The sequence below is a fragment of the Phenylobacterium sp. genome (assembly GCF_019636135.1).
Classification (GTDB): Bacteria; Pseudomonadota; Alphaproteobacteria; order Caulobacterales; family Caulobacteraceae; genus Phenylobacterium.
Genome location: NZ_JAHBYD010000028.1, coordinates 1 through 55916 on the forward strand (window position 1 = coordinate 1; position 55916 = coordinate 55916).

Genomic DNA, 55916 nt, shown 5'->3' on the forward strand with positions numbered 1-55916 from the left:
GATGGAGATCCGCGAGCGCAACGGCCGGGCCGGGCGGCTCGAGACCCTGACGCGCGAGCACGACGACTGGACCCGCCGCTCGGCCGCCGCCGCGAAACGGGTGGCGTCGCTGGACGAGGCGCGGGTCAAGGCGCACGCGGCGCTGGCGGCGGCGAAGGATGCGCCGTCGACGCTGGTGGGCCGCAAGACCGCGCTGCTGGACGAGCTGGCCGTGGCCGAGGCGCGCCGGGCCAAGACGTCGGACGCCCTGGCCGCCGCCGAGCATGAGCGGGCCGAAGCCGAGCGCGGCCTGCGCGCCAGCGACGCGGCGGCGTCCGAAGCCCGCGAGGTGCGCGCGAGCCTGTCGGCCCACTCGGAGGCCGCGACCCAGCGCCTGGCCGAGGTGGCGGCCAACATCCGCGAGGGGGCGCGGATGGAGCCGGAGGAGCTGGCGCGGAAGCTCGCCGACGAGGCCGTGGCGATCCCCTCCGACGCCGAGGGCATGGAGGCCCACCTCTTCAACCTGGAGCGCCAGCGCGAATCGATCGGCCCGGTCAACCTGCGGGCCGAGGAGGAGGCCGGCGAACTGGGCGCGCGCCTGGAGACGATGAACGTCGAGCGCGCCGACCTGACCGGCGCGATCGCACGGCTGCGCCAGGGCATCGACGAACTGAACCACGAGGGCCGCGAGCGGCTGACCGCGGCGTTCGGCGTGATCAACGCGCACTTCAAGGCGCTGTTCGAGACCCTGTTCCAGGGCGGCCAGGCCGAGCTGCGGCTGGTGGAATCGGACGACCCGCTGGAGGCCGGCCTGGAGATCTACGCCTGTCCGCCGGGCAAGCGGCTCTCGACCATGAGCCTGATGAGCGGCGGCGAGCAGGCGCTGACCGCCTCGGCGCTGATCTTCGCGGTGTTCCTGGCCCAGCCCGCGCCCATCTGCGTGCTGGACGAGGTGGACGCGCCGCTGGACGACGCCAACGTCGACCGCTTCTGCAACATGGTCGACGAGATGTGCCGGCGCACCGAGACGCGCTTCATCGTGATCACCCACAACCCGGTGACCATGGCCCGCACCGACCGCCTGTTCGGCGTCACCATGGCCGAGCGGGGCGTGTCGCAACTGGTCAGCGTCGACCTGCGCCAGGCCGAGGCGATGGCCGCGCAATAGGCCCGGCCTTCCCCAGAGGCAACGCCGGGCGTTGCGTCGCGGGAACATTTAACATAGAAAAATCAATATGTTACGGGTATTCCGACGAGCCTTGACGCACTGCACACGGCTCTATAGGTTCCGCGCGACCTGAAGCCCCCGCCGTGGCGGCGACGTGGCGGTCGTAAGGCCATCCCACGAATGCGCCGTAAGGACGAGCCGAACGCCGAGGCCGACAGCCTCGACCGCCGGATCGCCGCGGCTGAGGCGGCGCAGGCCCGGCAGACGAGCGGCGACTCGCAACGGGCCATGGCGCAGGGTTACCGCTTCGTCGGCGAAGTGGTCGGTGGGGTGTTCATGGGGGTCGGTCTCGGCTGGCTCGTGGACAACTTCATCACGCATGCACCGCCGTGGGGCCTGATCATCGGGCTCTTCGGAGGCGCTGGACTTTCCATCTTCGCTGCGGTGCGCAACGCCCAGCGGATGCAGAACGAGGCGTTGGCGAAAGCGGGGCAGTCGCCCCCCGTTCCCGGCGACCAGGACGAGGACTAGGACGACGCGATGGCGGAAGCGCCGAAGATCGACCCGATGCACCAGTTCCTGATCCACAAGATCTGGGAAGGGCCGCAGTTCGACGTGGGACCGATCCACTTCGACATGTCGATCACCAATTCGGTGGGCGCGATGCTGATCGGCGCCGGGCTGCTGGTGGCGTTCTTCATGCTGACCGCCAGGCAGAAGGTGGTGCCGGACCGCGGCCAGGCCGTGGCCGAGGCGTTCTACGGCATGGTCGACAAGTCGCTGGTGACGCCGATCATCGGCCCGCACGGCCGCCCGTACATTCCGTACCTCTTCACGCTGTTCTGCACGATCTTCATCCTGAACCTGATGGGCGTCGTGCTCTCGGTCGGGAGCCTGGCGGGCCAGACCTGGACCTTCACCGTGACGTCGCAGCTCGCCATCACCGCGACGCTCGCGGTGCTCACCTTCTTCAGCGTCTTCATCCTGGGCTTCATCAAGCACGGGCCGAAGTTCCTGACGCTGTTCTGGATCCCCGGCATGGGCGTCATCGGCGGCGCGCTGATGGTGGTCATCGAGATGATCTCGTACTTCGTGCGCCCGGTGACCCTGGCGATGCGTCTGTTCGGGAACATGATGGGCGGCCACGTGGTGCTGAGCCTGTTCGGCTCGTTCGTGGTGGGCCTGGGCCTGTTCGCCTTCTCGGAGCTGGGCCTCAACACGCTGGCCATCATCCCGGCGACCCTGTCGTTCTCCATGATCGTGGCTCTCACGGGCCTGGAGCTCGTCGTGGCCTTCCTGCAGGCCTTCGTCTTCACGGTGCTCGCCACCGTCTACCTGAACGAGGTCGTGAACTTCGGTCACGGCCACTAACCCAACAGCCAAATACTCCTTCAAGGATTTCGGAAAAGGACAATGGAAATGGATCCTGCTGCCGCGAAGCTCATCGGCGCTGGCCTTGCGACGTCGGGCATGATCGGGGCCGGTGTCGGCCTGGGCGTGCTGTTCGGCAACTACCTGCAAGCGGCCATCCGCAATCCGTCGGCCGCCGCCAGCCAGCAGACGATGCTGTTCCTGGGCATGGCGCTGACCGAGACGATGGGCCTGTTCGCCTTCGTCGTGTCGCTGCTCATCCTGTTCGTGTTTTAAGACGGCGCATTCGCGCTCGATGGCGATGCAGAACACTGAAGATCACGCCGCCCCCGCGGCTCCGGGTCACGAGCCCGGCGCGGCTGGCGCGCATGAAGGCACGGAAGCGGCCGGCGGCCACTCGGCGGGCCTGCCGCAGTTCGACATGGCCTGGTGGCCAGGCCAGATCCTCTGGTTCCTGATCATCTTCTTCGGCCTGATGATCTTCATGAAGGCCTTCGTGGTGCCTCGTCTCGGGGGCACCATCGAGGCGCGCGAGAACACCATCTCGGGCGGCATCGCCGAGGCGCGCCGCCTGAAGGAAGAGGCCGACCAGGCCGCCGCCGCGGCGCAGGCCGAGATGGCGACGGCCCGGGCCAACGCCCAGCGCGTCGCCAACGAGGCCCGCGCCAAGGCGCAGGCCGAGGTCGCCGCCCGCCTGGCGGACGAGGAAGCCAAGCTTTCGGCCAAGGGCGCCGAAGCCGAGGCCCGCATCGCCGCCGCGCGCGAGTCCGCCATGGGCCACGTGCAGACGGTGGCCCAGGACACCGCCCAGGCCATCGTCCAGAAACTGACCGGCAAGGCCGCCACGGCCGCCGAGCTCGCCGGGGCGAGGGGTTAAGGTCCAATGGCGCTTCTGCTCGACTCCCACTTCTGGATCGCCATCGCCTTCGTGGTGCTGATGCTGATCCTGGCGTCCGCCGGCGTGCATAAGCTCGCCGCCCGGATGCTGGACGACGCCGGCGCCAAGGTGCAGGCCCAGCTCGACGAGGCCGAAGGCCTGCGCAACGAAGCCAAGGCCCTGCTCGATCAGGTGAAGGCGCAGAAGGAGGCCTCCGAGAAGCTGGCCGCCGAAATGCTCGCCAACGCCCAGGAGGAGGCCAAGCGCCTGCAGGCCGACGCGCAGGTCAAGCTGGCCGAACAACTCGAGCGCCGCGGCCAGATGGCCGAGCGCAAGATCGCCCAGGCCGAGGCCCAGGCCGCCGCCGAGGTGCGCGCGGCCGCCGCGGAACTCGCCGCGGTGATGGCGGAAGAGGTGCTGGTGAAGCGCCTGTCCGCCGCGAAGACCGACCCGCTGATCGACCAGGCGATCGGCCAGTTGGCGGGGAAGCTGCAATAGCTTGAAGAAACCGGGCCGCGCGCGAATTCAGCACCCCTGAAGGCGCGGCCCGTGGCCGGACCCGGCGTTGGGGAACGTCCGGGCCCGTGACCAGTCCACGAACCCCACAACCGCATGAACAGTCTTCGGCCGCTTCCGCATCTGGGGAGAAGCCGGCCGGCGTATCCGGACTGTCCGTCGCGCGTTGTGGGGTTCGTGGGCGCCACCTGCGCTTTTCGCATCAAAAGCTGTCATCCTCCTCTCCCCCGAGCGCCGTGGGCGCGAAGAGAGGGAGAGGGTAGGGAGAGGGCGGCGCCGGCATGGAAAGCGGCAGGCCGGCGTCTCGACCGACAACGCCCGCGACACAGCGCCTTCCCGCTGAACCGCTCAGCCCGCGTCGAGGCCGAGCCGCCCTCTCCCTGCCCTCTCCCTCTCCGCTTCGCGGGGGGAGAGGAGGTTGCTACCGCCGCCGGAAGCGGCGGCGGAGCGGCTTGATGAAGCGCAGGCGGGCGGGGAGCAGCAGGCGCTCGACGCGGAGCGTCTGGTGGTAGAAGAGCGCCACGACTTCCGGGTCGCGCCTGAGCAGGCGGCGGATCGGGTAGAGCGTCTTCGGATAGGCCCGGTGCAGCCGCACGAACTGGCGGCGCGCCTTGAAGCTGTTGCGCAGCACGATCATCACGCCGACCACGATCACCGGGATCCCGCCCGGACCCGGCAGCGGCGCGATGATGATCCCCAGGACGATGATCGCGAAGCCAAGCAGGACCAGGCCGCCCCGCTTGATGCGGCCGGCAACTTCGCGCGCGAAGTCGTCCGTGGCGCGGTACACGCGCAGAGAGGGCATGGCGAAAGTCACTTGGTAGTCCTGGGGAGCGTGCGGCGAAGCGGGGAGGTTCCGCCGTCACCCGTCCCATATGCGTGCGTGCCGGAGACTCGTAAAGACAGGTCGCCGTTAAAATTTCTCCACGGGCGCCTATTCCGCCTGGCATGGCGCCGGCGCCACACCCTCTATGCAGGGTTGACACAGTCTTGCCGCAGAAGCTGCGCAGTTGCGCCGCGATCTACTCCGCGGCGAGCGTCTCCGGCTTCCAGGCCAGCCTGGGCTTGCGCGCGGCCAGCGTCTCGTCCAGCCGCCGCAGCGGGGCAAGGTGCGGGGCGGCCTTGAACCGGTCCTTATCGTTGCCGCGGGCCGCGTTCGCCAGCGCCCGCAGCGCCTCGCAGAAGCGGTCGAGCTCGCGCCTGGACTCGGTCTCGGTCGGTTCGATCAGCATCGCGCCGTGGACGACCAGCGGGAAGTACATGGTCATCGGATGGAAGCCCTCGTCGATCATCGCCTTGGCGAAGTCGAGGGTGGTGACGCCCGTACCGTCCAGCCAGCGGTCGTCGAACAGGGCCTCGTGCATGCACGGGCCGTCCGGGAAGGCCGGGGTCATGACGTCGGCGAGGCGGGCCTTGACGTAGTTGGCGTTGAGGACGGCGTCCTCGGCGACCTGGCGCAGGCCGTCCGAGCCGTGGCTCAGCATGTAGGCGTAGGCGCGGACGAACATGCCCATCTGGCCGTGGAAGGCGCACATGCGGCCGAAGGCCTGTGCGGCCTCGGCGGTGGGCTCCTCGACCAGCTCGAAGCCTTCAGCGCTGCTGACGACCCAGGGGGCCGGCGCGAAGGGCGCCAGCGCCTCGGAGAGCACCACCGGGCCTGCGCCCGGCCCGCCGCCGCCGTGCGGCGTGGAGAAGGTCTTGTGCAGGTTGATGTGCATGGCGTCGACGCCGAGGTCGCCGGGGCGGACGCGGCCGACGATGGCGTTGAAGTTGGCCCCGTCGCAGTAGAAGTAGGCGCCGGCGGCGTGGGTCAGGCGGCTGATCTCCAGGATGTCGCGCTCGAAGAGGCCGCAAGTGTTTGGATTCGTGACCATGATCGCTGCGACGTCGGGGCCGAGCTTGAGTTCGAGGTCGGCGAGGTCGACGCGGCCGTCGGGGGTCTGGGCGATCTCGGCGACGGTGTAGCCGACGAAGGCGGCGGTGGCGGGGTTGGTGCCGTGGGCGCTGGTGGGGACCAGGACGGTGCGGCGGTGGCCCTGGCCGGCGGCCTCGTGGGCGGCCTTGATGCAGAGCAGGCCGCAGAGCTCGCCGTGGGCGCCGGCCTTGGGCGACAGCGCGACGGCGGGCATGCCGGTGAGCGTCTTCAGCCAGTGGGCCAGGCGGTCCATGAGGGCGAGCGCGCCTTGCGCGGTGGCGACCGGCGCCAGGGGGTGCAGGTCGGCGAAGCCGGGCAGGCGGGCGGCCTTCTCGTTGAGGCGCGGGTTGTGCTTCATCGTGCATGAGCCCAGCGGGTAGAGCGCCAGGTCGATGGCGTGGTTCTTCTGGCTGAGGCGCACGTAGTGGCGCATGGCCTCGGGCTCGGAGAGACCGGGGAGGGGCAGGTCGGCGCGGGTCAGGCCCGCGAGGTCGCTGGCGTCCTGATCCGGCTCGGGCAGGTCGACGCCGGTCTTGGACCAGCCGCCCAGTTCGAAGATCAGCGGCTCGTCCTGCAGCAGGCCGCGGCCGCCGGTCAGCGATTGGAAGCCGGCGGTCTCCGACGCGCCTTCGGGACGGGTGGGACGGCCAACGTTCTGCATGGTCATGATCAGGCGGCCTTCAGCGCAGCGGCGAGGGCCGCGATGTCTTCAGGGGTGGTGGTCTCGGTGGCGCAGAGCAGCAGGACGTCGTCCAGGCCGGCGTGCGGGTCGAGGCGGGAATAGGGGACGCCGGCGACGACGCCGTGGGCCAGGGCTGCGTCGACGGCGGCGGCGGCCGGGCCCCTGGTGCGCACGGCGATCTCGTTGAAGAAGCGCGGCGTCAGCACCTCCAGCCCCGCGCCCTCGACGGCGGTCTTCAACTCGCGGGCCTTGGCGTGGTTGAGCCGGGCGAGCTGGCCCAGGCCCGTCCCGCCCAGCAGGGTCATGTGGATGGTGAAGGCGAGCGCGCAGAGGCCCGAGTTGGTGCAGATGTTCGACGTCGCCTTCTCGCGGCGGATGTGCTGCTCGCGGGTGGACAGCGTCAGCACGTAGCCGCGACGGCCCTCGGCGTCGACCGTCTCGCCGCAGAGGCGGCCGGGCATCTGGCGGACCAGCTTCTCGCGGCAGGCGAAGAGGCCGACGTAGGGGCCGCCGTAGTTCAGGGCGTTGCCGATCGACTGGCCCTCGGCGACGGCGATGTCGGCGGCCATCTCGCCGGGCGATTTCAGCAGGCCGAAGGAGACGGCCTCGGTGGTGACGACGATCAGCAGCGCTCCCCGGGCGTGGGCGGCCTCGGCGATCCTGGTCACGTCGGTGACGACGCCGAACACGTTCGGGGTCTGGACGACGACGCAGGCGGTCGCCTCGTCGATGGCGTCGATGACCGCGGCCTCGGCGTCGATGGCGGCGGCCAGGCGCTCGATCTCCATGCCCTCGGCGTGGGCGATGGTCTGGGTGACGGCGGCGTAGTGCGGGTGCAGGCCGCCGGAGAGGATCGCCTTCTCGCGGCGGGTCACGCGCTGGGCCATCATCACGGCCTCGGCGCAGGCGGTGGAGCCGTCGTACATGGACGCGTTGGCCACATCCATGCCGGTGAGGGCGGCGACCTGGGTCTGGAACTCGAACAGCACTTGCAGCGTGCCCTGGGCGATCTCGGGCTGGTAGGGCGTGTAGCTGGTGAGGAATTCGGACCGCTGGATGACGTGGTCCACCGTCGCCGGCACGTGGTGCCTGTAGGCGCCCGCCCCGCAGAAGAACGGCCCGTCCCCGGCGGCGCGGTTCATGGCGGAGAGCCGGGCGAGCTCGCGCTCCACCTCCAGCTCGCCGGCGTGGGCGGGGAGGTCGACCGGCCCGGAGAGGCGCGCGGCCTCGGGCACGTCGACGAACAGGGCGTCCACGTCGGGCGCGCCGATGACGCCGAGCATCTCGGCGCGGTCGTCGGCGGTGAGGGGCAGGTAGCGCATGGGGTCAGGTCACCGGCAGGTAAGGTTCAACCACCAAGGACACCAAGGGCACGAAGAATGCTGAGCTTGAGCGGGTGTCTTGGTGAGCTTGGTGGTCTTTGTGGTTCATCTTGATAGCGCTGCGCGCGGCTAGAGCGTCTGGAGGAAGGCTTCGTAGGCGGCGCGGTCCATGAGGGCGTCGTACTCGGACTTGTCGGCGAGCTTGACCTTGGCGAACCAGCCGCCTTGCTCGGGCGAGGCGTTGACGGTCTCCGGGGCGTCGCCGAGCTCGGGGTTGGCCTCGACCACTTCGCCCGAGATGGGGGCGTAGACGTCGGAGGCGGCCTTGACGCTCTCGACGACCGCGAAGGCGTCGCCGGCCTTCACGGCCTTGCCGACGTCGGGGGTCTCGACGAACACCACGTCGCCCAGTTGCTCGGCGGCGTAGGCGGTGATGCCGACGGTCGCGACGTCGCCGTCGAGCTCGACCCACTCGTGATCCTTGGTGAAGCGCATGTAGGCTCTCTCCTAGAAGCGGTGCGCGCCGAAGGCGCTGCCGTTTGGAACCACGGATTTCACGGATTTCACGGATGCGAGGGCCAGTGGCGAAATCCGTGAAATCGGTGAAATCCGTGGTTTGAATGATTGCGCCTGCGGCGCGTGGGGCGTCGCCATCGTCACGCCTTCCTCACGTAGCGGTGGGGGACGAAGGGGGAGGCGACGACTTCGGCGGGCTGGGGCTTGCCGCGGACGATGACCTTGAGCTTCGTGCCGACGGCCTTCAGCGCCGGGGGCACGAAGGCGAGCGCGATGCCGCCCTTCAGGACCGGCGAGTAGCCGCCGGAGGTGACGACGCCGACGACGTTTCCGGCCTCGTCGGCGACTTCGGCGCCTTCGCGGGCGGGGGCGCCTTCGAGCACGCGCAGGCAGACCTTGGCGCGGGCGGGGCCTTCGGCGAGCTCCTTCACGATGCGCGCGGCGCCCGGGAAGTCGCGCTGTTCGCGGCGGTTCCTGTTGACGGCGAAGGTGAGGCCGGCTTCGACCGGGCTCACGGTCTCGTCGAGGTCGTGGCCGTAGAGGGGCAGGCCCGCCTCCAGGCGCAGGCTGTCGCGGGCGCCGAGGCCGATGGGGCGGACGCGCGCGTCCTCCAGGAGGAGGTTCCACACGCGGACGGCTTCGGCGGCGGGGACCGAGATCTCGTAGCCGTCCTCGCCGGTGTAGCCCGAGCGGGAGACGATGAGGTCGGTCCCGAAGCCGGGCATGGCGCGGATGTCCATGAACGCCATCTCGGCGGCGGCGGGCAGGTGGGCCTGGACGACGGCGGCGGCCTCTGGGCCCTGGATGGCCATGAGCGCGCGGTTCTCCAGCCGCTCGATCTCCACCTGGCCGGCGAGTTCGTCGTCGATGACCTTGAAGTCATTGTCCTTGCAGGCGCCGTTGACGATGACGAAGAGCCCATCGTCGTCGGGTCGGCCGGCCATCAGGTCGTCGACGATCCCGCCCGTCCTGTTGAGCAGCATCGAATACTTCTGCTTGCCGGGCTTCAGGCCGATGTAGTCGCCGGGGACGACCTCCTCGAAGGCCGAGAGGGGGGAGACGCCGCGCAGGCGGGCCTGGCCCATGTGGGAGACGTCGAACAGGCCGGCGTGCTCGCGGGTCCAGAGGTGCTCGGCCAGCACGCCCATCGGGTACTGGACGGGCATCGTGTAGCCTGCGAACGGGACCATGCGCGCGCCGCGGGCGATGTGGTCGTCCGTGAGCGGGGTGGTCTTCAGGGTCTCGTCGTGGGCCAAGGGCGACTCCGGCTGATGCGCACGCGCCAGGGATCGCCCCCGACACCGCTTCGCCCCCGCTGTCCTCTGAGCCTGAGAGATTTCGGGGCGCCCTGGTCCGGCGGCCCTCTGCTCCTTCGGCGCCCTACTCCGCCCGAGGGCTTCGAAGGGTCTTTCCAGCGTTCATCAGCCCGTCGCGGTCCTTTTGCCTGAGCGTTTCCGGGGCGGTTGCGCCTTCGGCGCCCTGCGAAGCTGCGAGCAGCGAAGCAGGGCCTCTCCCGCGAGAGTCCGGGGGGTTGTGTAGGCAGGGCGGAGGCGAGTCAACGCGCATTTCGGCTCGCTCGCTGCGAAGCGGTCGACTGCCGTTTTGAGAACCACAGAAAACACGGAAGGCACAGAACGGGGGCCTGCAGCGAGCTTCTGTGTTTTCTGTGTCTTCCGTGGTTTCGAATGACCGAGCCTGCGGCTCTCAAGGCCAAGCTTTCGCCGCATCGGGGGGCGAGCGTGCGGCGGTGGGGGTGACGCGATGAAGTGGATTCCGGGGGCGGCGCTGGCCGTCGCGCTGGCGGGGCCGGCGGGGCCGGCGGGGGCGCAGGCGCCGCGGCTGGAGGACCCCGAGGCCAATATCGTGGCCGAGCTGGTGGTGCAGGCGGTGGAGCCGGGGCCGGCGTGGTGGCGCGTGCAGGACGCCGACACCACCGTCTGGATCCTGGGGATCGCCGACAGCGACCTGCCGGCCGGGACGACGTGGGACCGGCGCTACCTCGACAAGCGGCTGAAGGGCGCCAACAGCCTGATCGTGGGCACGCGCGTGGGGCTGAAGGGGCGGCTGCGCGACATCCCGCTGATCCTGCGCACCATCAACCAGATGAAGACCAAGACGCCGCTGGAGGAGACGCTGTCGCCGCCGGTGCGCGCGCGGTTCGTGGCGGCGCGCGAGCGGATCGGCCAGCCGGCCAGGCGCTATGCCGAGTGGAAGGGGCTGGTGGCGGGGATGCGCCTGCTGGAAGACGCGCAGCCGAAGGGGCGGGTGGCGGTGGTCCCGTCGATCCTGGCGCAGACGCGGCGCGAGAAGGTGAAGCTGGTCGAGCCGGCGCAGTACCAGGTCGCGCCGTTCCTGAAGACGGCGGTGGCGACCCTGACGCCGGCGCTGCACGAGCAGTGCCTGAGCGACGCGGTGAAGGACGTGGAGGCCCCGCGGAACGTGGCGGCCGCGCGGGCCTGGGCGCGGGGCGACGTGAAGACGGCGCTGACGGGGCCGCGGAACTTCGAGAAGTGCCTGTTGCTGATGGGCGGCGGCGCGGACCTGTGGCGCCGCGTGACCCGCGATCAGGCGGCGGCCATCGCGGCGGCGCTGGGCAAGCCCGGGCGCTCGGTGGCGATCGTGAGCCTGCGCCCGCTCCTGGCCGAGGGCGGGGTGATCGAGCAACTCGAGGCGCGGGGCCTGCGCGTGATCGGGCCGGGGGAGGCGGAGTAGGGCGGCTAGCGACCCTGAGCGGGCGCGGGCGCTCACCCACGGTTGTCATCCCGGTTTCGCGGCAGGCGAAGACAGGGACCCAACGGGCGACGAGGCGTCGATCTATCGGAAGACCGTGCGGCGTCGATGTCGTGCCTCTCTACCCAGCGTCGACGCACGGCCCTCGGTTGGGTCCCGGTCCCCCGCCTTCGCGAGGGCAGGCTTGGGCTGCGCCCAAACCGGGATGACAGCCGGGGAGACGAACGTACGACACGATCCAAACGTTGGCGTGCATGTGGCGGCAGTTATGTTATCGATGATAATATATTGATCTCGATCATGGCCGGGACGCAGCGGGCGCGCGATGCTGCTGCGGGTAGCTCTGGAAGAACAGGCGGGAGGACTGAACGTGACCGAACACTTCGATGTGTTGATCGTGGGGGCCGGCATCTCCGGCATCGGCGGCGCCTACCACCTGACCCGGCAGTGTCCGGGCAAGACCTTCGTGGTCCTGGAGGCGCTGGAGGACTTCGGCGGCACCTGGCTGACCCACAAGTACCCGGGGATCCGTTCCGACAGCGATCTCTACACCTTCGGCTACCGGTTCAAGCCCTGGGTCGGCCCGCCGATCGCCACGGCCGACGAGATCCGGAAGTACATGGGGGAGGTCATCGAGGAGAACGACCTCGCGCCCCACATCCGCTATCGCCATCGTATCGAGCGCGCCGCCTGGTCCAGCGAGACCAGCCTCTGGACGATCGAGGCGGTCCGGACCGACACCGGCGAGCGGCGCCGGTTCACGGCGAACTTCCTCTGGATGTGCCAGGGCTACTATCGCCACGCCGAGGGCTATACGCCGGAATGGCCCGGCATGGCCGACTACCAGGGCCGCATCGTCCATCCGCAGAGCTGGCCGGCCGACCTCGACCTGGCCGGGCGCAAGGTGGTGCTCATCGGCTCCGGCGCCACGGCCGCGACGCTGCTGCCGAACATCGCCGGGGAGTGCGCGCACGTCACCCTGCTGCAGCGTTCGCCGACGTACTTCATTCCGGGCCGCAACGCCAACGAGCTGGCCGACACCCTGCGCGAACTGAAGATCGACGAGGCGTGGATCCACGAGATCGTCCGCCGCAAGATCCTCCACGACCAGGACGCCTTCACGCGCCGCGCCGTCAACGAGCCTGAGGCGGTCAAGCAGGAGCTGCTCGCCGGCGTCAGCGCCTTCGTGGGCCCCGAGGTCACGGCGCAGCACTTCACGCCCAGCTACCGGCCCTGGCGCCAGCGGATCGCCTTCGTGCCCGATGGCGACATCTTCCAGGCCGTGAAGGCGGGCAAGGCCTCGGTGGTCACGGACGAGATCGACCGGTTCGAGGCGGGCGGCGTCCGGCTCAAGTCAGGCGAGCTGCTGGAAGCCGACGTGGTCATCACCGCGACCGGCTTCGACCTGAACGTGCTGGGCGATATCGCCTTCACGGTCGACGACAGGCCGCTGAACTTCGCCGAGACCGTGACCTACCGCGGCATGATGTTCACCGGCGTCCCGAACATGGTCTGGGTGTTCGGCTACTTCCGCGCGAGCTGGACGCTGCGATCCGACCTCGTCGCCGACTTCGTCTGCCGCCTCCTGGGGCACATGGATGCGAAGGGCGCCCGGAGCGTCGCCGTCGCGCTGCGGCCGGAGGACCGGGACATGACCCTGAGTTCGTGGATCGATCCCGAGAACTTCAACCCCGGCTACCTCATGCGGGGCATGCATCTGCTGCCCAAGCGCGGCGACAAGCCGGAGTGGCAGCACAGCCAGGACTACTGGCGCGAGAAGGACGATCTGCCGCTCATCGACCTCGACGATGCGGCCTTCGTCTACCAAGGCGCCGCCCCCGCGGTGGAGGCGGCGTGACCTGAGACGGGATCTCCGGATCGGCTAACCCGTCGCCTGCATGCGCCCGATGAGGGCGGCGGTTCCGGCCCAGCCCAGGTTCATCACGGCGTCGAGGAAGGCCATGTAGGGCGTGAAGGGCTGGCGGCCCTGGTCGTAGGGGATCTCGACGAAGCCCTGGAAGCGGGCGGGGAACGCCGCCGCGGCGAAGACGCCGTCGTCCTGCATGTAGTCGTGGCTGCCCATCGGCGAGAGGTAGTCGGTGGCGCCGACCGCGCGGCAGATGGCCAGCAGGTGATCGGATCGGTGGCCTGGCGCGCCGAGCGTGCTGGCGCGGACGAACTCGCGCATGAGGCCGAGCTTTTCGGCGGCGGCTTCGATGAGGCCGCAGTTGAGGTCGGCGAGGCCGGCGGCGGGCCTGGCGAGCTGCTCTTCGAGGAAGGCCATGCCCTCGGCGAAGTGCGGCCGTCTGGCGTAGGCGTGGCGCACGCCGGCGAGGTGCTTCTCGCGCCAGGGCTCGGCGTCGGAGAGCCGGATTTCGCTGATGGCCGCGTCGCGGTCGGCCTTCTGGACGGGAACCGACAGCATGACCTCCCCGGCGGCGCCCGAGATGCGGTTGCGTTGCTGCCAGGAGCGGCGGGCGAACTGGACGTCGTCCAGGAAGACGAAGACGTCGCTGGCGGCGATCAGGTGGAAGTAGCCGAGATAGGGCAGGTAGGTCGGCTGCATGATCGCCGCCGTCCGGCCTGGGCCCGAGGGGCTCATGCGGCCGCGCGGCCCTTCTGGACGCCGAGCGCGGCGGCCAGGGCCGCGTTCACCTGCGCGAACTTCTCGCCCTTGGCGTACGGCTCCCAGGCCCCGTCGACGAACGCGGTTCCCAGGCGGTCGCGGGCTGCGTTGCGCAGCAGCTTGAGCTGCTGGACGGCGTCGACCGAGTGGTAGATCCAGCGCGGCTTGATCATGGTGCAGAGGATCTCGCCCAGCGCCAGGTCGCCCTCGAAGCCGCAGAGCATCCGGTGGACCTCATAGCGCAGGTCGGTCGGGTCGGCCTCCCTGACGCATTCGGCGGTCACCAGGGTGCGGCCCGAGCTTTCGTAGGCGTAGGCGCGGAAGCAGGCGCCCTCGGCGGTGAAGTTCTGGACGTAGAACGGCCGCGGGCCGGTCCAGCGGGCGGCGAAGACGTAGGTGGAGAAGCTCTTCGGCAGGAGCCTGGGCGTGCGCACGTCCAGCGCCTTGAACAGCGGCGTCGGATTGGCGGCCCAGACCAGCACCTCGCCCTTGCCGTGGGTGGCGATGGCGTGGCGCGGGGAGACGAGGTTGCGCTCGTGGATCTTCACCCCGATCTGCCGCAGCGCGCGCTCGCAGCGGCGCAGGAAGGTCGGGAAGCCGCCCTCGGGCAGGCTGGCCGTCAGGTTGTTGGTGTGGCCCCACTGCGCGCGGGGGATGGCCAGCAGCTCGTCGGCCAGGGGATCGCGGCGCTTGGCCTCGGCCAGGGCCCGGACGTCGGCGCCCAGGGGCACGACGCGGTTGATCGCCATCGGGATCGCGGCGCTCTCGTGAACGTCGGCGAGATCGGCGTCCAGGTGCCATTGCGCATACTTCGCCAGCGGCCCGGCGATCTCGGACGGATAGGCGGCGATGCGGTCGGCGAGGCTGGAGCCGGCCGGCGGGGTGACCGCCGTGCTGGCGCAGGCGAAGGCGGGGCCGCCGAAGTCGACGGTATGGACGGGCCGGCCCGCGTCGGCCGGGCTCAGCGAGCCGAAGCGGTTCTCGAACTCGGTGAAGCTCTGGCCGTAGGTTTCGAGCAGGGCGCGGATCGGGTCGCTCGCGGGGCCGAAGTAGATGCAGCCTTCGCGCAGTTCCAGGCCGTGGCGTTCCTCGGGCAGCGCGACGCCGCCCAGCCTGTCGAAGCGTTCGTAGAGCTCGATGTCGCGGACGCCCAGGCGATGCGCCTCGAACGCCGCCAGGATGCCGGTCAGGCCGCCGCCGACGATCTTCACCTTCATGCTGCGGTTCCCCAGACCACGAGGTCGCTGTTGCCGCCGACCCGCCGGCCGGCCTGAAGGTTGTCGAAGCGCACCGCGAGCTCGGCGCGGTCGGCGAGGCCCAGGGTCTCGGTGAGGAGGCTCACGAGCCCGGCCTGGGTGTAGAAGCGGTTGAAGAGGCCGGCCTCGCCCGTCTCGGGCGTCGCCAGGCGGAAGCCGTCCGGCTCCTCCTCGGTCCCCCGTCCATAGCGGTAGTCGTCCACCAGCCTCGTGCGGACGAAGACCTCGCACCCTGGCGCGAGCCTGGCCTTGACCGCGGTCAACACCGCGCGCGCCTGCGCCCCGGTCAGGTAGCAGAGCAGGTTGGGGACGATCAGGGCCTCGAACGGGCCGTCGAGCGGCGGCAGGCCCAGGGACAGGTCGGCCTGGACGAGGACCGGGCCGGCCCCCAGGTTGTGCCGCGCGTCGTCGATCGCCGCGGCGTCATAGTCCACGCCCGTGCAGGCCCAGTCCCAGGCCTGGTAGAGCGCGAGGTTGTTGCCGGTCCCCGAGCCGAGCTCCAACACCCGGCCGGACCGTTCGGACAGGCCGCGCTTGAAGAAGTGCCGCACGACGAACTCGTCGGGGTACTTCAGGCCACGAATCTCGCGGAGAGGGCGCATCGCACCCTCTCTGGACCACGGAGGAAAACGCTCCGTTAAGACTACCCCCACGCGCAGCGGAGAGCGGATGGCGGAGGGGGTGGAAGTTGACTCCGAGTCCGCTCCCGCCCCTTCCACCACGCCCTCTTCGGGGCGCGGTTCCCCTTCCCCGTGAACGGGGAAGGAAGACTAGGACGTGCGGGCGGCGATGAGGCCGAGGAACGCTTCGGCGGTGCGGCCGGCGCCCAGGCCGTCGCAGACGTCGGCGCTGGCGCGGGCGAGCTCGCGGCGCAGGTCGGCGTCCCGCAGCAGGCGGGTGAGCGCGCGGTCGAAGGCGGCGTCGAAGGCGGGGTCCGCGAGGTCGACCACGAGGGCCGCGCCGCGTTCGGCCATGGCCCGGGCGGCGGGACGCTGGTTCTCCGCGAGGACGACCAGCACCGAGGGCAGGCCCAGGACGCAGCGCTCCCACGTGGAGGAGCCCGGCGCGCCGATCCCGATGTCGGCCTCGGCGGTCAGGCGGGCCATGTGCGGCGTGTCGACGTGGAGCGACAGGCGCGGGTCGCGCCGGGCGGTCTTCATGAGGCCCGGCGCGCTGGGGGCCGCGGCGCCCAGGACGATGTCGAGGCCGACGTCCTGCACGCGGGGCCTTACGCGATCGACGATGCGGGCGGTGACGCCGCCGACGTCGGTGAGCCCCATGGCGACGAGGACGCGCTGCACCGGCTCGCCGCGCCAGGCCAGCGCCGGCTCGCGCAGCGCCGCGAATTCGGGGCGGACCGCGGCGAACTCCGGGCCGAGCAGCAGGCGGGTCTCGTCGGAGGTGAGGCCGATGTAGTCCTGGGCGCGGCGCGCGGGGCCGGCGTCGACGACGATGTCGGCGCCCAGGGGACGGTCGGCGAGGTCGTCGATGACCAGGACCGGCCGGTCCCTGGCCATGGCGCGGTGGTCGGGCCCGGAGAGGCCGTAGTGGTCGAAGACGATGGCGTCGAAGCTCTCGCGCACGGCCGCCGCCGCGAGGTCCTCGGCGGGGATGCGGGCGCTGTCGGGCGAGAAGGCGTCCAGCACCTCGGCGAGCGCCGGCGGACCCACGAAGACATAGCTCGCGCCCTGCGCCTCCAGCGCCCTCGCCAGCGTGAGCGAGCGCATGACGTGGCCGCCCCCCACCTGGGGCCCGGCGTCCGCCACGAAGAGGATCCGCGGTCCGGTCATAGCCGCCGATGGCCTCCGAACTGGGCGAGATCGGGGCGGCCGGCGACGAAAACGCGGATGTCGTCGGACGTGAAGGCGGGATTTCCGGGGTAGAGCGCCTCGTAGACGGCCTCGGCGAAGGCGTAGTCGTCGGGGGTGTCGACGGTCCAGCGGATGTCGCCGTCGTCGGCCTTCGGGCTCGCCAGCCAGGCGGCGCGGTAGCCGCGGTCGCCGTGGTAGAGGTCCCAGGTCACGTGCTCGCGGGCCTCGCGGCTGTTGGCCTCGGCGGCGACGCGGCGGAGCGCGGCGGCGGTCATCACCTCGACGTCCTGGCCCTTGGGGTAGCTGAACGTGTCCGGCGTGTTCGAGGTGTAGTCGGCGCCGCTCTCCAGGTGCAGCGCGACGGTGGCGTCGACGACGGCGGGGTCGGCGAGGGGGCAGTCGGCGGTCAGGCGCACGACGTGCTCGGCGGGATGGGCGGCCAGCGCGCCGGCGAAGCGGGCCAGCACGTCGTCCAGCGGGCCGCGGTGGACCGCGACCCCGGCTTCGGCCACCGCTTCGGCCAGGGGGTCGTCGGAGGGCTCGGTGCTGGTCGCGAGCACGAGGCGGCCGAGGCGGGCGCAGCGCTGCAGGCGCTCGATCTGGCGCAGGACCATGGGGCGGCCGCACAGGGGCTTCAACACCTTGCCGGGCAGGCGCGTCGAACTCATCCGGGCCTGGAGGAGCGCGAGGATCATCGGCCCGACATGCGCTGATGCGGCCCAAAAGCAAAGGGCCGCCCCGTGAGGAGCGGCCCTCGCAGTCCGAATCGTCCGGTCGGCTAGACGATGTTGGCTTCGCTGATGTTCGTGAGCGCGCGGCCCACCAGCAGGATCGCCTGGTCGGCGGAGCCGTCCGCGTCCAGGTCGACGAAGAGAGCCACGCCGCCGGCGTAGCTGATCGCGGCGTAGATCACCGTGCCGTCGAGGGCGGTGTCGGCGGCGGCGAGCGCGGCGGCAAAGTCGTTGGCCCCGCCGGCCGCGCCTTCGAAGTAGTTCGCGCCGCTGCCGGCGCCTTGCCCGAAGTCGAAGCTATCCGCGCTGGTGAAGTCGGTGACGCGATCGGCCGCGGCTTCGGTTATGCCCGTGTCGCCGGCGCCGATCACGTAGAGGTTGCTGCCGCCGCCGCCGGTGAACAGGTCGGCTCCGGCGCCGCCCGTGATCGTGTCGTTTCCGCTGCCGCAGACGATGGTGTCGGCGCCGCCGCCGCCGTCGACGGAATTGGCCCCGCCCCCGGCGTTGATCACGTCGGCGCCGGCGCCGGCGCTGATCGTGTCGTTGCCGGCGCCGGTGGTGATGTTGTCGTTGCCGGCGCCGGTGGTGATCTGGTCGGCGCCGCCGCCGCCGGAGACGGTGTTGTTGCCGTCGCCCGCATCGACGGTGTCGTTGCCGGTCCCCATCGTGATGACGTCGTTGCCGGCGCCCGTCGTGACCTGGTCGTTGCCGCCCTGGCCGTTGACGATGTTGTCGCCGCCCGCGTCGGTGACGGTGTCGTCGCCCGCGCCGGCGTTGATGGTGTCGCTGCCCGTGCCCGAGGTGATGCTGTCGTTGCCGGCCCCGCCGTCGAGGATGCTGTCGATCGAGCTGGCCGAGCCGTCGATGGTGTCGTTGCCGAGGTCGCCCGTCACCGAGCCCCGGCCGGTGAAGGTGATGCTGTCGTCGCCGGCGCCGCCGAAGATGATGTCGAGGCCCGCGCCCGAAACGATGGTGTCGCTGCCGGCCCCGCCGCTGATGGTGTCGTTGCCCGCGCCGGTGGTGATGACGTCGTTGCCGCCGCCCGCCGTGACGCTGTTGTTGCCGGCGCCCGCATCGACGACGTTCTCCCCTTCGCCCGCGGCGATGGTGTCGTTGCCGCCCGTGGTGGTGATGACGTCGCTGCCCGCGCCGCCGTTGACGCTGTCGTTGCCGCCGCCGCCGACGAAGGTGTCGTCGCCGTCGCCCAGGTCGGCGACGTCGTTGCCGGCGCCCGAGGTGACCATGTCGGCGCCCGCGCCCATGACGTAGACGGTGCTCAGCCCGGCGCCGGAGACCGTGTCGGCCCCCGAACCGGCCGTGACCGAACCGCCGCCGCCGCCCATCATGATGATGTTGTTGCCCGAGCCGGCGTTGATCGTGTCCATGCCGCCGCCGGCATTGATCGTGTCGTCGCCGGCGTCGGTGTTGATGAGGTCGTCGCCCGCGCCGGACGTCACCCGGTCGTCGCCGGCGCCCGCGTTGATCGTGTTGTCGCCGCCGGTGTCGACGATGGTGTCGTTGCCGGCGCCCGAGTCGATCAGGTCGTTGTCGGCGCCCGCGGTGATGGAGTCCGCGCCGCTGCCGGCCGTGATGGTGTTGGCGCCGGCGCCGCCCTGCAGGGTGTTGTTGCCTTCGCCGCCCGAGATGCTGTCGGCGCCCGTGCCGCCCACGACGCTGTCGTTGCCGGCCCCGGCGAGGACGATGTTGGCGCCCGCGCCCGTCGTGATGGTGTCGTCGCCGGCGCCGCCGTCGATGGTGTCGTTGCCCGTGCCGCCGACGATGCTGTCGGCGCCGTCGCCGCCGTCGAGCGAGTCGGCGCCTGCGCCGCCGCCGTCGAGGGTGTCGTTACCCTCCTGGCCCTGCAGGACATCGGAGCCCGCACCGCCCAGGATGCTGTCGTCGCCGAGGTTGCCCAGCATGAAATCGGCGCCGCCGCCGCCGCTGATCGTGTCGTTGCCCTGGCCGCCGAGGAGGAGGTCGGCGCCCGAACCGCCGAGGATGCTGTCGTCGCCGAGGTTGCCCTGGGCGAACTGCCGCAGGTCGACCGTGCCGCCCGCGCCGGTGCTGATCGTGTCGTTGTCGCGGCCGCCGTAGATCACGTCGAGGCCGTCGCCGCCGATCAGGATGTCGTCACCCTGGTTGCCCTGCAGCACGTCGTTGCCGTCGCCGCCGTCGAGGGTGTCGTTGCCGGCGCCGCCGTAGAGGCCGTCCGCCGCCGCGGTGCCCAGCCGGGTGTCGTCGCCGATAGTCCCGACGAACAGCATCGAACTGTCCGGGAACACGAAGTCGGATTCGCTGAGGCCGCCCTGGCGCAGGCCGCCGGGATCGTTGAAGGTCAGGGCCTTGAAGGGCGCGTTCAGGGTGATGTAGTCGGGCGAGTTCACCGTGAAGGGGACGAAGATCACCGCCACCTGCGCGGCCGAGAGCCCCGCGGTCGTGAAGACGATCTGGTCGGTGGCAAACTGGTAGCCGAGCGCCTCGGCAGGCGTCATGGTCTCGAAGAAGAACGTCGCCACTGTGCGGCCCCCAAAAAACGAATCAGGTTGGTGTCCCTAGGCCGGGATCGTATCTACAATTCCTTAGCTAAGGTTACCGAGACGGGCCGCTCCGGCAAGAAACCATTGCCTCAGGGCGGGCATGGCGCCGTGATCAGGGCGACCCGTCGTATCGGCGCAACAGTTCGCGCGCCGCCCGGTCGGTCTCCACCAGCGGCGGATAGGGCGCCGATGTCAGGTCGCCGACGAAGGGCGCCGCGACGCCGCGCCGCGCCAGTTCGGCGTGGAAGCGGGCAAGCTTGGCGCTATGTCCTTGCATCGGAAGAACAAAGATCGGCCGCCCCGTCGCGGCCGCGTCCGTGGCGAGGTTCGTGGAGTCTTCCGTGACGAGGATCGCGTCGGCCGCGGCGAGGTACGCGAAGTAGGGGTTTTCGCCCGTCCCGTCCCAGATCACGCCGGGCAGGCCGGCCAGCGTGGCGGTCATGGCCTCGCGCGCGGGCGCGGGCGTGCGCCGGGTGAAGCTGACCATCACGGAGCCGCCGGCCGCGTTAACGGATCGCGCGATACCGGCCGCCATTTCGGCCGCCTTGCCGCGCGGCAGGTCGTGCGCCCTGGACCTGCCGCCGACGATCACGGCCACGCGCGGGCGGGGCAGGGCGTCCAACTGCTCGGCGAACCTGGCGTGCTCGACGGCGAGGCGCTCGGGCGTGATGCGGTTGGGCGCGCCCAGGATCGGGAAGACATTGGGGCCCGAGAGCTGGTCGTGCTCGGGCGGGATGACCAGGTCGAAGCGGTCCAGGGGCGCCTTCGGGTCCTGGGTCTGCACGACGAAGGTCTTGCCGGCGGCGCGCTTCAGCATGCGGGTCGAAAGCGGCAGGGTCGCGCGGCCGGCAGCGATCCAGATATCCGGGTAGGGTGGCCCGACGGGGTCGCCCGCCTGCGCGCCGGGGGGGATCAGCCGCCAGGGCAGGCGGCCGAGGCCATGGGACCAGCCGATCCGCTTGGGCGTGATGAGGGCGGGGCGGATGCGCGCCACCGCCTCGGCGAGGCCCAGGGCCTGGGCCTCGATGCCGGCGCGTCCGTCGGAGACGGCCCAGATCCGTAAGGGACGCCCGCCTTCGGCCATCGGGAGCGGGTCAGACCCACTCCACCTTGGTGATCTCGTAGGCCTTCGCGCCGCTGGGGGTGATCACTTCCACCACGTCGCCGGTCTCCTTGCCGATGATCGCGCGCGCGATCGGCGAGGTGATGGAGACGCGGCCACGCTTCACGTCGGCCTCGTGCTCGCCGACGATCTGGTAGCGGGCCTCTTCCTCGGTGTCCTCGTCGACCACCGAGACGGTGGCGCCGAACTTCACCTGGCTGCCGGACAGCTTGGACACGTCGATGACCTGCGCGCGGGCCATCTTGTCCTCGATGTCGGCGATCGTGCCCTCGATCCAGCCCTGCCGCTCCTTGGCGGCATGGTACTCGGCGTTCTCCGAAAGGTCGCCGTGCGCGCGGGCTTCCGAGATGGCCGCGATCACGGCGGGCCGCTCGATCGTCTTCAAACGCTTCAGGTCTTCGTCGAGAGCCTTGTAGCCCTCGGCGGTCATCGGAACTTTTTCCATCGGGACTCGAAGTTCGCCTTGGTTATCCCCAACCCGGCCGCGGGCGCACGCGCCCCGGGGGCAGAGACATTAGAATTGTGCGCCGCAAAAATCAAGATCGCGGATCGGTCAGCTCCAGCGCCGCGACCAGCCCGGGGCGATTGTCGCCCAACACCAGCCGCCCGCCATGAAGCTTGGCGCAAGCCGCCACGAGCGCAAGCCCCAAGCCGGATCCGGACGTGGTCCGGGCGGCTTCCAGACGCACGAACCGCTCCTGCACCCGGCCGAGCTGGTCGCTGGGCACGCCGGGGCCGTCGTCGGCGACGACCACCCGCGCGCGGCCGAGGCCCGATTCCTCGACGCACACCTTCACCGTCGCGCCGGGCCCCGCATGGATCACGGCATTGTGCAGCAGGTTGCCGACGGCTTGCCGCAGGAGGGCCGGATGCACGCGGGCCAGCACCGGCGTCTGCGGGGCTTCGGCCACCAGGGTCTGGCCGGCGTCCTCGAGGACCGGCTCGAACAGCTCGGCGAGGTCCAGCACCAGGCCCGCCAGATCGACGCGCCGCATGTTCTCGCGCGAGAGGCCGCTCTCGGCGTGGGCGATGTCGAGGAGGGCGTTCAGCGTCGCGAGCACCTGGTCGGCCTCGGCCTGGGCGTCACCGATGGCCTGGGCGCGCAGGCTGGGCGGCGCCTCGGGGTCGGCGGCGCGGGAGAGCGCGCCCTTCATCCGCGTCAGCGGCGAGCGCAGGTCGTGGGCGATGGAGTCGGTGACGGTGCGCATGCCGGTCATCAGCTCCTCGATGCGGGTCAGCATGTGGTTCACGGCCGCGCCGAGGTCGTCGAAGACGTCGCCCTTGTGGTGGACGGGGGCGCGGGCCGAGAGGTCGCCGCCGGCGATCCGCTCGGCGGTGTGGGCGATGGCGCGCGTGCGGCGCAGCAGCATGGCGTTGAGGCCGAAGCCGCCCGCTGCGGCGCCGAGCGCGGTGAGCAGCACCGCCAGCGCCGAGCCCCGGAACACGGCGTCGCGCAGGGTGTCGCGGGCCGACAGGTCCTCGGCGACGATGAGCGTGTAGCCGCCGCCCAGCGGCTGGGCGAGCACATGCCAGAGCTTCCGGGGCGAGGAGTCCGGCTCGACCACCGTGCGCCAGCCGGTGTCGGGCGCGTCCAGGGAACTCACCACGTCGGCGCCGGCCAGCATGCGGCCGCGCTCGTCCTCCAGGGCGTAGCGGAAGCCGTCGGCGGAGCCCACCCGCGCCTGGCGGTTCAGCGCCTTGGCCAACCCCCGCACGCCCTCGTCCCGGGCGAAGGCCACGAAGTAGTCGCGGGCCGAGGTGGCCATGGCCGTCTGCTGGCGCGCGATCGCCCGCTCGCCGGCGCGGTCGACCAGCAGGAGCCCGAGGACGACGGCGGCCAACGCCACCAGCGCGGCCACCGCGGGCCAGATCCAGGGCCTCAGCCTCATCGCGCCTCCCGGCGAGGTGGAAGGCGGTTCGCCGCCCGGGAGGCGCGACGAGCAAGAGAAGGGAGCGCCTTCCGGGCGCAAAAGCGGTCTCCACTCTTGCTGAAGGCGCTCACGGGTGCGTGGAGAGGCGGTAGCCCGAGCCGCGCACGGTATGCAGCAGCGGCGTCTCGAAACCCTCGTCGATCTTCTTGCGCAGGCGGCTGACGTGGGTGTCGATCAGGCTGGTGTGCGGGTCGAAGCGATAGTCCCAGAGCTCCTCCAGCATCATGGTGCGGGTCACCACGCGGTCCTTGTGGCGCAGCAGGTGCTCCAGCAGCTTGAACTCGCGGGGCAGGAGGTCGAGCCGGCGGCCGGCGCGGGTGACGCGGCGGGTCAGGAGATCCATCGCGAGGTCGCCGCAGGCCAGGCTGACGACCTCCTGCCGCGTCGCCGGCCGGCGCAGCATCGCCGCGAGGCGGGCCGACAGCTCGGAGAAGGCGAACGGCTTGGCGAGATAGTCGTCCCCCCCGGCCCGAAGGCCGCGCACCCGCTCGTCCAACTGGCCGAGCGCGGAGAGGATGATCAGCGGCGTGTGTACGTCGGCGGCGCGCAGCGCCTTGACCACGGAGAGGCCGTCCATGCCGGGCAGCATCCGGTCGAGGATCACGGCGTCGAAATCGGCGGAGCTGGCGAGGTAGAGGGCGTCGCGGCCGTCGGCCACGTGCTCGACGGTGTAGCCCTCCTGGCGCAGGCCGTTCAGGAGGGACTCGGCGGTCCCGCCGTCGTCCTCCACCACGAGGATCTTCGCGCCCATGGCGGCTCCTCAAGTTCGGCTGGCCGGCGTCCCGGTGGGACGAAAAAGCGGCGGGCGCCCGGATGGGGGACGCGATGCGCCCGCCGCCGCCCCCCTCAGCCGGTGCTCCGCACACAAACGCAAGATGCGGCCGGCCAAGAGAAAGTCTCGTCGTCAGATGGCGATCAGCCCTTCGCGCAGGCGGCCATGAAGGCCTTGCGGGTCTGGGTGTGCTTCTTCTCGGCCTTCCACTGCTTGGCGCAGTCGGAGGCCTTCGAATCGGCGGCGGCCGCGGCGGCGGGCTGCGCCGTCGCAGGCGTGGACTTGGTGGCGGCCAGAGCCTGGGCGCCGCCGCACAGCGACAGGACCAGCGCCGAGGAGATGAGGATCTTGCGCATGGGTTGGGGGTCTCCCTTCACGTCCGCCCTGGCGGCGGCTGGGGACATCTGACCCGGACGGGCTGGCGCTGTTCTGACCGCCGCCTCGCAAATCTGTAAGGTTGGCCCCTGAGCCTTCGGCGGTTCGCTTGAACCGTCGAAGGCTCAGGACCTTTGCTTGAAGAATATGCAGGAGAGCGCCATGGCCGCGAAGCGCGGGATCACCCTCTACCACTCGCCGGCCAGCCGGGCCTTCGTCGCCTACTGGATGCTGGAGGAACTGGGCGTCCCCTTCGACGTGCGGACCGTCGACATCCGCAAGGGCGAGCAGAAGGCGCCCTGGTACCTGAAGCTGAACCCGGCCGGGAAGGTGCCCACGCTGACCGACGGCGAGGCGGTGGTGAGCGAGAACCCCGCCATCGCCATCTACCTGGCCGACCGCTACAGCTATGGCGGTCTCGCGCCGCGGATCGAGGATCCGAAGCGCGGCGCCTACCTCAAGTGGATGGTGTTCGCGAGCGCGGTGGTCGACCCTGTTGCGTCCCTGCACGCGAGCGACATCGACCTGCCGGGCTATTCCCACAGCTTCGGGACCTTCGACGATATGGTGCAGGTGCTGATCGGCGCGCTCGACGGGCGCGAGCACCTGCTGGGCGAGGCGTTCTCCGCCGCGGACGTGGTGCTGGGCGGGGCGGTCAGCTTCCTGATGTTCCGCAAGGTGCTGCCCGAGCACCCGGCGCTGGTGGACTACAACCACCGCCTCACCGCCCGCGACGCCTACCAGCGCGCCGCCGACGCCACCTGGCCGCCGGACCTGTTCCAGCGGGGCTAGTCGAAGGCCTCGGACCAGTTCCGGCCTGCGCGGAAGATGCGGACGACGGAGACCGTCGTTTCCTCGACGAGGAACGCGATGGTCAGGCGTCCCTCGAAGCCAACGGTCCGTAGGCCTGGCCTGATCTCGTTGCGCAGGGTCCCTCGATGCGAACCGACGTCCAGCCGAGAGATGTAATCCTCGACGCGCCGGACATAGTTCACAGCGACGTCCACCGATGCTTCGTCGGCGATCCATTGGGCGATTTCGTCTAGGTCCTTCTGCGCACGCAGGCGCAGGACCACCTTGCGGCGGATCATCTCCCGTCTTTACGACGCGCTTCCAGGCGGGCGCGAATTTCAGCAAACGCTTGCTCCACGGGAATCCCACGCGACGGATCGGCCATCATCGCATCGTACTCGGGCGCGACCTCCTCGCGCAGCCAGCGTTCGATGGCCGCGTCGCGCTCCTTGAGGGCCCTGAGGCCGTCGCGGACGACCTCGCTGGCCGAGGCGTAGTCGCCGGAAGCGACCTTGGCGTCGATGTATTCGGCCTGCTCCTCGGCGAGGCTGAAGGTGCGCTTCTGGACGTTTGCCATGCGATCCGCTCCGGTGTGACACCTTCATACCGCACGGGCCGGTCGACTTCAAATCCGGCGGCCCGGCATCTCGCCCCCTTCGTCTCAACTTTCGCTGATGATCGCGCCTTCGAGCTCGGCCGGACCGGGGGTCTCGAAGACGCCTTCGACGAACTCGAACATGTCGGGCGTGACCTCGATGGCGAAGTTCTCGCCGCGCACGACGTTGCGTTCGGCCACCCGGGCCCGGCGCACGTCCGGGCTGGCGGTGACGAAGTGGAACTGCAGCGGCAGACCGGCGGCCTCCGCGATCTCGCGCACCCGATCGCGGTCGGCGCGGCGCATCAGGCCGATGTCGAGGATCACCGGCGTACCGGTCGCCAGGACGCCGGCCGCGGTCGACCAGATCTGGGTCTCGCAGCGCTGCACCCGCTCGATCATCCAGTCGTATTCGATGGGGTCGGGCATGTCGGGCGCGAAGAGGCGCGCCATCCACTCGTCGAGGATGAAGGCCACGGCGCCTTCCCGGCGCGCGAACGCGTGGGCGTAGGTCGTCTTGCCGGCGCCGGAGGGGCCGAAGATCGCATGCAGGGTCGCGGGAGACGTCATGGCCGCGATCTAGCTCGACGCCATGGATATAGCCACCGGGAGCGGCGCCGGCTTCGGCCTGACGCGGTTCCCGGTCAGCTCGGGGCCAGCCGCACCGGAACCGATTTGTAGGCGGGGGTGCCGCTGCGCCGGTCGTGGTCGGCCAGGGCCACGAGGCCGTTGGTCTCGGGATAGTAAGCGGCCACGCAGCCGCGGGGGATGTCGCGGGCGACGGCCGTGAAGCCGCGGACGGCGCGGGCGCCGTCGCCGTCGTCGAAGGCGGCGACGAGGTCGATCCGGTCGCCCGATGCGACGCCGCGGGCGGCGAGGTCGTCCGGATGGACGAAGACCACGTCGCGGCGGCCGAACACGCCGCGGTAGCGGTCGTCCAGGCCGTAGACGGTGGTGTTGTACTGGTCGTGGCTGCGCAGGGTGGTGAGGATCAGGACGTCGGGATCGCCGCGGCGCAGATCGTGGCCGTCCTCGGGGTGCGGCAGCAGGCCCGCCTTGCCGCTGGCGGTGTTCCAGACCCGCTCGGCGGTCGGCAAGGGCAGGCGGAAGCCGCCGGGAACCCGGATGCGGTCGTTGTAGCCGGCGAAGGTGTCGGGGAGGACCGCTTCGATCAGGTCGCGGATGCGGTCGTAGTCGGCTGAGAGGGCGTCCCAGTCGACGGGGTCCGTGGCGCCGAACAGCGCCTTGCCGATCTCGCAGACGATGGCCACCTCGGACTTCAGGTCGGGCGAGGCCGGCGGGTTCAGGCCCTTCGAGGCGTGGACCATCGACATGGAGTCCTCGACCGTCACCGCCTGGCGCCCGCCCGCCTGCTCGTCGATCTCGGTGCGGCCGAGGCAGGGCAGGACGAGGCTTTCCGCGCCCGGCAGCAGGTGGGTGCGGTTCAGCTTGGTGGCGACATGGACGGTCAGGCCGACCTTGCGCATGGCGGCATGGGTGCGCGCCGGGTCCGGCGCGGCGACGGCGAAGTTGCCGCCCAGGCCCATGAAGACCCGCACCTCGCCGCGCTCCATGGCGGCGATGGTCTCGACGACGGTGTGGCCGTGCGCCCGCGGCGAGGCGAAGCCGAAGGTGCGGTCCATGCCGTCGAGGAAGGCCGCGCCGGGCTTCTCCCAGATGCCGACGGTGCGGTTGCCCTGGACGTTGGAGTGGCCGCGCAGCGGGCAGATGCCGGCGCCGGGCCGGCCGATGTTGCCGCGCAGGAGGAGCAGGTTGACGAGCTGCTGCACGGCGAAGGTGGCGTTCAGATGCTGGGTCAGCCCCATGCCGTAGCAGAGGATGACCGCATTGGCCCCGGCATAGGTCCGCGCGGCGCCCTCGATCCCGGCGCGCGTGAGGCCCGAGCGCGCCTCGATCGACGCCCAGTCGAGCCCGTCGAGCTGGGCCTTGAGCGCGTCGAATCCCGTCGTGTGCTCGGCGATGAAGGCATGATCCAGCGCGTCCCAGGCGACGATCGCCTTCATCATGCCCTGCACCAGCGCCACGTCGCCGCCGACCGCGACCTGATAGTAGGCCGAGGCGATGGGCGTGGACGACAGCGTCGCCATCTGCACCGGGCTCTGCGGCGAGGCGAAGCGTTCGAGCGCGCGTTCCTTCAGCGGATTGAACACCAGGATCGGCGCCCCGCGGCGGGCCACGTCGCGCAGCGTCGCCATCATCCGCGGATGGTTGGTGCCGGGGTTGTGGCCGAACGACAGGATCAGGTCGGCGTGGTCGAAGTCCTCCAGGCTGACCGAGCCCTTCCCCAGGCCGATCTGCTCCGGCAGGCCGACGCTGGTGGGCTCGTGGCACATGTTGGAGCAGTCGGGGAAGTTGTTGGTGCCGACGCGCCGGCCCAGGAGCTGGTAGAGGAACGCCGCTTCGTTGGACGCGCGGCCCGAGGCGTAGAACTCGGCCTGGTCCGGATGGTCGAGCGCCTTCAGCGCCGCGGCGATGCGTTCGAAGGCGGCGTCCCAGGCGATCGGCAGGTAGCGGTCGGAGGCCGCGTCGTAGGCCAGCGGGTGGGTGAGGCGGCCGGCGTCCTCGATGACGTGGTCGCTCCAGGTCCTGAGCTCGGCCAGCGTATGGGCCGAGATCAGCTCGGGCGTGGCGCGCTTGCTGGTGGCCTCCCAGGCCACGGCCTTCGCGCCGTTCTCGCAGAACTCGAACGACGAGGTGTGCTTCGGGTCGGGCCAGGCGCACCCGGGGCAGTCGAAGCCCTCGGGCTTGTTGGCGCGCATCAGCGTGCGGCCGCCTTCGAGGACGGTGTGCTGCCCCGCCAGCGCCTCGCCCACGGCCTTCAGGGCGCCCCAGCCGCCGGCGGGCTGGTCGTAGCGGTGGACTCCGGGAATCTTGCGCTCAGACATGGGCGGTCTCGCGGGCGTCGGGCGCCACGCGCTCGGCGCGGCTGAAGACGGTGTGGCCGTCGGCGCGGGCCAGCGCCACCAGCGTGACGCCGGCGGCTTCGGCGCGCTGGATCGCGAGCGCGGTGGGCGCCGAGATCGCCACGATCATGGGCGCTCCGAAGCGGGCGGTCTTCTCGACCATCTCGAACGAGCAGCGGCTGGTGACCACGACGAAGCCTTCGGCCGGGTCCGCCGCCGCGGCGAGCAGGGCGCCGCCCAGCTTGTCGAGCGCGTTGTGGCGGCCGACATCCTCGCGCACGAGGCCGAGGGTCCCGTCCGGCGCGGCGAAGGCGGCGGCGTGGGTGGCGCGGGTCTCGCGGCCCAGCGGCTGGGCGTCGTCGAGCGCGGCGACGGCCCGCCGGATCGCCTCGGCGTCGAACGTCGGGGCGCCGGCGACGCGGGGCGTCGGCCGCATCGCCTCCTCCAGCCGCTCCACCCCGCAGAGCCCGCAGCCCGTGCGGCCTTCGATGGAGCGGCCCCGGGGCGCGGCGACGGCGCCGTCCAGGCGGACGTCGGCGGTGACGCCCAGGTCGTGGACCTCGACGGCCACGTCGCGGATGCGGGCGAAGGCGGCGACTCCTTCGCTCACCGTGAAGCCGATGGCGAGGTCCGTGACGTCGCGCGGGGTCGCCATCAGCACGGCATAGGGCTCGCCGTCGAACGACAGCGCCACGGCCGTCTCGGCGGGTACGCCGCGGGCGATGTCGCGCATGCCGTCCGCGCGCCAGGCGCGGGCGGGCGCTTGCTGCACGGGCGAGGGCAGGGGGCGGGCGGTCATGGGGTGCAGCTTCTTACCGACCCCACCGATTGTCATCCCGGTTTTGGCAAAGCCAAGGACCGGGATGACAATCGGTGGGGAGGTCAGTCCAGCCGCCTGATCCTGATGTTGCGGTAGGCCACGGCGTCGCCGTGGTTCTGCAGCGCGATGTGGCCGGTCGCGCCCTTGCCGAACATCGGCCAGGCCCTGAACTTGCTGGCGGCGACCTTGGCCTTGAAGTCATCCGAGCCCAGGTCGTACTCGACCACCTTCACGCCGTTCAGCCAGTGCTCGACATGGCCCTTCTCGATCAAGATGCGGCCCTGGTTGTACTCGCCCACCGGCTTGGTTACGGCGCCCTGCGGCGCGTAGAGGTCGTAGAGGGCGCCGGCCCGCTGCCGCGGCGGCTCGCCGCGGCTGTTGTCGAGCACCTGGTACTCGGGCCCGCTCCAGTAGGTCTCGTCGCCGTCCTCGGTCACGCGGTACATGACGCCCGAGTTGCCCTTCGGGCCGATCTTCCACTCGAAGGCCAGGTCGAAGTCGCCGAACGTGGCCTGGGTCATGATGTCCCGGGATTTCTTGGGGTCGGGGCTGAGCGCGCCGTCGGCCACATGCCAGTCCGGCGCCGCGGTCCTGAAGCCGCGCCAGCCGGCCGTCGTCCTGCCGTCGAACAGGAGCGTCCAGCCGGCCTCCTTCTCGGCGGGGGTGAGCGTGTTCATCGGCTGGGCAAGGGCTCCCGTGGCCAGGACGGCCAGCATCACCCCGAACGCGAACGCCTTCATCACCGCTCCTTCAGAGCCCGAGTTTCACCAAGGCCTGCTCGACCGCGGCCTTCGCCTCGGCCGACGGGCCGGGGTCGGCCGCCCGGCTCTCGTTGCCGATGTAGCCGATGTCCCTGAAGCCTTCCTGCGTCGTGTAATAGGCGCCGACCACGAGGTAGCGGAAGCGCCTGAAGAAGGCCTTCGTCGCCTCGTCCGTGGCCTTGGGCAGGGCGGCCAGCCAGGCCGTGCGCTGGCCTGCGTCGCTCATCACCTCGATCAGCGGCTTCAGGCCGTCGCGGATGATCGGGCGGTCCTTGAGCTGGTCGGGATAGGGCGCGCTCACCCACTCGTCGATGAAGTCGGGCACGCCGAGCGCGGTGGCGGCCGGCGCGGTCCCGCTGGCCGGCAGGATGAAGTCGCAGAGGATCGCGGCGGCCTGCAGTTCCGTCTTCGACAGGAGGCGCGGCCAGGGCGCCTTGGCGGGCTTCACGAGGTTCGGGTCCGTCCCGTAGCCCTTGGCCGGCTTCTCGCCGGGCGCGCAGCCGCTGACCACCACGCCCGCGCCCGTGGCGGCGCCGACCGCGCCGATCCAGGCGATGGCGGTGCGGCGGTCGATCTTCGGGACGTAAGGCTTCGGATCGTCGCTCACAGTGCGCCCTCCTTCGCGAGCTTCGCCAGGTTGTCGGCCGAGCGCCAGGCCAGCGCGATGATCGACAGGGTCGGGTTCTTGTCGGGGCTGGAGACGAGGACCGCCCCGTCCATGACGAACAGGTTCGGCACGGCCCAGCTCTGGCCGTACTCGTTGACCACGGAGTCCGTCTCGGACGCGCCCATGCGGGCGGTGCCGACCTCGTGGATCATCTCGCCGCCCTTGGAGATGGACTTGCGCCCGTCACGCTCGGGCGTGCCCAGCGGCTTGCCGCCCAGCCTGTCGATCACCTCCAGGAAGGTGGTGGTCATGTGCGCCGCCTGCCGGGTCTCGCTCTCGCCCCACTTCCAGTGGAAGCGCAGCACCGGGATGCCCCACTTGTCCTTCACCTTCGGGTCCAGCTCGCAGTAGCAGTCGTCGTTCGGGATCATCTCCCCGCGGCCGTTGAAGCTGATCAGGCTGCCGTAGCGGCGGCGCAGGTTGGCGCGCAGGTCGTCGCCCACGCTCATGTCGTCGTCGGCCAGCACGCGGGCCGCGCCCATCGAGGGCATGCCGCGGCCGCCGCCGAGTTCGATGTGGTAGCCGCGCGGGAAGCCCAGCGCCTTGTGTTTGTCGTAGCCCCACCACGGCACGTAGAGGTGCTCGACGCTCATGCCGTCGTCGTTGGTCGGCGGCAGGCCCTCCAGCGCCGGGAACTGGGCGGTGACGTTCAGGCCCACCGAGTCCATCAGGTAGCGGCCGACCATGCCGTGGTTGTTGCAGAGGCCGTCGGGGAACTTCGGGCTCTTGGAGTTGAGCAGGATGCGCGCCGTCTCGCCCGAGCCCGCCGCCAGCACGACCGACTGCGCGGTCGCCGAGCGGTGCTGGCCGGTGACGCGGTCGACCCAGGTGACGCCCTTGGCCTTGCCCGCGCCGTCGAGGTCGACCTGGTAGACCAGGGCGTTGCAGGTGATCGTCAGGTTGCCGGTCGCCCTGGCCGGCGGGATCAGCACCGTCGTCGACTGGAAATTCGCCCCGATCGCGCAGCCGCGGCCGCAGGGCGTGGAGAAGACGCACTGGTTGCGGCCTTCCATGGGCTGGGTGACCACCGCGGCGTGCATCGGCACGACCGGGATGCCCATGGCCTCGAAGCCGCGGGCGTAGAAGGTCTCGAACGCGCGGGCCGGCGGGTTCTGCATCAGGCAGCCGGGCGGCGAATCCGGCGTGTTGGTCAGGCCGCGCGGCGGGGCGGCGCCCGAGACCCCGATCAGCTTCTCGGTCCTGTCGTACCACGGCGCGAGGTCGGCGTAGGTGAGGGGCCAGTCGTAGCCCAGGCCGTCGCGCGACCGCGGCTTGAAGTCGAGCTCGCCGAAGCGCAGCGAGATCCGGCCCCAGTGGTTCGTCCGCCCGCCCAGCATGCGGGGGCGCCACCAGGTGAACGCCTCCGACCCCTCGGCGACGGTGTAGGGCTCGTTCGGCACCTCCCAGCCGCCGTCGACGGTGGCGTCGTAGAAGCCGAAGGGCTTGTCCGGCGTCGAGGCCCCGCGCAGCGGCGCCTCGGCGTTGATGTTCCACATCGGGGTCTCGGCGACGGGGTCGTAGTCGCGGCCGGCCTCCAGCATCAGGACCTTCAGGCCCGATTTCGTCAGGTGGTAGGCGCTCATCCCGCCGCCGGCCCCGGAGCCGACGATGATCACGTCATAGGGCTCGGCCACGCTTCCCTCCCCCGCATCTCGTTACGGCAGCCTAGGCTCGGTTGGCCGCTGTGGGGAAGGGTGGCGTGCGGCGCCGCCTGGCCGGGCGGCCTGAGGGATGTGCCGGACGCTCACCCCTTCAACGCTCGTCATCCCGCGAACAAGTCGCGGGATGACGATCAGGGAGAAGTTGAAGTCACAGCCGCTCGGCGTGCCAGCGCAGGTGGTCGTCCATGAAGGAGGCGATGAAGTAGTAGCTGTGGTCGTAGCCGGGCTGGCGGCGGAGCGTCAGCGGGATGCCGGCGTCGCGGCAGGCGGCTTCCAGCAGTTCCGGTTTGAGCTGGTTCTGCAGGAAGTTGTCGGCCTCGCCCTGGTCGACCAGCAGCTCGGGCAGCCGCGCGCCGTCCTCGATGAGGGCGGTGGCGTCATGGCGGCGCCACGCGGCGCGGTCGGGCCCGAGGTAGCCGCCCAGCGCCTTCTCGCCCCAGGGGCAGCGCATGGGCGAGGCGATCGGCGCGAAGGCCGAGACGCTCTTCCAGCGGCCCGGATTCTTCAGCGCCAGGGTGAGCGCGCCGTGGCCGCCCATGGAGTGGCCGGTCAGGCCCTGGCGAGCCATGTCGGCCGGGAAGTTGGCGGCGATCACACCGGGCAGCTCGGAGACGACGTAGCTCTCCATCCGGTAGTTCGCAGCCCACGGCGCCTCGGTGGCGTCCACGTAGAACCCGGCGCCCAGGCCGAAGTCGTAGGCGCCCTCGGTATCGTCGGGGACACCTTCGCCGCGCGGGCTGGTGTCGGGGGCCACGAAGATGAGGCCCAATTCGGCGCAGAGGCGCTGGAAGTGGCCCTTCTCGGTGACATTGGCGTGCGTGCAGGTGAGGCCGGACAGGTACCAGACCACCGGCCGCGGCCCGGGCTGCGGCGGCAGGAACACCGAGAACGTCATCGGCGTCTTCGTCTCGCGGCTCTGGTGGCGATAGACGCCCTGGACGCCGCCGAAGGCCTTCGTCGTCGAAACGGTCTCGAGGGTCACGCCGGTCTCCGTGGGTCTTGAGCCCGCGGGGTCAAGCACGCGGCTGGCGCGGCGGCAAGCCGGTCAGACGATGATCGGGCAGTGGGAAGCGCCTATTCGGCGTAGCGCTTCCAGTCCTGGACGATCGGCGAGGCGGCCGCGCCTTCCGGCGCGGGGATCTCGACCACCCGCTCGGGCACGTCGTCGTATTCGAGCCGCAGCGCCTTCGTGGTCGTGGCGTGCAGGCTGTACATGCTGACGAAGTAGCTCAGCATCAGGATGTGGTCGTCCGAGAGGTGGTTGCGCAGGATCTCGAACAGCCGGTCATGCACCCGGCCGTCCTGCAGGATCAGGCCGTCGACGTAGGCCAGCACGGCCCGCTCGGTCGGGGTGTAGAGATCGACCACCTGCCAGTAGGGCACCGCCTCGATCTTCTCCTCCGGCACGCCCAGCCGCCGGGCGGCCTTGCAGTGCTGCGAGAAGACGAAGTGGCTGCCGCGGCCGTAGCCGGTGCGCAGGATGGCGAGTTCGCGCAGGTGCGGGTCCAGCGAGGCCTCGGCCATCGGGAACGCGCTGAACGCCTTCAGAATGCCCGGGACGTTGGCCCAGGCGGTCCACCAGTTGCCGGGCGTGCCGGTCGATGTGCCCGGTTCGGCGACGGGATCGCGCGTCGCGCCGAAAATCTGGTCGTACAGCGCCTTGACGTCTGCTGTGGCCTCTTCGCGCGGCACGAGTTTGATTCTCGGCATCGGGTGCTCCTGGACTTCTCAGCCTGACGCTAGTGACCCGCCCATGTCCCCGCCAAAGCAGAAATATTTGGCCCGCGGGCAATTTGGTTTGGCGTGGGGCGTCGCGGCAAATCCGATTGCCGGGCGTGACAATTTTCTTGCTCCAACGCAGCGCCGGGGCCGGTTCCTGGAGTACGCGCCGTAGCCGCAGGGGCGCCTTGCGCCGTGTGAGCCGATGGAGCCCGAAACCGACCTTTCCGGGATCGAGGCGCCTGGGGACACGACCTTCCTCCCGAACGTCATGGCCCGGCTTGTCCGGGCCACCCATTGGGCCGTGAACTCGTGCTGATCCGCAGCGTCGATGCTGCGCGAAATCCTGGAGCGCACAACCCAGTGGGTCCCCCGGACGAGCCGGGGGATGACGAGCGAACAGGGTCCGGCGCTAGAGCGCCGCGACGCCCGCCTGGGCGACGACCATGTCCTGCTCGTAGTGGCCGCCGCTGACGCCGATGCCGCCGACGTTCGCGCCGTCGACCTGCAGCGGATAGCCGCCGCCGAACACGATCAGGCGCGGCGTCTTGACGATGCCGTGCAGCAGCGGCGGGTCGTCCTTGATGAAGTTGAACCAGGTGTCGGTCGAGATGCCGAAGGCGGCGGCGGTGTAGGCCTTGTCCTGGGCGATATCGACGCTGAGCAGCGCCGCGCCGTCCATGCGCGAGAAGGCCTTCAGCACGCCCGACTCGTCGACGACGGCGATCACCATCGGCACGCCGATCTCGACGGCCTTGGCCTCGGCGGCGCGGATCACCGCTTGTGCGGCCTCGGCGGTGATCGAGGCCTTGCTGATCGTCTTGGCGCCCATCGGCGGCTCCTCCCGGTTTCACTGGCTTCCGCTCTAGCGGACGCAGGATAGCGGCGAACCGGGCAAAAGATTTGCGGCCCCCGACAAATTATTTGCCGCTGGCGGACCTGCCGGGCGCAGTCGAGGATCGCGGCCCTTGCTTGGGGAGGGACGGCCGATGGCGGCGAATATCCTGGTCGCGTTCTATTCGCGGGGCGGCTCGGTCGAGGCCTTGGCGAAGGCGATCGGCGAGGGCGCCGAGGCGGCCGGCGCGGCGGTGCGCCTGCGCCGCGCCCGCGAGCTGGTGGGTCCCGAGGTGATGGCCCTGGCGCCCGGCTGGACCGACAACGCCGCGCGGATGAACGCCGCCTACGAAGCCCCGACGCTGGCCGACGCGGAGTGGGCCGACGGGATCATCCTGGGGGCGCCGACCCGGTTCGGCTCGCCGGCCAGCGAGCTGCGCGCCTACATCGAGGGGCTGGGCGCGCTCTGGGTCCAGAACAAGCTGAACGACAAGGCCGGCGCGGCCTTCACCTCGACCGGCACGCCGCACGGCGGCACGGAGGCCACGATCCTCTCGTTCTACCCGACCCTGTCGCACCTGGGCTTCGTCATCGTGCCGAACGGCTACGGCGCGCCGCTCTCGCGCCAGGCCGGCACGCCCTACGGCTCCTCGTCGGTGGGCGCCCCCACCGGGAACGACCTGGAGATCGCCCGGCACCAGGGCGCGCGGGTCGCCCGCGTGGCCGCGGCGCTGCGTGCGGCGCGGGGACTGACGGACTAGCGATCGCGTTCAACCCGAGCGCCCGGCCGCAAATCCGGTTTGTCGCGGGGCGGCATTTTTTGGCTATGCCCACGGGGCGGGCCCGAACCTAGCATCGCGCCAAAATCGGGGGAGGGGAGGCAAGAGATGACCGCGCCAGCGGCCGCCAAGGCGGCGTCTTCGCCCCCCGCCGGATACGTCTGGTTCGTCGTGGTCGCGCTCAGCCTCATCAACATGGTGAGCTATGTCGAGCGGCAGATCCTCACCCTGCTGTTCGCGCCCATCAAGCGCGACTTCAACCTCACCGACACCGAGGTCAGCCTGCTGGCCGGCGCGGCGTTCGTGATCTTCTTCGTGATCTTCGGCCTGCTGTTCGGGCGCATGGCCGACAGCGGCAACCGCAAGCGCATCATCCTGATCGGCGCGATGTTCTGGGGGCTCGCGACCACCTGCTGCGGGCTGGCGCAGAACTTCATCCAGCTCTTCCTCGCGCGGATCTCGGTCGGCATCGGCGAGGCGAGCCTGAACCCCTCGGCGCTGTCGATCCTGACCGACACCTTCCCGCGGGATCGGCTGACCCGCGCGATCAGCATCTATACCGGCTCGCAGTACGTCGGCGCGGGCCTGGCCCTCGTGGTGGGCGGGCTGGCGATCCACTTCGTCGCGATGCTGCCGCCGATCGCGCTGCCGGGGCTGGGCGTGCTGCGGCCGTGGCAGCTCACGTTCGTCTTCGTGGGCCTGGGCGGCCTGCTCTTCACGATCCCCGCGATGTTCATCAGGGAGCCGGTGCGCAAGGGCCTGGCCGCCGAACCCTCGGCCGAGGAGAAGGCCCGGCGCCGCTCGCAGTTCGCCGCCTTCTTCGGGACCAACAGGCGGATGCTGATCTGCCACTTCGCGGGCTTCTCGCTCTCGAGCATGCTGGGCTTCGGCAGCGCCGCGTGGATGCCCACCTTCTTCATGCGGGTCCACGGCTGGGCGCCGCAGGACATCGGCTACGTGATCGGGACGATCATGGCCGTGATGGGCCTCTCGGGCGCGCTCGTCGGCGGGCGCCTCGGCGAGTGGCTCGAACAGCGCGGCATGAAGGACGTCTATTTCGTCCTGCCGATGTGTACCATGAGCACCAGCATGCTGTTGCTCATCGGCATCGTGCTGTCGCCGTCCGACAAGGTGGCGCTGGGCCTGCTGACGTTGTCGACCTTCGTCGGCACGCTGCCGCTCTCGCTGATCACCGCCTCGCTGCAGGTGGTGTCGCCCAACCAGCTCCGGGGTCAACTGGCGGCCAGCTTCAGCTTCGTGGGCAACATCCTGGGCGTGGCGTCCGGCCCGACGGTGGTGGCCCTGATCACCGACTACGTCTACCGCGACGAACACGCCGTCGGCCTGTCGCTGGCCACCACCAGCGTGATCGTCACGCCGATCGTGGTGAGCATCCTGGCGTTCGGCCGCAAGGGCCTGAAGGAGAGCCTGGCGCGGGCCGCCACGCTCTATGCGGCCCCGGCGCGGGCCTGATCATCAAGCAAGGAGAACGAGCGTCATGGGTATCGGTCTGGTCGTCCGCCTGAAGGTCCACCCGGGCAAGGGCCCCGAGTTCGAGGCCGCCTTCGCCAGGCAGGCCGCCGGCGTGCGCGCCAACGAGAAGGGCAACAAGCTCTACCAACTGGTCCGCTCGCGCGAGGACAAGGACGTCTACGTCGTCATGGAGCTCTACGACGGCGAGGCCGATCTGGCGGTCCATCGCGACGCGCCGCACATGGTCGAGAACCGCGGCGTGATCGGGCCGCTGGTGGCCGAGCGCCTGGGCTTCGAGATCTTCGACGCCTGTTGAGGCTTCGGGTCGCGGTGGCTTGACCGTCGCGCCGGAGGCGGGGTTCCCTTCGGCCCCATGGGCGCCCATGGGGCGGGAGGACGCGAGACGGTCATGGATTGGCTTCCGCCGCTCACGGCGCTTCGGGCCTTCGAAGCGGTCGGTCGCTTCGGCGTCGCCGGGGCCGCGCGCGAGCTGAACGTGACGCGCGCGGCGATCCTGCATCAGATCCGCGTGCTGGAGGCCGACCTCGGCGTCATCCTGTTCATCCGCTCGAACCGGGGCCTGACGCTGTCGCTGAAGGGCCAGGAATACCTCGCCCAGGTGGCCTCCAGCTTCGACGCCCTGCACGAGAGCTCGCGGCGGCTGAAGCATCCCGAGTCCGGCCGCCACCTGGTGCTGGACAGCGTGGTCTCCTTCGCCACCGACTTCATCGTGCCCAGGCTGCACCGGTTCTACTCGGCGAACCCGGACGTGATCCTGGAGATCAAGGCCCTCAACAAATGGTACGGGCCGATCGAGTTCGAGCGCACCGGCGCCAACGTGGCGATCCGCGGCGCCGGGATGGCCGGGGAGTTCCCCGGCCTCTGGGCCGAGAAGCTGGCGCACGAGATCCACTTCCCGGTCTGCTCGCCGACCCTGCTGGAAGGCCCCGACGCCATCCTGGAGCCGGCCGACCTCGTCAAGCATCCGCTGCTAGACGCCACGGTCGCCCCGGAAGGCTGGCGCGACTGGATCGCGGCGGCGACCGAGCAGGGCGCCGACCTCAGCGCGCTCAGCCTGGAAGACGCCCGGCGCTTCGACCTGTTCAACATGTCCATGACCGCGGCCATCCACGGCGTGGGCGTCGACCTGGGCCGCTCGCCCCTGGTGGACCACTGGATGCAGCAGGGCCTGCTCGTGGCGCCCTTCGACCTTGCGGTGACGTCAAAGCGCTCGTACTGGTTGATCTGTCGCGAGGAGTTCGCGGAACGGCCCGAGTTCAAGGCCTTCCGCGCATGGCTGTTCGACGAACTGGACGCCCTCGGACGGGACTTCCGGCCTGCGACATAGTGTCGAATCCCATGTGATTTCATAGGCTTGCTGCCATCAAACTGCATTTTTCGCAGGGCAAATTTTTCGCGTCTCCGAGGGCCACCAGGGCTCGCCTAGTCTCCCCCCATGGCCGAGCCGGCGCAGGTGCGTCGCGCAAGAAGCCGCTGAAACAACATACGCCGAAGAGCGGGGGAAACATGACGGGAAGAAGCAAGCTGCTGGCCGGCGCGGCCATGGTTGCGGCCCTGGTCGGGGCCGGCGCGGCCCATGCGCAGAACGGACAGGCGGACGATGGCCCGAAGGTCGCCACCGAGCTCGAGACCCTGGTGGTCACCGCCGAGCGGCGGGCGGAGTCGGTGCAGGACGTGCCGGTGTCGGTCACCGCGCTCGGCGAACAGGCGATCCAGCGCGCCTACCTGAACAACCTCGCCGACTTCACCCGCGCGGCGCCCAACTTCACCATCGAGGGCGTCGGCTCGGTGAGCCGCTCGTCGGCGGTGGTCTACTCCCGCGGCATCGGCTTCTCGGGCATCGACGGGGGCGAACCGCCGGTCGGCGTCTCGATCGACGGCCTGGCCTATTTCACCAACGCGGGCACGCTGCTCAACACCTACGACACGGCCCAGATCGAAATCCTCCAGGGGCCGCAGGGCACCCTGTTCGGCCGCAACACCACCGGCGGCGTGATCAACATCCGCACCAACAACCCGACCCCCGACTACGAGGTCTCCGGCAAGCTCCGGGCCGGCAACTACGGCCGCTTCAACACCAACGTCGTGGCCAACCTGCCGATCACCGACTCGCTGGCGATCCGCATCGCGGCCGAGACCCGCAAGTCGGACGGCTTCTTCCGCAACCTCTACGTCGATCCGCTCACCACCCAGCGGCAGGGCGACACCCACGTCGGCGGCGACAACAGCCAGGCGATCCGCGGCAAGATCCAGTGGAAGCCGGTCGACGACCTGACCCTGATGTTCACGGCCTTCTACACCAAGCAGCGCCAGGACGTGCCCGTGGGGCAGAACGGCAACGGCCCGACCGACGCGCTCTACACGCGCGGCCCGATCACGGCGAACTCGCCGGTCGCCGGGCGTCCGGGCGTCGGCTATCCGGGCGGTCCCACCGACATCCGCACGGTCCGCCGCGACACCGACGGCGCCGACAACCTGGACCAGAAGGGCTTCATCTTCGACACCCACTACCGCACGCCCTGGGGCTTCGACGTCACCACGATCTCGACGTACCTGAAGTACCGGTCGCTGCAGATCGCCGACTTCGACGCCACGGACCTGAACTACTTCACGTCCAACATCCACACCGGCCGCAGCCAGCAGAGCGTGGAAATCCGGCTGCAGGGGAACGATACGGCCTCGCCGCTGCAGTGGCAGGGCGGCGTCTTCTATTTCTCCACCCGCCACAAGAACGACCAGACCAACATCCTGGGCCCCAGCTTCTTCGCCAACACGGCGGCGACGACGCCGGTGACGCTGCAGAACCTGGCCACGCGGACCTACGCGCGCAGCCTCGCCGGCTTCGCCCAGATCGACTACCGCGTCATGGAGAAGCTCGTCCTGACGGCCGGCGCCCGCTACACGACCGAGCGCAAGCGCATCACCAACTACCCGTCGCTGCGCGACCTCAACTACCCCTACACGGCGGCCAACATCGTCACGCCGGCGATCTCGAACCAGAAGACCTGGGACGACATCATCTACCGGCTTTCGGCGCGCTACGAGTTCAGCGACGACCTGATGGCCTACGCCAGCTACTCCACCGGCAAGAAGGCCGGCGGCTTCTCGGCCTCGGCCACCACGCTCTCCCAGCTCGACGCCTACAAGCCGGAGTCGGTCGAGGCGATGGAAGCCGGCGTCAAGTCGGACTGGCTCGACAACCGCTTGCGCGTGAACGTCACGGTGTTCAACAACAAGTACTCGAACCTGCAGGTGGGCGCGTTCCGGCCCGTCGCGGGCGGCAGCGGCCAGCAGTCGTTCGTCGCCAACGACGCCTTCGAGCGGGCCAAGGGCATCGAGGGCAAGGTGACGGCGCTGCCGATCCCCGGCCTCGAACTGAACGCCTCGGTGGGCTACCTGCACGCCCGCTACACCAGCTTCGTCTCGGCGCTCAGCTACAACTTCCCGGACCATGTCTGTAACGGCACGGTCGGCGGCGTGCCCATCCGGCAGGACCACGCCGACTCGAACGACCCCTGCTACCTGGTCCCGCCGCGTTCGCCGAAGTGGACCGCCAAGCTGGAAGGCGCCTACTCCATCGACCTCGGCGACCTGGGCGTGCTCACGCCGCACGTGGCCTGGTCGTACGAAGGCGCGCACTTCACCAACCTGACCAACGCGCCGCAGGGCTTCCAGGGCCGCTACGCGATCTGGGACGCGGACCTCACCTACGAGGATCCCAAGGACCGCTACCGGGTCTCGGCGTTCATGAAGAACGTCACCAACAAGACCCACCTGATCAACGCCAACCCGATCGCCGGCCTGTTCAACGCGAACTACTATGCCGACCCCAAGGTCTACGGGATCGAGCTGGCGGTGACGTTCCGATAGCGGCGGGTCGACGCCGCACGAAGGGAGTGGACGAGATGACGCAAGCTGCGAAGGGCTTCCGCTACGCCGGGGTCAACCATGTGGCGCTTGTCTGCAAGGACATGGCCGAGACGGTCGACTTCTACGAGAACGTGCTGGAGATGCCGCTCGTCCGCTCCATGGCGGTGCGCGACCACCAGCACTTCTTCTTCGACTGCGGCAATGGCGCCCTGATCGCCTTCTTCTGGTTCCGGGAGCCGCCGCCGTTCTCGCCGGGGATCGCGTCCCAGCCGCTGGACGTGGCCAAGGACGGCATGATGTCGGCCATCGCCTCGATGAACCACCTGGCCATCAACATCGCGCCCGAGGACTTCGACGCCTCGGTCGCGCGGCTGCGGGCCAAGGGCGTCGAGTGCCACGTGATCAACCACTCGGACGGGCCCGACGGCCACCCGCCGGAGCCCACCGAGCACACCTGGATCCGCTCGGTCTATTTCACCGATCCCAACGGCATCAAGCTGGAGCTGGCCGCCCTCACGCGGCCCTTCACGCCGGAAGACCTGCTCGTCGATCCCATGGACGAGAAAGGTAATCCCGTGCCGCTGAAACGCCCGGCGCTCGAGCCCGCCGAGTAACCTCGGTCTGTGGGGCGGTCCCCGGGGGGCCGCCCTCGGGACCCCCTTCGCACGCGCTTTGCCGCGCCGGCGCCCAACGGGGAATGATCTTCCCGTGATGCGCCAATTGTCCGTCGACAAGGGTCATTTCTACCGCGTAATAGCCCGCGAGTTCCAGGCGGCCACGCGTGTGTCCGGCTGCCCGACCTGCTGACTATGAGAGACGACTGATGACCCCGCCCGAGCGGCAAGGCCTGTACGATCCGAGGAACGAGCACGACGCGTGCGGCGTGGGCTTCGTCGCGAACATCAAGGGCCGCAAGTCGCACGAGGTCATCCAGGCCGGCCTGCAGATCCTGCTGAACATCGACCACCGCGGCGCGGTGGGCGCCGACCCGCTGGTGGGCGACGGCGCGGGCATCCTGGTGCAGATTCCCGACGGCCTCTACCGCGCGTGGGCGAAGGCCGAGGGCATCGACCTGCCGCCGGCCGGCGAATACGCCGTGGCCATGTGCTTCCTGCCGCAGGACGCCCTGACGCGCGCCGCGGCGCTGGAGCAGTTCGAGCACTTCCTGCGCGTCGAGAAGCAGCCGCTGCTGGGCTGGCGCGACGTGCCCGTCGACACCACCGGCCTGGGCGAGGCCGTGCTGGCCTCGATGCCGGTGATCCGCCAGGCCTTCGTCGGCCGTGGCCCCAACGTGAAGGACCAGGACGCCCACGAGCGGAAGATCCTGGCCGTGCGCAAGCAGTTCCAGAACCCGCTGGCGGAACTGGCCCAGAAGCGCGGCCTGCCCTCGCTGACCGATGTCTACCTGCCGTCCTTCTCGACGCGGACCGTGGTCTACAAGGGCCTGCTGCTCGCGGGCCAGGTGGGGAGCTTCTACGAGGACCTGCGCGACGCGCGCTGCGAGAGCGCGCTGGCCCTCGTCCACCAGCGGTTCTCGACCAACACCTTCCCGTCCTGGAAGCTCGCGCACCCCTACCGGTTCGTGGCGCACAACGGCGAGATCAACACCGTCCGCGGCAACGTGAACTGGATGAACGCGCGCCGGCGCACGCTGGAGAGCGAGCTCCTGGGCGCCGACCTCAACAAGATGTGGCCGCTGATCCCGCACGGGCAGTCGGACACCGCGTGCCTGGACAACGCACTGGAGCTGCTGGTCGCCGGCGGCATCCCGCTGGCCCAGGCGGTGATGATGCTGATCCCGGAGGCCTGGGCCGGCAATCCGCTGATGGACGCCAAGCGCAAGGCCTTCTACGAGTACCACGCCGCCCTGATGGAGCCGTGGGACGGCCCCGCCGCCGTGGCCTTCACCGACGGCCGCCAGATCGGCGCGACCCTCGACCGCAACGGCCTGCGGCCCGCCCGCTTCGTCATCACCGACCAGGACCATGTGATCATGGCCTCGGAGGTGGGCGTCCTCGACGTTCCCGAGGAGCGGATCGTGCGCAAGTGGCGCCTCCAGCCCGGCAAGATGCTGCTCATCGACATGGAAGAGGGCCGCATCATCGAGGACGAGGAGATCAAGGCGACCCTCGCCGACGCCGAGCCCTATGAGGAGTGGCTGGCCGACACCCAGTTCAAGCTGGAAGAGCTGAGCCTGGAGAACGTGGCCGGCGAGCCCGGGCCCAACGATCCCGACGCCCTGCTCGATCGCCAGCAGGCGTTCGGCTACACGCAGGAGGACCTGCAGTTCTTCCTTGAGCCGATGGGCAAGGACGGCGACGACCCGATCGGGTCGATGGGGCACGACACGCCCATCGCGGTCCTCTCGCGCCGCCCGAAGCTGCTCTACGAGTACTTCAAGCAGAACTTCGCCCAGGTCACCAACCCGCCGATCGACCCGATCCGGGAGGAGCTGGTGATGAGCCTGGTCTCGATGATCGGGCCGCGGCCGAACCTGCTGGGCCGCCAGGCCGGCACGCACAAGCGCCTGGAAGTCGCCCAGCCGATCCTGACCGACGAGGACCTGGCCAAGATCCGCGCGGTGCATGAGCTGCTGGACGGCGCGTTCCGCACGGCCACCATCGACATCACCTGGCCCATGGCCGAGGGCGCGGGCGGGCTGGAGGCCGCGGTCCTGCGCATCTGCCGCGAGGCGACCGAGGCGGTGCTGGCCGACGCGAACATCCTGATCCTGTCGGACCGGGAGACGTCGGTGGAGCGCATCCCGATCCCGGCGGCGCTGGCCACCGCGGCGGTCCACCACCACCTGATCCGCCAGGGCCTGCGCATGCAGACCGGCCTCGTGATCGAGACCGGCGAGGCGCGCGAGGTGCATCACTTCTGCGTGCTGGCGGGCTACGGCGCCGAGGCCGTGAACCCCTATCTGGCGTTCCAGACGCTGGAGCACCTCCGGATCAGGAACGGCCTGGCGCTCAGCGCCTACGACGTGCGCAAGAACTACATCAAGGCCGTCGGCAAGGGCGTCATGAAGGTGATGTCCAAGATGGGCATCTCGACCTATCAGTCGTACTGCGGCGCGCAGATCTTCGACGCGGTGGGGCTCTCGTCGGCGCTCGTCGACCGCTACTTCACGGGCACCGCGACGACCATCGAGGGCGTCGGCCTGCCCGAGATCGCCGAGGAGACGGTGCGCCGCCACCGCGACGCCTATGGCGACAACCCGATCTACAAGACCATGCTGGACGTCGGCGGCCAGTACGCCTGGCGCCTGCGCGGCGAGGCGCATGCCTGGACGCCGGAGTCGATCTCGGGCCTGCAGCACGCGGTGCGCGGCAACCTGCCGGGCGAGTACGAGAAGTTCGCCAACGCCATCAACGAGCAGTCGGAGAAGCTGCTCACCCTGCGCGGCCTGATGCGCCTCAAGCCGGCCGAGGCTGCGATCCCGCTCGACGAGGTCGAACCGGCGTCCGAGATCGTGAAGCGGTTCTCCACGGGCGCGATGAGCTTCGGCTCGATCAGCCGCGAGGCGCACACCACGCTCGCCATCGCCATGAACCGCATCGGCGGCCGCTCGAACACGGGCGAGGGCGGCGAGGAGCCCGACCGCTTCAAGCCACTGCCCAACGGCGACTCCATGCGCTCGCGCATCAAGCAGGTGGCTTCGGGCCGCTTCGGCGTCACGACCGAGTACCTGGTCAACGCCGACGACATCCAGATCAAGATGGCCCAGGGCGCCAAGCCCGGTGAAGGCGGCCAGCTTCCCGGGCACAAGGTCGACAAGAACATCGCCAAGGTGCGCCACTCGACGCCGGGCGTGGGCCTGATCAGCCCGCCGCCGCACCACGACATCTATTCGATCGAGGACCTGGCCCAGCTCATCCACGACCTGAAGAACGCCAATCCCGTCGCCCGCATCTCGGTGAAGCTGGTGTCGGAAGTGGGCGTGGGCACCGTGGCCGCGGGCGTCGCCAAGGCGCGCGCCGACCACGTCACCATCTCGGGCTTCGAGGGCGGCACGGGGGCCTCGCCCCTGACCTCGCTGACGCATGCCGGCTCGCCCTGGGAGATCGGCCTGGCCGAGACCCAGCAGACCCTGCTGCTGAACGGCCTGCGCACCCGCATCGCCGTGCAGGTCGACGGCGGCCTGCGCACCGGCCGCGACGTCGCCGTCGGCGCGCTGCTGGGCGCCGACGAGTTCGGCTTCGCCACCGCGCCCTTGATCGCGGCGGGCTGCATCATGATGCGCAAGTGCCACCTCAACACCTGCCCGGTGGGTGTGGCCACGCAGGATCCGGTGCTGCGCGCGCGCTTCACCGGCCAGCCCGAGCATGTGATCAACTACTTCTTCTTCGTGGCCGAGGAACTGCGCGCGATCATGGCGCAGATGGGCTTCCGCACCGTCGACGAGATGGTCGGCCGCGTGGACCGCCTGGATATGTCGGACGCCGTCGACCACTGGAAGGCCCAGGGCCTCGACCTGTCGCGCCTGCTCTACGCCAAGCCCGCCGAGGGCCAGGACTGCCTGCGCCACCGGGATTTCCAGGACCACGGCCTGGAGAAGGCGCTGGACCACCAGTTCATCGCCGCCGCGCAACCCGCGCTCACCAGGGGCGAGCCGGTCCGCGGCGAGTTCGCGATCCGCAACGTCAACCGCACCGCCGGCGCCATGCTGTCGGGCGAGGTCGCCAAGGCCTACGGCCACGCGGGCCTGCCGGAGGACACCATCGCGCTGACCCTGAAGGGCACGGCCGGGCAGAGCTTCGGCGCCTTCCTGGCCCGCGGCGTCAGCCTGACCCTGGTCGGCGACGGCAACGACTACGTCGGCAAGGGCCTGTCGGGCGGCCGCGTCGTGGTGCGCCAGCCACCGGAAGCGCGGCGCGATCCCACCCGCAACATCATCGTCGGCAACACGGTGCTCTACGGCGCCATCGCCGGCGAGGCCTACTTCGAGGGCGTGGCGGGCGAGCGGTTCGCCGTGCGCAACTCGGGCGCCGTCGCGGTGGTCGAGGGCGTGGGCGACCACGGCTGCGAGTATATGACCGGCGGCGTCGTGGTGGTGCTGGGCGACACCGGCCGCAACTTCGCCGCGGGCATGAGCGGCGGCGTGGCCTATGTCTACGACCCGCGCAAGCGCTTCGATCCGCTCTGCAACAAGGCGATGGTCGACCTGGCCGCCGTCGAGGTCACCCCGGTCGGCGCCGACGAGGCGGGCAAGCCCAGCCAGCGGTCGATCTCGGTGGAGAACGCCGGCATGGGCGACATGCTGGGCTGGGACGCCGAGCGGCTGCGCATCCTGATCGAGCGCCACCACCTGCACACCGGCAGCGCCCGCGCCGCCGAGATCCTGGAGAACTGGGATGCGGTGCTGCCGTCCTTCGTGAAGGTCATGCCGCGCGACTACCGCCGCGCGCTGACCGACCTGGCCAGCGAGCGCGCCGCCGGCGCCGCCGTCGCGGCCGAATAGCAGATCCGGTTGGGGGTTTTCTGATGGGTAAGCCGACCGGCTTTCTGGAGATCGAGCGCCACGACCGTGGCTACGATCCCGTGTCCGACCGCCTGAAGACGTGGAAGGAGTTCGTCCGGCCGCTGCCGCAGCCCGAGCTGCAGTCGCAGGCCTCGCGCTGCATGAGCTGCGGCATCCCGTTCTGTCACCAGGGCTGCCCGGTCAACAACCAGATCCCGGACTTCAACGAGCTGGTCTACCGCGGCCAGTGGAGGGAGGCGCTGGAGAACCTCCAGTCCACCAACAACTTCCCGGAGTTCACCGGCCGCATCTGCCCGGCGCCCTGCGAGGCGAGCTGCACGCTGAACATCCCGGACACGCCGGTCACCATCAAGACCATCGAGTGCCAGATCATCGACCGCGGCTGGGACGAGGGCTGGATCGCGCCGCAGCCCAGCCCGCGCGGCACCGGCAAGCGCGTGGCGATCGTGGGCTCGGGCCCCGCGGGCCTCGCCTGCGCGCAGCAGCTCGCGCGCGCCGGCCATGCGACCACCGTGTTCGAAAGGAGCGACCGCGTCGGCGGCCTGCTCCGCTACGGCATCCCCGACTTCAAGATGGAGAAGCACCTCATCGACCGGCGCGTCCGGCAGATGGAGAGCGAGGGGGTGATCTTCCGCACCGGCTTCGAGGTGGGCTCCATGGTCACGGTCCAGCGCCTGCTGGACGACTACGACGTGCTGGTCATGGCCTGCGGCGCCGAGGACCCGCGCGACCTGCCCGTGCCCGGCCGCGAGCTCGACGGCGTGCATTACGCGATGGAGTTCCTGACCCAGCAGAACAAGCGCAACGCCGGAGACGACGAGGCGACCGCCGCGCCGAACGGCACGCTGTCGGCCAAGGGCAAGCATGTGGTCGTCATCGGCGGCGGCGACACCGGGAGCGACTGCATCGGCACCTCGAACCGCCAGGGCGCCGCCTCGGTCACCCAGCTCGAGATCATGCCCGCGCCGCCCGAGCACGAGGACAAGGCGCTGACCTGGCCCGACTGGCCGCTGAAGATGCGCACCTCGTCGTCGCAGGCCGAGGGTGTCGAGCGCGACTTCGCCGTCGTCACCAAGCAGGCGATCGGCAAGGGCGGCAAGGTGGCCGCCCTGGAATGCGCCCGCGTGGAGTGGGTCGACGGCCGGATGCGCGAGGTCGAGGGCTCCGGCTTCGAGCTGAAGGCCGACCTGGTGCTGCTGGCCATGGGCTTCGTCGGCCCGCGCAAGGCGGGCGTCGTCGCGCAGAGCGGCGTGGCGCTGGACCCGCGCGGCAACGTGAAGGCCAGCGTCGCCGACTACCGCACCTCGGACGGGCGCATCTTCGCCTGCGGCGACGCGCGCCGCGGCCAGTCGCTGGTGGTCTGGGCGATCCGCGAGGGCCGCCAGTGCGCCCGCGCCGTCGACGAGCACCTGATGGGCGTCTCGACCCTCCCGCGCTGACCGCGACCGGCCTCGGCGCCGCTGGCGCGGCGCGGCCCTCGCCGCTAAGGGGAGGGCATGAAGGTCGGCCTGATCCAGACGCGCACGCCCGCCAGCCACGCCGCGGCGCTGGCGCATGTCCTGCCGCTCGTGCGGGAGGCGGCGGCGGGCGGCGCGCGGCTCATCTGCACGCCCGAAGGGACGAACATCCTGCAGAAGGACCGCGAGGCGCTGCTGCCGCAGCTCACCCTGCTGGCCGACGACCCGGTGGTGAACGGGCTGCGCGACGCGGCCCGCGCGCTCGGTGTCTGGATCGACGTGGGCTCGGCGCTGGTGAAGCGCGAGGAGGACGGTAAGGCGGCCAACCGCCAGGTGCTGATCCGGCCCGACGGCTCGGTGGCGGCGACCTACGACAAGCTGCACATGTTCGACGTCGACCTGCCCACCGGCGAGACGGCGCGCGAGAGCGCCACCTACGAGCCCGGCGACCGGGCCGTGGTCGCCGAGGCGGACGGCCTGAAGCTGGGGCTCACCATCTGCTACGACCTGCGCTTCCCGGCGCTGCACCGGGCGCTGGCGCTCGCGGGCGCCGAGGCCTTCCTGATCCCGGCGGCGTTCACGCGGCCGACGGGCGAGGCGCACTGGGAGGTGCTGATGCGCGCCCGCGCCATCGAGACCGGCAGCTATGTGATCGCCGCCGCGCAGGGCGGCTTCCACGAGGACCGGCGCGGCACCTACGGCCATTCGCTCGTGGTGGAGCCGTGGGGTGCGGTCATTGCGCAGCTTGACCACGACGAGCCGGGCGTGCTTCTGGCCGACCTCGACCCCGCCGCCGTGGCGAAAGCCCGCACCGCGATCCCCGCTCTGGCCAATGCGCGAGCGTTTTCAGGCCCCTAAGAACCGCCCGATGATCCGCTACGCTCTCACCTGCGACCATGACCACGCGTTCGAGGGGTGGTTCGGCTCGTCCGCCGACTACGACGACCAGCAGGCGCGCGGCCTGCTCGAATGCCCGCTCTGCGCTTCGAAGGCGGTGCGGAAGCAGATCATGGCGCCCGCCGTCGCCGGCACGAAGCGGACGCAGCGCGAACCCGTCCCCGCCAGGATGCAGGCGATGATGATGGAGGCCGCCGGCCGCATCCGCGCCCACGTCGAGGAGAACTTCGACGACGTCGGCGACGCCTTCGCCAGCGAGGCCCGCGCCATCCACGAGGGCCGCGCCGAGGACCGCGGCATCTACGGCCAGGCCTCGCCGAAGGAGGTGCGCGACCTGATCGAGGACGGCGTGCCCGTCGCCCCCCTGCCGCCCGAAGCGCCGAGCAAGACCGAGGTCAACTGAGCAAAGGTTGCGATGCCAAACAGGCGGTCTCCCTTCCTCCATCGAGGCGGAGGGCTTTCGTTTGGCGGACGCCGCCGTTCGAGTCCTCGCCGACTCTGCTTAGCATCGCTTGCGGCGCGTCCGGCCCCGCGGCAATCTCCGATTGCGAAGGGTGGGGGCCCGGTCATGAACGTGTTGCGTGTCCTGTCGGCGGCCGTGGTCGCGGTCTGCGCGGGCGTGTCCGCGGCCGCCGCCGCGCCGCTCGCGGCCCGGCTCTCGCGCGGCGAGACCCGGCTGGAGATGCTGACGGCCAGCATGGCGTTCGTCGAGAAGCACAACCCGCCGAACTGAGCCGGAGGTTTCCGTGAAGAGCCTGTTCGCCGCCGTTCTCGCGTTTCTGCTGCTGGTCGCCCCGGCCGTGGCGGCGCCGCTCGCCGCCTACGGCAAGCTGCCGTCGATCGAGCAGGCGACGATCTCGCCCAGCGGCCACGCCGTGGCCGTCGTGGTCACGAACGGCGAGCAGCGCACCGTGGTGGTGAAGGACCTGGACTCCGACACGGTCACGCTTCGCGGCCTGCTCGGCGACAACAAGATCCGCAGCGTGCAATGGGCCGGCGACAAGCACCTGGTGGTCGTGGCGTCGGCGACGCTGAACGCCTTCGAGCTGCAGGACGGATTCCGCGAGTGGCTCTTCGGCAATGTGATCGACCTCACGACCAGGAAGATGACGCCGATGATGCGCCGCTCGCACAAGGCGGACATGGCGACGATCTTCGATTTCCCGATCGTCCGCACCTACAGGGGCGAGCCCGCCGTCTTCGTGCAGGGCGTCGTCTTCTCGGGCGGCCGCGGCCATCTTTCGCTGTTCCGCATCGACCTGGCGACCGGCGGCGACCGGCTGGTGGCCGAGGGCGCGCCCGACACCGTGGACTGGACCGTCGACTCGCAGGGCTAGGTCCTGGCCGAGGAGACCTACAACACGGGATCGGGCGAATGGGCGCTCAAGGTGCGCACGCCGGCGGGCTGGCGCCAGGCGGCCGCGGCGACGGCGAAGATCGACCGCCCGCTCATGATCGGCCTCGGCCGCGACGGCGCCTCGGTGGTCTACCGGCAGCGGGGCGAGGACCGGCGCTGGGTGTGGCGCGAGATCAGGGCGGACGGGTCGCCCTCGGCCACGCCGGTCGGGGCGCTCGACGACGCCGGGCCGATCCGCGCGGCGCTCGACGGACGGATGATCGGGCACTACGCGCTGACGGGCGACGAGGACCGCTACACCTTCTACGATCCGGCCGACGCCAAGGCGTGGCAGGACATCGTCGCGGCCTACGGCGACCAGCGGGTGCGGCTGGAGTCGTGGTCCACCGACCGGCGCAGGATCGTCGTGCAGGTGGAGTCGAAGACCGAGGGGCCGCGCTTCGCCGTCATCGACCTGGGCCAGCGGACCGCCGACTGGCTGGGCGCGCAATACTCCGACCTCACCGCCGACGACCTCGCGCCGCGCGAGCCCGTGAAGTTCAAGGCGGCGGACGGCCTGGCGCTCGGCGGCTACCTGACCCTGCCCAGGGGCAAGCCGGCGAAGAACCTGCCGCTGATCGTCTTCCCGCACGGCGGGCCCGCGTCGCGCGACACGCCCGGGTTCGACTGGTGGGCCCAGGCGATGGCGTCGCGGGGCTACGCGGTCCTGCAGGTCAACTTCCGGGGTTCGGACGGACTGGGCTCGCGGCTCCTCGAAGCGGGGTATGGCGAGTGGGGCCGCAAGATGCAGACCGACCTGTCGGACGGCGTGCGTCACCTCGCGGCCCAGGGCGTGATCGACCCCGGGCGCGTCTGCATCGTGGGCGGGAGCTACGGCGGCTACGCGGCGCTGGCGGGGGCGACGATCGACACCGGCGTCTACCGCTGCGCGGTCTCGGTGGCCGGCGTGGCCGACCTCAAGCGGCAGGTCGCATGGTCGCGCACGCGGGGCGGCGCCAGCGCGGGCCGCTACTGGAACCGGTTCATGGGCGCCGACACCGGCGAGGAGGATGTGCTGGCGCGCTATTCCCCGGCCAACCTGGCGGCCAAGGCCGACGCCCCGATCCTGCTGATCCACGGCAAGGACGACACCGTGGTTCCGCTGGAGCAGAGCCGCATCATGGCCGATGCGCTGCACAAGGCCGGCAAGCCCGTGGAGCTGGTCGTTCAGAAGGGCGCCGACCACTGGCTCTCGCGCGGCGATACCCGCCTGGAGATGCTGACCGCCACCATGGCCTTCATCGAGAAACACAACCCGCCGAACTGAGGGCGGCGGCCGGCGGGTCGAGGGGCGCAAAATCCCGCGGCGGCGGGCTTGTGTGACCTCATTGCCACACTACATCGGGAGGGTCCGGCGGCTGCGCCCATCAGGGGCGGCCGGCGGCGATCCGCCATCCGTGGGGAAACATGAACATCGACATCTATTCCGACCGCGCCAAGCAGGCGATCCAGTCGGCCCAGAGCCTCGCGCTCGCCCGGCGCCACCAGCAACTGGCGCCCGAACACATCCTGAAGGTCCTGCTCGAGGAGCGGGACGGCCTTTCGCGCGCCCTGATCCAGAGCGCCGGCGGCCGGCCCGACGAGATCGACAAGGCCGCCGAGGCGGCCATCGCGCGCCTGCCGCGCGTCGAGGGCGGCTCGGGCCAGCTCTACATGAAGCCGGAGACGGCCCGCGTGTTCGCCGAGGCCGAGGCCGGCGCGAAGAAGGCGGGCGACGCCTTCGTCACCACCGAGCGCCTCCTGATCGCGCTCGCCAAGGAAGGCGGCGAGGCGGCCGACCTCCTGAAGGCCGCCGGGGTCACGGCGAAGGGCCTGGAGGACGCGGCTGACGCCATGCGCAAGGGCCGCACGGCCGACTCGGCCTCGGCCGAGGAGGGCTACGACGCCCTGAAGCGCTATGCCCGCGACCTGACCCAGGTGGCGAAGGACGGCAAGCTGGACCCCGTGATCGGCCGCGACGAGGAGATCCGCCGCACGATCCAGGTGCTCTCCCGCCGCACCAAGAACAACCCCGTGCTGATCGGCGAGCCCGGCGTCGGCAAGACCGCCGTGGTCGAGGGCCTGGCCCAGCGCATCGTCAACGGCGACGTGCCGGAGGGCCTGAAGGACCGCAAGCTGCTGGCGCTCGACATGGGCGCCCTGATCGCCGGGGCGAAGTACCGCGGCGAGTTCGAGGAGCGGCTGAAGGCGGTGCTGAACGAGGTCACCGCCGCCGAGGGCTCGATCATCCTGTTCATCGACGAGATGCACACGCTGGTCGGCGCCGGCAAGGGCGACGGGGCGATGGACGCCTCCAACCTGCTGAAGCCCGCCCTCGCCCGCGGCGAGTTGCACTGCGTGGGCGCCACCACGCTGGACGAGTACCGCAAGCACGTCGAGAAGGACGCGGCGCTGGCGCGGCGCTTCCAGCCGGTGATGGTGGACGAGCCCTCGGTCGAGGACACCATCTCGATCCTGCGCGGCCTGAAGGAGAAGTACGAGGTCCACCACCGCGTGCGCATCTCCGACAGCGCCATCGTGGCCGCAGCCACGCTCTCGAACCGCTACATCACCGACCGCTTCCTGCCCGACAAGGCGATCGACCTGATGGACGAGGCGGCGAGCCGCGTGCGCATGGCGGTCGACAGTAAGCCCGAGGAGCTGGACGAGATCGACCGGCGCGTCGTGCAGCTCAAGATCGAGCGCGAGGCGCTGGCCAGGGAGACGGACGCCGCCTCCAAGTCCCGGCTGGAGAAGCTGGAAGAGGAGCTCGACGACCTCGAAGGCCAGTCGGCCGAGATGACCGCCCGCTGGAAGGCCGAGAAGGAGAAGGTCAGCTCCGCCGCCCAGGCCCGGGAGGCGCTGGACCGGCTGCGCGCCGAACTGTCGGCCGCCCAGCGGCGCGGCGACCTGCAACGCGCCTCCGAGATCGCCTACGGCGAGATCCCGAAGCTGGAGAAGTCGCTCGAGGAGGCCGAGGCCGCCGAGGACGACGCGGCCGAGCAGATGACGCCCGACGTGGTCGACGCCGAGCAGATCGCCGCGGTCGTGTCGCGCTGGACCGGCGTGCCCGTCGAGAAGATGCTGGAAGGCGAGCGCGAGAAGCTGCTGCGCATGGAGGACGGCCTGCGCGGCCGGGTGGTCGGCCAGGAGGAAGCCCTGGTGGCGGTCTCCGACGCCGTGCGCCGGGCCCGCGCCGGCCTGCAGGACCCGAACCGGCCGATCGGCTCGTTCCTGTTCCTGGGCCCCACGGGCGTCGGCAAGACCGAGCTCACCAAGGCGCTGGCCGAGTTCATGTTCTCGGACGAGCACGCGATCACGCGCCTCGACATGAGCGAGTACATGGAGAAGCACTCCGTCAGCCGGATGATCGGCGCGCCCCCCGGCTACGTCGGCTACGACGAGGGCGGGGCGCTGACCGAGAGCGTGCGGCGCCGGCCCTACCAGGTCGTGCTGTTCGACGAGGTCGAGAAGGCGCACCCGGACGTGTTCAACATCCTCCTGCAGGTGCTGGATGACGGCCGCCTGACCGACGGCCAGGGTCGCACGGTCGACTTCCGCAACACGCTGATCATCATGACGTCCAACCTGGGCTCGCAGTTCCTGGCGGAGCTGGCCGACGGCGACGACGTGGAGAAGGCGCGGCCCGCGGTCATGGAGGTGGTGCGCCACCACTTCCGGCCCGAGTTCCTGAACCGGATCGACGAGATCATCCTCTTCAAGCGGCTGGGCCGCGCGGAGATGGACGGCATCGTCAGGATCCAGCTCCAGCGGGTGGAGAAGCTGCTGGCCGACCGGCGCATGACGCTGGCGCTCGACGACGGCGCGCTGCACTGGCTGGGCGACCGCGGCTACGACCCGGTCTATGGCGCGCGCCCGCTGAAGCGGGTGATCCAGAAGGAGCTGATCGACCCGATCGCGCGCAAGCTGCTGGAAGGCGGCCTGGACGACGGGGCGGTGATCGACGTCCACGCCGGCGGCGACGGCCTGGAGATCGGCCGCGCCAAGGTCCACTGACCCCCATCCCTCCCCTTCATGGGGAGGGACAGGCCGCGCAAGCGGCCAGGGTGGGGAAGTGTGGTGCGAGACCAAAGAGGGTGGGGATGATCCAGGTTTCCCCACCCGGCTCGCCTGAGCCTGTCCTCGGGCCGGCCCCTGGCCGGTCCCGGGGGGCGAGCTGTCCCTCCCCTCAAGGGCAGGGCCATCGCATATGGATTGTGGGCGGCTTGTCCGCCCGATTTATGAACCGCAGAGATCGCGGAGATACGCAGAGAAGTCGCGGATCCACAGGAATCCTCTGCGTATCTCCGCGATCTCTGCGGTTTGACCGAGGGCCTTTCGGCCACCCGCATCCATATGCGATGGCCCTCCCCTGAAGGGGAGGGATGGTGGCGCCTACAGCGCCACCGGCGCCGTGCGGCCGCCGCGGACCATCACGCGCTTCATCAGGGCCACCGTGCCGCCCGCGCCGCCGACCGGGCGGGCGATGGTGATGACGTACCAGGCGCCGTCGGCCAGGCCGCCGAAGGCGAACTGGTCGGCGTCGTCGCAGGTGGTGCGCTTCACGTAGGGGCCGGCGTCTCCCGGCGGAGCGCCCGGCGTGCGCGCGCGGACCTCGTCGGCCGGCAGGGCCGCGCGCTCGCCCGAGCCATAGAGGTAGGTCATCCGTCGCGCCGACCAGGGCGTCTCGGGCGTCAGCACCACGGACGAGCCGGCGCAGGTGTAGCGCACGCCCCCGATGCGATAGGTGACGCGGCCCGCGATCAGGTTGCGGCCGGTCCGCTGCGACCAGGCGAAGTCGCCGGCGTCGAACGGCGGGGCCGCGCCCATGACCGGCCGCGGCGGCGGCCCGGCGCCGCCGGGCGGCGGCGGGCCCAGGCTGGGCGTACAGGCGGAGACGAGGGCGGCGAGCCCGACGAGGCCGATCAGGGGGGTACGGGACATGGCGTCACCTTATAGGCGAATGCGCCCAGGCCTTGCCAGCACCGGCTTGACCGGGGCGGCCGGAACCCGCTTAACATCCGAAGCCCGGGGGGCGTTATCGAGGAGGGGCTGATGGCCCATAAGTTCGAAATCTACAAGGACAAGGCCGGCGAGTTCCGGGTCCGGTTCAAATACAATTCCGAGACGATGTTCTCGACCGAGGGCTACAGCTCGAAGGCGAGCGCCCAGAACGCCATCGAGAGCATCAAGAAGAACGGCCCCGGCGCGCCGACCGAAGACAACAGCTAGCCACTGCGCCGGACCTGGGCGGGCGCGAGGACGAATCTCAATCGTCCCCGCGCGGCTTGCCCCGCATGGCCTTGACGCCGCCCCGCCGCGTCTTGCCCTCCAGTCTGCGCAGCTTCGAGGCGTAGGTCGGCCGGGTCTTCTTGCGCGGCGGAGGCGGCGGTTCGGCCGCCCGGCGGACGAGCTCGACCAGCCGCTCCAGCGCCGCCTGCCGGTTCATCTCCTGCGAGCGGCTGCCCTGAGCCACCAGCACCAGAACGCCCTCCTGGGTGAGCCGCGACCCCGCGAGCTTCTCCAGCCGCGCGCGCACGCCCTCGGG

52 protein-coding genes, 1 pseudogene and 1 riboswitch (1 of these 54 running past the window's edge) are annotated in these 55916 nt (G+C 70.5%); of the genes and pseudogenes, 24 read left to right on the top strand and 29 right to left on the bottom strand.

The genetic code is table 11. From position 1 onward, the window contains the following. The 6 genes and pseudogenes from KF737_RS17585 to KF737_RS17610 form a co-directional block, all read left to right on the top strand. A pseudogene (locus KF737_RS17585) lies at positions 1–1147 on the top strand (chromosome segregation protein SMC); the annotation flags it as partial. Positions 1148–1327: 180 nt separating this feature from the next. Continuing rightward, positions 1328–1678, top strand: a complete 351-nt coding sequence (locus KF737_RS17590; protein WP_296457896.1) for an AtpZ/AtpI family protein — start codon at positions 1328–1330, stop codon at positions 1676–1678. Between the two features lie 9 nt (positions 1679–1687). After that, the gene (locus tag KF737_RS17595; protein ID WP_296457899.1) at positions 1688–2518 is read left to right on the top strand and encodes a F0F1 ATP synthase subunit A; all 831 of its coding nucleotides are present in this window, start codon (positions 1688–1690) and stop codon (positions 2516–2518) included. 48 nt (positions 2519–2566) lie between these two features. Next, positions 2567–2794, top strand: a complete 228-nt coding sequence (locus KF737_RS17600; RefSeq protein WP_296457902.1) for a F0F1 ATP synthase subunit C — start codon at positions 2567–2569, stop codon at positions 2792–2794. Positions 2795–2819: 25 nt separating this feature from the next. Further along, positions 2820–3395 (top strand): hypothetical protein, encoded by a 576-nt coding sequence (locus KF737_RS17605; RefSeq protein ID WP_296457904.1) that lies wholly within the window; start codon positions 2820–2822, stop codon positions 3393–3395. Between the two features lie 6 nt (positions 3396–3401). Next, positions 3402–3893: an ATP F0F1 synthase subunit B gene (locus KF737_RS17610; RefSeq protein WP_296457907.1), complete on the top strand. Its 492-nt coding sequence runs from the start codon at positions 3402–3404 to the stop codon at positions 3891–3893. Between the two features lie 439 nt (positions 3894–4332). On the opposite strand, the gene KF737_RS17615 is transcribed toward KF737_RS17610, so the two are convergent. The 5 genes from KF737_RS17615 to gcvT all read right to left on the bottom strand — a co-directional run bounded on the left by KF737_RS17615 (position 4333) and on the right by gcvT (position 9602). Then, positions 4333–4716, bottom strand: coding sequence for a PGPGW domain-containing protein (locus tag KF737_RS17615; protein WP_296457933.1), 384 nt, complete (start codon positions 4714–4716; stop codon positions 4333–4335). A 217-nt stretch (positions 4717–4933) separates the two neighbouring features. Continuing rightward, positions 4934–6493, bottom strand: a complete 1560-nt coding sequence (gene gcvPB, locus KF737_RS17620; RefSeq protein ID WP_296457936.1) for an aminomethyl-transferring glycine dehydrogenase subunit GcvPB — start codon at positions 6491–6493, stop codon at positions 4934–4936. Positions 6494–6495: 2 nt separating this feature from the next. Then, positions 6496–7830 carry an aminomethyl-transferring glycine dehydrogenase subunit GcvPA gene (gcvPA, locus tag KF737_RS17625; RefSeq protein ID WP_296457938.1) on the bottom strand — a complete coding sequence of 445 codons (1335 nt, stop codon included), beginning with the start codon at positions 7828–7830 and terminating at the stop codon, positions 6496–6498. Positions 7831–7959: 129 nt separating this feature from the next. After that, the gene (gene gcvH, locus KF737_RS17630) at positions 7960–8325 is read right to left on the bottom strand and encodes a glycine cleavage system protein GcvH (protein WP_296457940.1); all 366 of its coding nucleotides are present in this window, start codon (positions 8323–8325) and stop codon (positions 7960–7962) included. 161 nt (positions 8326–8486) lie between these two features. Then, positions 8487–9602 (bottom strand): glycine cleavage system aminomethyltransferase GcvT, encoded by a 1116-nt coding sequence (gene gcvT / locus KF737_RS17635; protein WP_296457943.1) that lies wholly within the window; start codon positions 9600–9602, stop codon positions 8487–8489. Between the two features lie 166 nt (positions 9603–9768). Beyond that, positions 9769–9872, bottom strand: a riboswitch (glycine riboswitch). A gap of 235 nt (positions 9873–10107) precedes the next feature. On the opposite strand from gcvT, the gene KF737_RS17640 reads away from it, so the two are divergent. Both KF737_RS17640 and KF737_RS17645 read left to right on the top strand, forming a co-directional pair. Continuing rightward, positions 10108–11058 (top strand): TraB/GumN family protein, encoded by a 951-nt coding sequence (locus KF737_RS17640; RefSeq protein WP_296457946.1) that lies wholly within the window; start codon positions 10108–10110, stop codon positions 11056–11058. A gap of 343 nt (positions 11059–11401) precedes the next feature. Then, on the top strand, positions 11402–12934 hold the full coding sequence (locus KF737_RS17645; RefSeq protein WP_296457949.1) for an NAD(P)/FAD-dependent oxidoreductase: 1533 nt from the start codon (positions 11402–11404) through the stop codon (positions 12932–12934). A gap of 24 nt (positions 12935–12958) precedes the next feature. Here the strand turns inward: KF737_RS17645 and KF737_RS17650 are convergent, their stop codons facing one another. From KF737_RS17650 to KF737_RS17700, 11 genes are all read right to left on the bottom strand, one after another. After that, positions 12959–13642 (bottom strand): WbqC family protein, encoded by a 684-nt coding sequence (locus tag KF737_RS17650; RefSeq protein WP_296457951.1) that lies wholly within the window; start codon positions 13640–13642, stop codon positions 12959–12961. Between the two features lie 32 nt (positions 13643–13674). Next, a complete protein-coding gene (locus tag KF737_RS17655) occupies positions 13675–14919 on the bottom strand; it encodes an FAD/NAD(P)-binding protein (protein WP_296457953.1) in 1245 nt (414 codons plus the stop codon). Further along, the gene (locus KF737_RS17660) at positions 14916–15560 is read right to left on the bottom strand and encodes a class I SAM-dependent methyltransferase (protein ID WP_296457956.1); all 645 of its coding nucleotides are present in this window, start codon (positions 15558–15560) and stop codon (positions 14916–14918) included. The genes KF737_RS17655 and KF737_RS17660 overlap by 4 nt, the downstream gene beginning before the upstream one ends. Positions 15561–15728: 168 nt before the next feature. Next, on the bottom strand, positions 15729–16748 hold the full coding sequence (pseG, locus tag KF737_RS17665) for a UDP-2,4-diacetamido-2,4,6-trideoxy-beta-L-altropyranose hydrolase (protein ID WP_296457959.1): 1020 nt from the start codon (positions 16746–16748) through the stop codon (positions 15729–15731). Further along, positions 16745–17464, bottom strand: a complete 720-nt coding sequence (locus tag KF737_RS17670) for a glycosyltransferase family protein (RefSeq protein ID WP_296457962.1) — start codon at positions 17462–17464, stop codon at positions 16745–16747. Before KF737_RS17670 ends, pseG begins: the two co-directional genes overlap by 4 nt. A gap of 83 nt (positions 17465–17547) precedes the next feature. Beyond that, positions 17548–20016 (bottom strand): calcium-binding protein, encoded by a 2469-nt coding sequence (locus tag KF737_RS17675; RefSeq protein ID WP_296457965.1) that lies wholly within the window; start codon positions 20014–20016, stop codon positions 17548–17550. Between the two features lie 133 nt (positions 20017–20149). Next, on the bottom strand, positions 20150–21121 hold the full coding sequence (locus KF737_RS17680; protein WP_296457969.1) for a mitochondrial fission ELM1 family protein: 972 nt from the start codon (positions 21119–21121) through the stop codon (positions 20150–20152). A gap of 10 nt (positions 21122–21131) precedes the next feature. Further along, complete coding sequence (greA, locus tag KF737_RS17685; RefSeq protein WP_296457972.1) at positions 21132–21605, bottom strand: transcription elongation factor GreA; 474 nt, start codon at positions 21603–21605, stop codon at positions 21132–21134. 91 nt (positions 21606–21696) lie between these two features. After that, positions 21697–23049: a HAMP domain-containing sensor histidine kinase gene (locus tag KF737_RS17690; RefSeq protein ID WP_296457975.1), complete on the bottom strand. Its 1353-nt coding sequence runs from the start codon at positions 23047–23049 to the stop codon at positions 21697–21699. 109 nt (positions 23050–23158) lie between these two features. Continuing rightward, a complete protein-coding gene (locus tag KF737_RS17695; RefSeq protein WP_296457977.1) occupies positions 23159–23842 on the bottom strand; it encodes a response regulator transcription factor in 684 nt (227 codons plus the stop codon). 164 nt (positions 23843–24006) lie between these two features. After that, on the bottom strand, positions 24007–24219 hold the full coding sequence (locus KF737_RS17700) for a hypothetical protein (RefSeq protein WP_296457978.1): 213 nt from the start codon (positions 24217–24219) through the stop codon (positions 24007–24009). 181 nt (positions 24220–24400) lie between these two features. Here KF737_RS17700 and KF737_RS17705 point away from each other — a divergent pair, with 181 nt between their 5' ends. Then, positions 24401–25030 (top strand): glutathione S-transferase family protein, encoded by a 630-nt coding sequence (locus tag KF737_RS17705; RefSeq protein ID WP_296457981.1) that lies wholly within the window; start codon positions 24401–24403, stop codon positions 25028–25030. Here KF737_RS17705 and KF737_RS17710 read toward each other — a convergent pair. From KF737_RS17710 to KF737_RS17760, 11 genes are all read right to left on the bottom strand, one after another. Beyond that, complete coding sequence (locus KF737_RS17710; RefSeq protein WP_296457984.1) at positions 25027–25329, bottom strand: type II toxin-antitoxin system RelE/ParE family toxin; 303 nt, start codon at positions 25327–25329, stop codon at positions 25027–25029. The two genes, KF737_RS17705 and KF737_RS17710, sit on opposite strands and share 4 nt — an antisense overlap. Beyond that, positions 25326–25607 (bottom strand): type II toxin-antitoxin system ParD family antitoxin, encoded by a 282-nt coding sequence (locus KF737_RS17715; protein WP_296457987.1) that lies wholly within the window; start codon positions 25605–25607, stop codon positions 25326–25328. Before KF737_RS17715 ends, KF737_RS17710 begins: the two co-directional genes overlap by 4 nt. A gap of 84 nt (positions 25608–25691) precedes the next feature. Further along, complete coding sequence (locus KF737_RS17720; protein WP_296457990.1) at positions 25692–26195, bottom strand: ATP-binding protein; 504 nt, start codon at positions 26193–26195, stop codon at positions 25692–25694. A 74-nt stretch (positions 26196–26269) separates the two neighbouring features. Further along, a complete protein-coding gene (locus KF737_RS17725) occupies positions 26270–28531 on the bottom strand; it encodes an FdhF/YdeP family oxidoreductase (RefSeq protein ID WP_296457992.1) in 2262 nt (753 codons plus the stop codon). Then, complete coding sequence (gene fdhD / locus KF737_RS17730) at positions 28524–29348, bottom strand: formate dehydrogenase accessory sulfurtransferase FdhD (protein ID WP_296457995.1); 825 nt, start codon at positions 29346–29348, stop codon at positions 28524–28526. Before fdhD ends, KF737_RS17725 begins: the two co-directional genes overlap by 8 nt. Positions 29349–29431: 83 nt before the next feature. Then, positions 29432–30109 (bottom strand): DUF1080 domain-containing protein, encoded by a 678-nt coding sequence (locus KF737_RS17735; RefSeq protein WP_296458000.1) that lies wholly within the window; start codon positions 30107–30109, stop codon positions 29432–29434. Positions 30110–30119: 10 nt separating this feature from the next. Beyond that, positions 30120–30737, bottom strand: coding sequence for a gluconate 2-dehydrogenase subunit 3 family protein (locus tag KF737_RS17740; protein WP_296458002.1), 618 nt, complete (start codon positions 30735–30737; stop codon positions 30120–30122). Further along, positions 30734–32431 carry a GMC family oxidoreductase gene (locus KF737_RS17745; protein ID WP_296458004.1) on the bottom strand — a complete coding sequence of 566 codons (1698 nt, stop codon included), beginning with the start codon at positions 32429–32431 and terminating at the stop codon, positions 30734–30736. The genes KF737_RS17740 and KF737_RS17745 overlap by 4 nt, the downstream gene beginning before the upstream one ends. A gap of 175 nt (positions 32432–32606) precedes the next feature. Continuing rightward, on the bottom strand, positions 32607–33440 hold the full coding sequence (gene fghA, locus KF737_RS17750) for an S-formylglutathione hydrolase (RefSeq protein WP_296458007.1): 834 nt from the start codon (positions 33438–33440) through the stop codon (positions 32607–32609). Positions 33441–33532: 92 nt separating this feature from the next. Further along, positions 33533–34168, bottom strand: a complete 636-nt coding sequence (locus tag KF737_RS17755) for a carboxymuconolactone decarboxylase family protein (protein ID WP_296458013.1) — start codon at positions 34166–34168, stop codon at positions 33533–33535. 421 nt (positions 34169–34589) lie between these two features. After that, positions 34590–35009: a heme-binding protein gene (locus tag KF737_RS17760; protein ID WP_296458016.1), complete on the bottom strand. Its 420-nt coding sequence runs from the start codon at positions 35007–35009 to the stop codon at positions 34590–34592. 157 nt (positions 35010–35166) lie between these two features. Here KF737_RS17760 and wrbA point away from each other — a divergent pair, with 157 nt between their 5' ends. The 14 genes from wrbA to clpB all read left to right on the top strand — a co-directional run bounded on the left by wrbA (position 35167) and on the right by clpB (position 54385). Further along, positions 35167–35772 carry an NAD(P)H:quinone oxidoreductase gene (wrbA, locus tag KF737_RS17765; protein ID WP_296458019.1) on the top strand — a complete coding sequence of 202 codons (606 nt, stop codon included), beginning with the start codon at positions 35167–35169 and terminating at the stop codon, positions 35770–35772. 126 nt (positions 35773–35898) lie between these two features. Then, positions 35899–37263: an MFS transporter gene (locus tag KF737_RS17770; RefSeq protein ID WP_296458022.1), complete on the top strand. Its 1365-nt coding sequence runs from the start codon at positions 35899–35901 to the stop codon at positions 37261–37263. Between the two features lie 25 nt (positions 37264–37288). Then, the gene (locus tag KF737_RS17775) at positions 37289–37579 is read left to right on the top strand and encodes a putative quinol monooxygenase (RefSeq protein ID WP_296458025.1); all 291 of its coding nucleotides are present in this window, start codon (positions 37289–37291) and stop codon (positions 37577–37579) included. A gap of 93 nt (positions 37580–37672) precedes the next feature. Next, entirely contained in the window at positions 37673–38611 is a 939-nt protein-coding gene (locus KF737_RS17780) for a LysR substrate-binding domain-containing protein (protein ID WP_296458028.1), read from the top strand. A 179-nt stretch (positions 38612–38790) separates the two neighbouring features. Next, positions 38791–41154: a TonB-dependent receptor gene (locus tag KF737_RS17785; RefSeq protein WP_296458030.1), complete on the top strand. Its 2364-nt coding sequence runs from the start codon at positions 38791–38793 to the stop codon at positions 41152–41154. A gap of 35 nt (positions 41155–41189) precedes the next feature. Beyond that, positions 41190–41768 (top strand): VOC family protein, encoded by a 579-nt coding sequence (locus tag KF737_RS17790; RefSeq protein ID WP_296458033.1) that lies wholly within the window; start codon positions 41190–41192, stop codon positions 41766–41768. Between the two features lie 209 nt (positions 41769–41977). Further along, positions 41978–46618, top strand: a complete 4641-nt coding sequence (gltB, locus tag KF737_RS17795; RefSeq protein WP_296458034.1) for a glutamate synthase large subunit — start codon at positions 41978–41980, stop codon at positions 46616–46618. A 23-nt stretch (positions 46619–46641) separates the two neighbouring features. After that, complete coding sequence (locus KF737_RS17800) at positions 46642–48078, top strand: glutamate synthase subunit beta (RefSeq protein WP_296458037.1); 1437 nt, start codon at positions 46642–46644, stop codon at positions 48076–48078. A gap of 57 nt (positions 48079–48135) precedes the next feature. Further along, on the top strand, positions 48136–48954 hold the full coding sequence (locus tag KF737_RS17805) for a carbon-nitrogen hydrolase family protein (protein ID WP_296458040.1): 819 nt from the start codon (positions 48136–48138) through the stop codon (positions 48952–48954). Positions 48955–48964: 10 nt separating this feature from the next. Next, entirely contained in the window at positions 48965–49396 is a 432-nt protein-coding gene (locus tag KF737_RS17810) for a DUF1178 family protein (RefSeq protein WP_296458043.1), read from the top strand. Positions 49397–49561: 165 nt separating this feature from the next. Beyond that, positions 49562–49726 (top strand): hypothetical protein, encoded by a 165-nt coding sequence (locus KF737_RS17815; RefSeq protein WP_296458045.1) that lies wholly within the window; start codon positions 49562–49564, stop codon positions 49724–49726. Between the two features lie 13 nt (positions 49727–49739). After that, on the top strand, positions 49740–50330 hold the full coding sequence (locus KF737_RS17820) for a hypothetical protein (RefSeq protein ID WP_296458048.1): 591 nt from the start codon (positions 49740–49742) through the stop codon (positions 50328–50330). A 51-nt stretch (positions 50331–50381) separates the two neighbouring features. Further along, entirely contained in the window at positions 50382–51656 is a 1275-nt protein-coding gene (locus tag KF737_RS17825) for a S9 family peptidase (protein ID WP_296458050.1), read from the top strand. Positions 51657–51796: 140 nt separating this feature from the next. Further along, positions 51797–54385, top strand: coding sequence for an ATP-dependent chaperone ClpB (clpB, locus tag KF737_RS17830; protein WP_296458053.1), 2589 nt, complete (start codon positions 51797–51799; stop codon positions 54383–54385). A 378-nt stretch (positions 54386–54763) separates the two neighbouring features. On the opposite strand, the gene KF737_RS17835 is transcribed toward clpB, so the two are convergent. Continuing rightward, entirely contained in the window at positions 54764–55312 is a 549-nt protein-coding gene (locus KF737_RS17835; RefSeq protein ID WP_296458056.1) for a hypothetical protein, read from the bottom strand. 111 nt (positions 55313–55423) lie between these two features. On the opposite strand from KF737_RS17835, the gene KF737_RS17840 reads away from it, so the two are divergent. After that, a complete protein-coding gene (locus KF737_RS17840; RefSeq protein ID WP_296458060.1) occupies positions 55424–55600 on the top strand; it encodes a YegP family protein in 177 nt (58 codons plus the stop codon). Between the two features lie 37 nt (positions 55601–55637). On the opposite strand, the gene arfB is transcribed toward KF737_RS17840, so the two are convergent. Next, a protein-coding gene (arfB, locus tag KF737_RS17845) for an alternative ribosome rescue aminoacyl-tRNA hydrolase ArfB (protein ID WP_296458062.1) crosses the window boundary here: on the bottom strand, positions 55638–55916 show its 3' portion. Its footprint extends 150 nt past the window's final position; 279 of the gene's 429 nt are visible here — the last part of the coding sequence; its start codon lies beyond the right edge, outside the window; the stop codon is at positions 55638–55640.

Coding starts and splice junctions, on each gene's coding strand:
- KF737_RS17590 (WP_296457896.1), top strand. CDS start 1,328: ATGCGCCGTAAGGACGAGCCGAACGCCGAGGCCGACAGCCTCGACCGC.
- KF737_RS17595 (WP_296457899.1), top strand. CDS start 1,688: ATGGCGGAAGCGCCGAAGATCGACCCGATGCACCAGTTCCTGATCCAC.
- KF737_RS17600 (WP_296457902.1), top strand. CDS start 2,567: ATGGATCCTGCTGCCGCGAAGCTCATCGGCGCTGGCCTTGCGACGTCG.
- KF737_RS17605 (WP_296457904.1), top strand. CDS start 2,820: ATGCAGAACACTGAAGATCACGCCGCCCCCGCGGCTCCGGGTCACGAG.
- KF737_RS17610 (WP_296457907.1), top strand. CDS start 3,402: ATGGCGCTTCTGCTCGACTCCCACTTCTGGATCGCCATCGCCTTCGTG.
- KF737_RS17615 (WP_296457933.1), bottom strand. CDS start 4,716: ATGCCCTCTCTGCGCGTGTACCGCGCCACGGACGACTTCGCGCGCGAA.
- gcvPB (WP_296457936.1), bottom strand. CDS start 6,493: ATGACCATGCAGAACGTTGGCCGTCCCACCCGTCCCGAAGGCGCGTCG.
- gcvPA (WP_296457938.1), bottom strand. CDS start 7,830: ATGCGCTACCTGCCCCTCACCGCCGACGACCGCGCCGAGATGCTCGGC.
- gcvH (WP_296457940.1), bottom strand. CDS start 8,325: ATGCGCTTCACCAAGGATCACGAGTGGGTCGAGCTCGACGGCGACGTC.
- KF737_RS17640 (WP_296457946.1), top strand. CDS start 10,108: ATGAAGTGGATTCCGGGGGCGGCGCTGGCCGTCGCGCTGGCGGGGCCG.
- KF737_RS17645 (WP_296457949.1), top strand. CDS start 11,402: ATGCTGCTGCGGGTAGCTCTGGAAGAACAGGCGGGAGGACTGAACGTG.
- KF737_RS17650 (WP_296457951.1), bottom strand. CDS start 13,642: ATGCAGCCGACCTACCTGCCCTATCTCGGCTACTTCCACCTGATCGCC.
- KF737_RS17655 (WP_296457953.1), bottom strand. CDS start 14,919: ATGAAGGTGAAGATCGTCGGCGGCGGCCTGACCGGCATCCTGGCGGCG.
- KF737_RS17660 (WP_296457956.1), bottom strand. CDS start 15,560: ATGCGCCCTCTCCGCGAGATTCGTGGCCTGAAGTACCCCGACGAGTTC.
- pseG (WP_296457959.1), bottom strand. CDS start 16,748: ATGACCGGACCGCGGATCCTCTTCGTGGCGGACGCCGGGCCCCAGGTG.
- KF737_RS17670 (WP_296457962.1), bottom strand. CDS start 17,464: ATGATCCTCGCGCTCCTCCAGGCCCGGATGAGTTCGACGCGCCTGCCC.
- KF737_RS17680 (WP_296457969.1), bottom strand. CDS start 21,121: ATGGCCGAAGGCGGGCGTCCCTTACGGATCTGGGCCGTCTCCGACGGA.
- greA (WP_296457972.1), bottom strand. CDS start 21,605: ATGGAAAAAGTTCCGATGACCGCCGAGGGCTACAAGGCTCTCGACGAA.
- KF737_RS17690 (WP_296457975.1), bottom strand. CDS start 23,049: ATGAGGCTGAGGCCCTGGATCTGGCCCGCGGTGGCCGCGCTGGTGGCG.
- KF737_RS17695 (WP_296457977.1), bottom strand. CDS start 23,842: ATGGGCGCGAAGATCCTCGTGGTGGAGGACGACGGCGGGACCGCCGAG.
- KF737_RS17700 (WP_296457978.1), bottom strand. CDS start 24,219: ATGCGCAAGATCCTCATCTCCTCGGCGCTGGTCCTGTCGCTGTGCGGC.
- KF737_RS17705 (WP_296457981.1), top strand. CDS start 24,401: ATGGCCGCGAAGCGCGGGATCACCCTCTACCACTCGCCGGCCAGCCGG.
- KF737_RS17710 (WP_296457984.1), bottom strand. CDS start 25,329: ATGATCCGCCGCAAGGTGGTCCTGCGCCTGCGTGCGCAGAAGGACCTA.
- KF737_RS17715 (WP_296457987.1), bottom strand. CDS start 25,607: ATGGCAAACGTCCAGAAGCGCACCTTCAGCCTCGCCGAGGAGCAGGCC.
- KF737_RS17720 (WP_296457990.1), bottom strand. CDS start 26,195: ATGACGTCTCCCGCGACCCTGCATGCGATCTTCGGCCCCTCCGGCGCC.
- KF737_RS17725 (WP_296457992.1), bottom strand. CDS start 28,531: ATGTCTGAGCGCAAGATTCCCGGAGTCCACCGCTACGACCAGCCCGCC.
- fdhD (WP_296457995.1), bottom strand. CDS start 29,348: ATGACCGCCCGCCCCCTGCCCTCGCCCGTGCAGCAAGCGCCCGCCCGC.
- KF737_RS17735 (WP_296458000.1), bottom strand. CDS start 30,109: ATGAAGGCGTTCGCGTTCGGGGTGATGCTGGCCGTCCTGGCCACGGGA.
- KF737_RS17755 (WP_296458013.1), bottom strand. CDS start 34,168: ATGCCGAGAATCAAACTCGTGCCGCGCGAAGAGGCCACAGCAGACGTC.
- KF737_RS17760 (WP_296458016.1), bottom strand. CDS start 35,009: ATGGGCGCCAAGACGATCAGCAAGGCCTCGATCACCGCCGAGGCCGCA.
- wrbA (WP_296458019.1), top strand. CDS start 35,167: ATGGCGGCGAATATCCTGGTCGCGTTCTATTCGCGGGGCGGCTCGGTC.
- KF737_RS17770 (WP_296458022.1), top strand. CDS start 35,899: ATGACCGCGCCAGCGGCCGCCAAGGCGGCGTCTTCGCCCCCCGCCGGA.
- KF737_RS17775 (WP_296458025.1), top strand. CDS start 37,289: ATGGGTATCGGTCTGGTCGTCCGCCTGAAGGTCCACCCGGGCAAGGGC.
- KF737_RS17780 (WP_296458028.1), top strand. CDS start 37,673: ATGGATTGGCTTCCGCCGCTCACGGCGCTTCGGGCCTTCGAAGCGGTC.
- KF737_RS17785 (WP_296458030.1), top strand. CDS start 38,791: ATGACGGGAAGAAGCAAGCTGCTGGCCGGCGCGGCCATGGTTGCGGCC.
- KF737_RS17790 (WP_296458033.1), top strand. CDS start 41,190: ATGACGCAAGCTGCGAAGGGCTTCCGCTACGCCGGGGTCAACCATGTG.
- gltB (WP_296458034.1), top strand. CDS start 41,978: ATGACCCCGCCCGAGCGGCAAGGCCTGTACGATCCGAGGAACGAGCAC.
- KF737_RS17800 (WP_296458037.1), top strand. CDS start 46,642: ATGGGTAAGCCGACCGGCTTTCTGGAGATCGAGCGCCACGACCGTGGC.
- KF737_RS17805 (WP_296458040.1), top strand. CDS start 48,136: ATGAAGGTCGGCCTGATCCAGACGCGCACGCCCGCCAGCCACGCCGCG.
- KF737_RS17810 (WP_296458043.1), top strand. CDS start 48,965: ATGATCCGCTACGCTCTCACCTGCGACCATGACCACGCGTTCGAGGGG.
- KF737_RS17815 (WP_296458045.1), top strand. CDS start 49,562: ATGAACGTGTTGCGTGTCCTGTCGGCGGCCGTGGTCGCGGTCTGCGCG.
- clpB (WP_296458053.1), top strand. CDS start 51,797: ATGAACATCGACATCTATTCCGACCGCGCCAAGCAGGCGATCCAGTCG.
- KF737_RS17835 (WP_296458056.1), bottom strand. CDS start 55,312: ATGTCCCGTACCCCCCTGATCGGCCTCGTCGGGCTCGCCGCCCTCGTC.
- KF737_RS17840 (WP_296458060.1), top strand. CDS start 55,424: ATGGCCCATAAGTTCGAAATCTACAAGGACAAGGCCGGCGAGTTCCGG.